At 72.2% G+C, this 57,671-nt stretch carries 36 protein-coding genes and 1 pseudogene (1 of these 37 only partly in view); 26 read left to right on the top strand and 11 right to left on the bottom strand.

Features of this window, described 5'->3' with window-relative positions; all coding sequences use genetic code 11:
* The 5 genes and pseudogenes from ACH4NX_RS19295 to ACH4NX_RS19275 all read left to right on the top strand — a co-directional run.
* Positions 1 to 4,999 carry the 3' portion of a protein kinase gene (locus ACH4NX_RS19295; RefSeq protein WP_398129307.1) on the top strand. The gene continues 1,364 nt to the left of window position 1, outside the view, so the window shows 4,999 of its 6,363 coding nt (coding positions 1,365-6,363); its start codon lies beyond the left edge, outside the window; its stop codon occupies positions 4,997 to 4,999.
* Positions 5,000 to 5,039: 40 nt separating this feature from the next.
* Positions 5,040 to 6,773: pseudogene (locus ACH4NX_RS19290) on the top strand (DEAD/DEAH box helicase family protein); the annotation flags it as partial.
* A 1,241-nt stretch (positions 6,774 to 8,014) separates the two neighbouring features.
* Positions 8,015 to 10,771 carry a DNA methyltransferase gene (locus ACH4NX_RS19285; protein WP_398129308.1) on the top strand — a complete coding sequence of 919 codons (2,757 nt, stop codon included), beginning with the start codon at positions 8,015 to 8,017 and terminating at the stop codon, positions 10,769 to 10,771.
* Positions 10,716 to 12,104, top strand: a complete 1,389-nt coding sequence (locus tag ACH4NX_RS19280) for a hypothetical protein (protein ID WP_398129309.1) — start codon at positions 10,716 to 10,718, stop codon at positions 12,102 to 12,104. Before ACH4NX_RS19285 ends, ACH4NX_RS19280 begins: the two co-directional genes overlap by 56 nt.
* A 73-nt stretch (positions 12,105 to 12,177) precedes the next feature.
* Entirely contained in the window at positions 12,178 to 12,717 is a 540-nt protein-coding gene (locus ACH4NX_RS19275) for a hypothetical protein (protein ID WP_398129310.1), read from the top strand.
* A gap of 46 nt (positions 12,718 to 12,763) precedes the next feature.
* Here ACH4NX_RS19275 and ACH4NX_RS19270 read toward each other — a convergent pair whose 3' ends face one another.
* Together ACH4NX_RS19270 and ACH4NX_RS19265 are read right to left on the bottom strand one after the other, a co-directional pair.
* Positions 12,764 to 12,955 (bottom strand): DUF397 domain-containing protein, encoded by a 192-nt coding sequence (locus tag ACH4NX_RS19270; protein WP_398129311.1) that lies wholly within the window; start codon positions 12,953 to 12,955, stop codon positions 12,764 to 12,766.
* Positions 12,952 to 13,839, bottom strand: coding sequence for a Scr1 family TA system antitoxin-like transcriptional regulator (locus tag ACH4NX_RS19265; protein WP_398129312.1), 888 nt, complete (start codon positions 13,837 to 13,839; stop codon positions 12,952 to 12,954). The genes ACH4NX_RS19270 and ACH4NX_RS19265 overlap by 4 nt, the downstream gene beginning before the upstream one ends.
* 157 nt (positions 13,840 to 13,996) lie before the next feature.
* Here ACH4NX_RS19265 and ACH4NX_RS19260 point away from each other — a divergent pair, with 157 nt between their 5' ends.
* The 9 genes from ACH4NX_RS19260 (at position 13,997) to ACH4NX_RS19220 (ending at position 26,622) form a co-directional block, all read left to right on the top strand.
* A complete protein-coding gene (locus ACH4NX_RS19260) occupies positions 13,997 to 14,443 on the top strand; it encodes an ATP-binding protein (protein WP_398129313.1) in 447 nt (148 codons plus the stop codon).
* A gap of 278 nt (positions 14,444 to 14,721) precedes the next feature.
* Positions 14,722 to 16,404: a hypothetical protein gene (locus tag ACH4NX_RS19255; protein ID WP_398129314.1), complete on the top strand. Its 1,683-nt coding sequence runs from the start codon at positions 14,722 to 14,724 to the stop codon at positions 16,402 to 16,404.
* Entirely contained in the window at positions 16,401 to 16,712 is a 312-nt protein-coding gene (locus ACH4NX_RS19250) for a hypothetical protein (RefSeq protein WP_398129315.1), read from the top strand. The genes ACH4NX_RS19255 and ACH4NX_RS19250 overlap by 4 nt, the downstream gene beginning before the upstream one ends.
* Complete coding sequence (locus ACH4NX_RS19245; RefSeq protein ID WP_398129316.1) at positions 16,709 to 17,341, top strand: nucleotide exchange factor GrpE; 633 nt, start codon at positions 16,709 to 16,711, stop codon at positions 17,339 to 17,341. Before ACH4NX_RS19250 ends, ACH4NX_RS19245 begins: the two co-directional genes overlap by 4 nt.
* A gap of 106 nt (positions 17,342 to 17,447) precedes the next feature.
* Positions 17,448 to 19,949 (top strand): Hsp70 family protein, encoded by a 2,502-nt coding sequence (locus ACH4NX_RS19240; protein WP_398129317.1) that lies wholly within the window; start codon positions 17,448 to 17,450, stop codon positions 19,947 to 19,949.
* A 117-nt stretch (positions 19,950 to 20,066) separates the two neighbouring features.
* On the top strand, positions 20,067 to 21,884 hold the full coding sequence (locus ACH4NX_RS19235) for a DUF4357 domain-containing protein (protein WP_398129318.1): 1,818 nt from the start codon (positions 20,067 to 20,069) through the stop codon (positions 21,882 to 21,884).
* Positions 21,881 to 23,140, top strand: a complete 1,260-nt coding sequence (locus ACH4NX_RS19230) for an McrC family protein (RefSeq protein WP_398129319.1) — start codon at positions 21,881 to 21,883, stop codon at positions 23,138 to 23,140. Before ACH4NX_RS19235 ends, ACH4NX_RS19230 begins: the two co-directional genes overlap by 4 nt.
* Before the next feature lie 31 nt (positions 23,141 to 23,171).
* Positions 23,172 to 25,307: a UvrD-helicase domain-containing protein gene (locus tag ACH4NX_RS19225; RefSeq protein ID WP_398129320.1), complete on the top strand. Its 2,136-nt coding sequence runs from the start codon at positions 23,172 to 23,174 to the stop codon at positions 25,305 to 25,307.
* Positions 25,308 to 25,599: 292 nt separating this feature from the next.
* Positions 25,600 to 26,622: a LacI family DNA-binding transcriptional regulator gene (locus ACH4NX_RS19220; RefSeq protein ID WP_351391473.1), complete on the top strand. Its 1,023-nt coding sequence runs from the start codon at positions 25,600 to 25,602 to the stop codon at positions 26,620 to 26,622.
* A gap of 110 nt (positions 26,623 to 26,732) precedes the next feature.
* Here ACH4NX_RS19220 and ACH4NX_RS19215 read toward each other — a convergent pair whose 3' ends face one another.
* Positions 26,733 to 29,513, bottom strand: coding sequence for a glycosyl hydrolase (locus ACH4NX_RS19215; RefSeq protein WP_398129321.1), 2,781 nt, complete (start codon positions 29,511 to 29,513; stop codon positions 26,733 to 26,735).
* A gap of 458 nt (positions 29,514 to 29,971) precedes the next feature.
* On the opposite strand from ACH4NX_RS19215, the gene ACH4NX_RS19210 reads away from it, so the two are divergent.
* Positions 29,972 to 30,820: an MHYT domain-containing protein gene (locus tag ACH4NX_RS19210; protein WP_398129322.1), complete on the top strand. Its 849-nt coding sequence runs from the start codon at positions 29,972 to 29,974 to the stop codon at positions 30,818 to 30,820.
* Between the two features lie 10 nt (positions 30,821 to 30,830).
* Here the strand turns inward: ACH4NX_RS19210 and ACH4NX_RS19205 are convergent, their stop codons facing one another.
* Complete coding sequence (locus tag ACH4NX_RS19205; protein WP_398129323.1) at positions 30,831 to 32,510, bottom strand: long-chain fatty acid--CoA ligase; 1,680 nt, start codon at positions 32,508 to 32,510, stop codon at positions 30,831 to 30,833.
* 138 nt (positions 32,511 to 32,648) lie between these two features.
* Here ACH4NX_RS19205 and hemA point away from each other — a divergent pair, with 138 nt between their 5' ends.
* Positions 32,649 to 33,845 (top strand): 5-aminolevulinate synthase, encoded by a 1,197-nt coding sequence (hemA, locus tag ACH4NX_RS19200; RefSeq protein ID WP_351391940.1) that lies wholly within the window; start codon positions 32,649 to 32,651, stop codon positions 33,843 to 33,845.
* Between the two features lie 167 nt (positions 33,846 to 34,012).
* Here the strand turns inward: hemA and ACH4NX_RS19195 are convergent, their stop codons facing one another.
* Positions 34,013 to 35,887, bottom strand: a complete 1,875-nt coding sequence (locus ACH4NX_RS19195) for an ATP-binding cassette domain-containing protein (RefSeq protein WP_398129324.1) — start codon at positions 35,885 to 35,887, stop codon at positions 34,013 to 34,015.
* A 181-nt stretch (positions 35,888 to 36,068) separates the two neighbouring features.
* Positions 36,069 to 37,775, bottom strand: coding sequence for an ABC transporter ATP-binding protein (locus ACH4NX_RS19190; RefSeq protein ID WP_398129325.1), 1,707 nt, complete (start codon positions 37,773 to 37,775; stop codon positions 36,069 to 36,071).
* Positions 37,776 to 38,163: 388 nt separating this feature from the next.
* Between ACH4NX_RS19190 and ACH4NX_RS19185 the strand changes: the two genes are divergently transcribed.
* From ACH4NX_RS19185 to ACH4NX_RS19155, 7 genes are all read left to right on the top strand, one after another.
* A complete protein-coding gene (locus tag ACH4NX_RS19185) occupies positions 38,164 to 39,186 on the top strand; it encodes an NAD-dependent epimerase/dehydratase family protein (RefSeq protein WP_351391455.1) in 1,023 nt (340 codons plus the stop codon).
* 5 nt (positions 39,187 to 39,191) lie between these two features.
* Positions 39,192 to 41,141 carry an asparagine synthase (glutamine-hydrolyzing) gene (asnB, locus tag ACH4NX_RS19180; RefSeq protein WP_398129326.1) on the top strand — a complete coding sequence of 650 codons (1,950 nt, stop codon included), beginning with the start codon at positions 39,192 to 39,194 and terminating at the stop codon, positions 41,139 to 41,141.
* A 7-nt stretch (positions 41,142 to 41,148) separates the two neighbouring features.
* Positions 41,149 to 42,357, top strand: coding sequence for a Moenomycin biosynthesis protein MoeGT1 (locus ACH4NX_RS19175; RefSeq protein ID WP_398129327.1), 1,209 nt, complete (start codon positions 41,149 to 41,151; stop codon positions 42,355 to 42,357).
* Positions 42,354 to 43,895, top strand: coding sequence for an asparagine synthase-related protein (locus ACH4NX_RS19170; RefSeq protein ID WP_351391447.1), 1,542 nt, complete (start codon positions 42,354 to 42,356; stop codon positions 43,893 to 43,895). The genes ACH4NX_RS19175 and ACH4NX_RS19170 overlap by 4 nt, the downstream gene beginning before the upstream one ends.
* A gap of 110 nt (positions 43,896 to 44,005) precedes the next feature.
* Positions 44,006 to 45,520, top strand: coding sequence for a B12-binding domain-containing radical SAM protein (locus ACH4NX_RS19165; RefSeq protein ID WP_351391445.1), 1,515 nt, complete (start codon positions 44,006 to 44,008; stop codon positions 45,518 to 45,520).
* A complete protein-coding gene (locus ACH4NX_RS19160; RefSeq protein WP_398129328.1) occupies positions 45,510 to 46,793 on the top strand; it encodes a hypothetical protein in 1,284 nt (427 codons plus the stop codon). The genes ACH4NX_RS19165 and ACH4NX_RS19160 overlap by 11 nt, the downstream gene beginning before the upstream one ends.
* Positions 46,793 to 48,385: a carbamoyltransferase C-terminal domain-containing protein gene (locus tag ACH4NX_RS19155; protein ID WP_398129329.1), complete on the top strand. Its 1,593-nt coding sequence runs from the start codon at positions 46,793 to 46,795 to the stop codon at positions 48,383 to 48,385. The genes ACH4NX_RS19160 and ACH4NX_RS19155 overlap by 1 nt, the downstream gene beginning before the upstream one ends.
* Before the next feature lie 48 nt (positions 48,386 to 48,433).
* Here ACH4NX_RS19155 and ACH4NX_RS19150 read toward each other — a convergent pair whose 3' ends face one another.
* The 4 genes from ACH4NX_RS19150 to ACH4NX_RS19135 all read right to left on the bottom strand — a co-directional run bounded on the left by ACH4NX_RS19150 (position 48,434) and on the right by ACH4NX_RS19135 (position 52,003).
* The gene (locus ACH4NX_RS19150) at positions 48,434 to 49,264 is read right to left on the bottom strand and encodes a Moenomycin biosynthesis protein MoeN5 (protein WP_398129330.1); all 831 of its coding nucleotides are present in this window, start codon (positions 49,262 to 49,264) and stop codon (positions 48,434 to 48,436) included.
* Positions 49,261 to 50,106 (bottom strand): geranylgeranylglyceryl/heptaprenylglyceryl phosphate synthase, encoded by an 846-nt coding sequence (locus tag ACH4NX_RS19145; protein ID WP_351391435.1) that lies wholly within the window; start codon positions 50,104 to 50,106, stop codon positions 49,261 to 49,263. The genes ACH4NX_RS19150 and ACH4NX_RS19145 overlap by 4 nt, the downstream gene beginning before the upstream one ends.
* A 548-nt stretch (positions 50,107 to 50,654) precedes the next feature.
* Complete coding sequence (locus ACH4NX_RS19140) at positions 50,655 to 51,335, bottom strand: hypothetical protein (protein ID WP_398129331.1); 681 nt, start codon at positions 51,333 to 51,335, stop codon at positions 50,655 to 50,657.
* On the bottom strand, positions 51,332 to 52,003 hold the full coding sequence (locus ACH4NX_RS19135; RefSeq protein ID WP_398129332.1) for an ATP-binding cassette domain-containing protein: 672 nt from the start codon (positions 52,001 to 52,003) through the stop codon (positions 51,332 to 51,334). The genes ACH4NX_RS19140 and ACH4NX_RS19135 overlap by 4 nt, the downstream gene beginning before the upstream one ends.
* Before the next feature lie 450 nt (positions 52,004 to 52,453).
* Here ACH4NX_RS19135 and ACH4NX_RS19130 point away from each other — a divergent pair, with 450 nt between their 5' ends.
* Genes ACH4NX_RS19130 through ACH4NX_RS19120 form a run of 3 tightly spaced genes read left to right on the top strand, consistent with a single transcriptional unit; the run spans position 52,454 to position 56,137 of the window.
* Complete coding sequence (locus tag ACH4NX_RS19130) at positions 52,454 to 53,662, top strand: glycosyltransferase family 2 protein (RefSeq protein WP_351391427.1); 1,209 nt, start codon at positions 52,454 to 52,456, stop codon at positions 53,660 to 53,662.
* 40 nt (positions 53,663 to 53,702) lie between these two features.
* Positions 53,703 to 54,518, top strand: a complete 816-nt coding sequence (locus ACH4NX_RS19125) for a glycosyltransferase family 2 protein (protein WP_351391424.1) — start codon at positions 53,703 to 53,705, stop codon at positions 54,516 to 54,518.
* 11 nt (positions 54,519 to 54,529) lie between these two features.
* Positions 54,530 to 56,137, top strand: coding sequence for a glycosyltransferase (locus ACH4NX_RS19120; protein ID WP_398129333.1), 1,608 nt, complete (start codon positions 54,530 to 54,532; stop codon positions 56,135 to 56,137).
* 138 nt (positions 56,138 to 56,275) lie between these two features.
* Here the strand turns inward: ACH4NX_RS19120 and ACH4NX_RS19115 are convergent, their stop codons facing one another.
* A complete protein-coding gene (locus tag ACH4NX_RS19115) occupies positions 56,276 to 57,397 on the bottom strand; it encodes a polysaccharide biosynthesis protein (protein WP_351391418.1) in 1,122 nt (373 codons plus the stop codon).
* Positions 57,398 to 57,671: the final 274 nt, after the last annotated feature.

The raw sequence follows: 57,671 nt of genomic DNA, 5'->3' as shown, positions 1-57,671 counted from the left end.
GCAGGCGGGCGACTCCTACGTGCTGACCACGGGCACCGGTTCCGGCAAGTCCCTGTCGTACATCGTCCCGATCGTCGACAAGGTGCTGAAGGAACGTCAGGCGGCGGGGCCGGACGCGGGCGGCCGGGTGCGCGCGATCGTCGTCTATCCGATGAACGCGCTGGCCAACTCGCAGCTGGGGGAGCTGGAGAAGTACCTGCGCCACGGGTTCGGCAAGGGCCGCGAGCCGGTCACCTTCGCCCGCTACACCGGCCAGGAGTCCGAGGAGGACCGCCGGAAGCTGCGCAAGGACCCTCCGGACATCCTGCTGACCAACTACGTGATGCTGGAGCTGATGCTGACCCGGCCGGACGACCGGTCCAGCCTGATCCGCATGGCCGAGGGGTTGCAGTTCCTCGTCTTCGACGAGCTGCACACCTACCGGGGCCGGCAGGGCGCGGACGTGGCCTTCCTGATCCGCCGCGTACGTGAGGCCTGCCGCGCGTCCGCGACGCTGCAGTGCGTGGGCACCTCGGCGACCATGTCCACCGAGGGCTCCTGGGAGGACCAGCGGCGCGAGGTCGCCAGGGTCGCGGGCCGGCTGTTCGGTACGACGGTGCTGCCGAAGCGGGTGATCGGCGAGACCCTGGTCCGGGCGACCGGGGAAGCCATCGATTCCGTACCCGCCGAGCGGCTGCGGGTGCCGGCGGCGCCCCGCTCGTACGAGGCTCTGACGAAGGACCCGCTGGCCCGCTGGGTGGAGTCCCGGTTCGGGCTGGAACGCGAGAAGGGCACCGGGCGGTTCCGCCGCTGCGCCCCGGGCACCCTCGAAGACGCGGCGGCCGAGCTGGCCGAACAGTCCGGGGTGTCCGAGGAGAGCGTGCGCGAGGCGATCCGCACCACCCTGGAAGCGGGCGCGCAGGCGAAACACCCGGTGACGGAGAGGCCGTTGTTCGCCTTCCGGCTGCACCAGTTCCTCTCCAAGGGTGACACCGTCTACACGACGCTCGAGGATCCGCTCACCCGGCCGCTCACCCGCACCTACCAGCTGGAACAGCCGGACAGCGACGGCAAGCCGCTGTTCCCTCTGGCGTTCTGCCGTGAGTGCGGCCAGGAGTACCTGACCGTCTGGCGCACCGAGGAAGGCGGCGCGTTCCGGTACGAGCCGCGCCGGGACACCTCCGCCTCCGGTGGCCGCGCGGGCGAGGGCTACCTCTACCTGGGCATGCCCGGGGAGGACTATGAGTGGCCGGCCGATCCGCAGAAGGCCGTGGACGACCGGCGGCTGCCCGAGTCGTGGCTGGAGCCGGACGCGCAGGGTGTGACGGTCGTCAGGAAGTCCTACAGGCCGCGCCTGCCCAAGCGCGTCGTCGTGGACCCCCACGGCAACGAGACGGGCGAGGGGCTGGTCGCGGCGTTCGTCCCGGCACCGTTCCTGTTCTGCGTGCACTGCCAGGTCTCCTACGAACAGACCCGCGGCCGGGACTTCGCCAAGCTGGCCACGCTCGACCAGGAGGGGCGTTCCTCGGCGACCTCGTTGATCTCCGCGTCCATCGTGAAGTCCCTGCGCGCGGTGCCCGAGGAGAGCCTCGGCAAAGAGGCCCGCAAGCTCCTCACCTTCGTCGACAACCGTCAGGACGCCTCGCTCCAGGCCGGGCACTTCAACGACTTCGCGCAGGTGACCCAGTTGCGCGGGGCCCTCTACCAGGCCGCGCTGCGCGCCGGTGAGGAGGGGCTGAGCCACGATGACCTCGCCGAGGCCGTCACCGAGGTGATGGGACTGGAGCCCCGCGAGTACGCGGTCGGCACCGACCTGGCCCCGTCGATGGAGCGCCGGGCCACGAAGGCCTTCCGGGACGTCGTGGGGTACCGCCTCTACCGCGACCTGGAGCGCGGCTGGCGCATCACGATGCCCAACCTGGAGCAGACGGGGCTGCTGCGCATCGACTACGAGGACCTGGGCTGGATCGCCGCCCGTCCCGAACGCTGGCAGTCGGCGCACGCCGCGCTGCGCGACGCCGATCCCGCGCTGCGCGAGGAGGTGGCCCGGACGCTGCTCGACTTCATGCGGCGCGCCCTCGCCATCGACGTGCAGTACTTCCGCGACGACTTCGACGCCTTGCAGCGGGCGAGTGAGGAGCGCCTGACCGGGCCGTGGGTGCTCGGCGAGAGCGACCGGCCTGCGGTCGGCACCGCCTACCCGTACGGCTCACGGCCGGGGATGGAGCGGACCGCGCAGTTCCTGTCGGCCCGCGGCAAGTTCGGCAAGTACCTTCGGCGCAACGTGCCCGAGCTGCGCGACCTCCCCCTGGACGACGTGCAGAAGGTCATCGAGGACCTGCTGAAGGTGCTGCGCGACGCGGACCTCGTGCGCGAGGTGGACGCGACTCCCGAGCAGTCCGGTCCGGCCTACCGCCGCCGCGCGGCCCAGAAGCGCACCGGCTACCGGGTGTCGGCCGCCGCGCTGATCTGGCGGGCAGGGAACGGCGAGCGGGGCGCGGTCGATCCCCTGGCACGCACCTACACCAGCGGCGAGGGCCCTCGCGTCAACCCGTTCTTCCGCGACCTGTACCGGACCGCGGCGGCCGAGCTGGCCGGCCTGTTCGCCCGGGAGCACACCGCGCAGGTCACTCCGGAGGACCGCCTGGAGCGCGAGCGGTTGTTCCGGGACGCCGCACTGCCCCTGCTGTACTGCTCCCCGACGATGGAGCTGGGCGTGGACATCTCCTCGCTCAACGCGGTGCTGATGCGCAACGTGCCGCCGACCCCGGCGAACTACGCGCAGCGCTCGGGCCGGGCGGGCCGTTCCGGTCAGCCCGCGCTGGTGACGACGTACTGCGCGACGGGAAACAGCCACGACCAGTACTACTTCCGCAAGTCCCAGGACATGGTGTCGGGGCAGGTGGCACCGCCGCGCCTGGACCTGGCCAACGAGGATCTCGTCCGCTCCCACCTCCAGGGCATCTGGCTGGCGGAGACCGGGATGAAGCTCGGCGTCGCGATCCCCGAGGTCGTCGACGTCGCCTACGACCCGGACGGCGAGGACCGTCCCGATCCCCAGATGGCGCTGCCGCTGCGTACCGACGTCCTCAGCCGGTCGCTGGACGAGGACGCCCGCCGCCACGCGGCCGCCACCGCCCGTACCGTCCTCGCGCCGCTGATCGCGGACTTCGAGGCGACCACCTGGTGGTACGACGAGTGGATCGAGGACCGGATCGAGCGGGCGCCGCGGGAGTTCGACGCCGCCTTCGACCGATGGCGCCAGCTGTTCCGGGCCGCCGTCATCGACCAGTACGAGCAGAACAAGCGCGTCGTCGACCACACCCTCTCCCCGGGTGAGCAGAGCCGGGCCCGCTCCCGCCGCCGGGAGGCCGAGACGCAGACGAACCTGCTCCTGAACCGCTCCACCGACAGCAAGTCGGTGATGAGCGACTTCAATCCGTACCGCTACCTGGCGTCCGAGGGGTTCCTGCCCGGCTACAGCTTCCCGCGGCTGCCGCTGGCCGCGTACATCCCGCGTTCCGGCAACCGCCGCAACGCCGACGGCGACTACCTCCAGCGCCCCCGGTTCCTCGCGATCCGGGAGTTCGGTCCCGGCGCGCTCATCTACCACGAGGGCGCCCGCTACCAGGTCACCCGGGTGCAGCTGCCGCCGGACGCCTCGGGTGAGCTGGCCACGGCGGAGGCCAGGCGCTGCGACGGCTGCGGCTACCACTACGCCGTCAAGCCCGGCTCCGACAAGTGCACGATGTGCGGGGAGGAGCTGCACGGCAAGCGCACCGGCCTGCTCCACCTGCACACCGTGTACACGACGCCGCGCGAGCGGATCTCCTCCGACGAGGAGGAGCGCCGCCGGGCCGGTTTCCGCCTGGAGACGTCGTACGCGTTCCAGGACCACGGTGTCCGCAAGGGGCGCCTCACCTCGCACGTCACCGACGCCGACGGGGCGCCGGTCCTCACGCTGGACTACGGCGACTCGGCGACCGTCCGGATCACCAACCTCGGCCGCGTCCGTGCCAAGGAGGGCGAGCCGGACGGCTACTGGCTGGACCTCGGCGACGGCCGCTGGCTCAACGACCGGGCCGCCGCGGACGCCATCGAGGGCACCGGCATGCCGGTGGTCGACGAGGACGGCAACGAGAAGCGCCGCAAGAAGCGGGTGCTGCCCTTCGTCGAGGACCGCCGCAACATCCTGGTGGTCACCCTCGACGAACCGCTGCCCGAGCCGGTGGCCCTGTCCTTCCTGTACGCGCTGGAGCGGGGCATCGAGGCGGCGTTCGAGCTGGAGGACTCCGAGCTGACCGCGGAGCTGCTGCCGCCGGACGAGGGTCCGCGCCGCCGCATGCTGTTCACGGAGGCCGCCGAGGGTGGCGCCGGTGTGCTGCGCCGGATCCAGCACGACAAGGACGCCCTCGCCCAGGCCGCCCGGGCCGCGCTGGAGATCTGCCACTTCGACCCGGACACCGGCAAGGACGAGGGTGGCCCCACGGAGGGCGAGAAGTGCGCCCGCGGCTGCTACGCCTGTCTGCTGACCTACGCCAACCAGACGCACCACCGCCTGCTGAGCCGGCACGCGGCCCACCCGCCGCTGGAGCGCCTCGCCCGCGCCCGGACCCGGCGGGAGGACCGCGGCGAGTCCCGCAGCGAGCAGTTCCGCAGGCTGGCCCCGTCGAGCGCACCGGCCCCGAGCACTCCCCCGACCGTACTGGAGACGGACCTCGCGGCCCTCGTCGCGCGGGGCGACCTGCTGGGCTGGCTGAGGGCGAAGGGCTACCGCCTGCCGGACGAGGCCGGCGTGCTCGTCCCCGAGGCCGGGGCCTGCCCCGACCTCCTCTTCCGCCTGGACGGCGCCGACCTCGCCGTGTTCGTCGACGTCCCCGGCCATGCGGCCGACTCGACCCGCGACGTCGAGGCCGGCTACCGCCTGGAGGAGGCCGGCTGGGACGTCCTGCGCTTCCCGGCGGACGCGGACTGGGACGCCATCGTCGACCACAACGCCTCCTACTTCCGGCTCCGTTGACCGCCTCGCCTCTTTCGACCCCTAGGAACTGAGACATCCCATGAGCCTCACGTACACGGCCGGCTCGCTGGTCGCCGCCCGCGGCCGGGAATGGGTGGTGCTGCCCGAGAGCGCCCCCGACATGCTGGTGCTGCGCCCCCTGGGCGGAAGCGAGGACGACGTCGCGGCGGTCTTCCCCGCGTTCGAGGAGGTGCGTCCGGCCGAGTTCGCGCCGCCGAGCGCGGCCGACCTGGGTGACCAGCGCGCCGCCGGTCTGCTGCGCACCGCGCTGCGCGTCGGGTTCCGTTCGGGCGCCGGCCCGTTCCGCTCGCTGGCGTCGATCGCCGTGGAGCCCCGCGCCTACCAGCTGGTGCCGCTGCTGATGGCGCTGCGGCAGCGCACCGTACGGCTGCTGATCTCGGACGACGTCGGCATCGGCAAGACGGTCGAGGCGGGCCTGATCGCCAAGGAGCTGCTCGCGCAGGGCGAGGCGACCCGGCTGGCCGTGCTGTGCTCCCCGGCGCTGGCCGAGCAGTGGCAGGGCGAGCTGCGGGAGAAGTTCGGCATCGACGCCGAACTGGTGCTGGCCTCCACGGTGTCGCGTCTGGAGCGCGGTCTGGAGCTGGGCCAGTCCCTGTTCGACAGGCACCCGTTCACGATCATCTCGACGGACTTCATCAAGTCGACCCGGCACCGCGAGGACTTCGTACGGCACTGCCCCGATCTGGTGATCGTCGACGAGGCGCACACCTGCGTGGCCGCCGACGACCCCGCGCAGGGCGGTGCGTCGTCCGCCGCGAACCAGCTCCGGTACGAGCTGCTGCGCCGGGTCTCCGACAAGGCCGACCGGCACCTGCTGCTGCTGACCGCGACCCCGCACTCCGGCAAGGAGTCCGCGTTCCGCAACCTGCTCGGCCTGGTGCGGCCCGAACTGGCCACGCTGGACCTGGAGACCCCGGCGGGGCGGGCGAGGCTCGCCGAGCACTTCGTGGCCCGCAAGCGCGCCGACGTCCGCTCCTACCTCACCAGGGAGGACGGTCTCGCCGACGACTCCCTGGCCGAGCGGACGGCCTTCCCGTCCGACCGCTGGACCAAGGACGAGCCCTACAAGCTTACCCCCGCCTACCGGGCGCTGCTCGACGACGCCATCACCTACGCCCGCGACCGTGTCGAGGCGGCCGGCGAGCAGGGCAGGCGGGAGGCCCGGATCGCCTGGTGGTCGGTGATCGCGCTGCTGCGCTCGATGGTGTCCTCGCCGGCCGCCGCCGCGCAGACCCTGAAGACCCGCTCCGAGTCCGCCGCCGCCCGTACCGCACAGGAGGCGGACGTGCTCGGCGCCCCGGTGGCCGCCGACTCCGCGGACAACGACCGGCTGGAGGGCATGGACGTCGCGCCGGGCGCCGCCGAGACGGAGGACGCGGGGGCACGGCTGCTCGAACTCGCCCAGCGTGCCGAGAAGTTGGTCGGTCCGGCCGAGGACGCGAAGCTGAAGGCGCTGACCCGGCATCTGAAGGGCCTGATCGCCGACGGCTACCACCCGATCGTCTTCTGCCGCTACATCCCCACCGCCGACTACCTCGCCGCACAGCTCGACGGCAAGCTCGGCAAGAAGACAAAGATCGCCGCGGTGACGGGCACCCTCTCTCCGCAGCAGCGCCTGGAGCGCATCGAGCAGCTCGCCACCGAGGCCGCCGAGGCGGGTGACGACCCGGCCGTCCGCCGCGTGCTGATCGCCACCGACTGCCTCTCCGAGGGCGTCAACCTCCAGCACCATTTCGACGCCGTCGTCCACTACGACCTGGCCTGGAACCCGACCCGCCACGACCAGCGCGAGGGCCGCGTCGACCGCTACGGACAGAAGCGCGACCAGGTCCGCGTCATCACCATGTACGGCGAGGACAACGGGATCGACGGCAAGGTCCTGGAGGTGCTGTTCAAGAAGCACCGGCAGATCAAGAAGGACCTCGGTATCTCCGTCTCCGTCCCCGACGAGACGGCGTCCGGGGTCACCGACGCCGTCGTGGAGTGGCTGCTGCTGCACGGCCGGCAGGGCAGCCAGGAGAGCCTGTTCGACCTGGACGGCGGCCAGGAGTCGTTCGCCCGCGTCGAGCGGGAGTGGGCGTCGGCCGCCGAGCGCGAGACGACCTCCCGCTCCAAGTACGCCCAGCGTGCCATCCACCCGGAGGAGGTGGCCCGCGAGGTCGCCGCCGTACGGGCCGCGCTCGGCGGTGCCGACGAGGTCCGCGACTTCGCTCTGGAGGCGCTGCGCGACCTGGACGCGGTGGTCCGTGACCCGCGCGACGGCACCGGCGACTTCACCGCCCAGGTCGGCGGCACCCCGGCCGGCCTGCGGGACGCGCTCGCCGCCACCCTGGGCAACCGGCTCGTCGAGGAGGACCGCGAGATCCCGTTCCGCGCCACTCCGGCGATCGCCCGCGGCGAGGCCGCCCTCGTCCGCACCGACCCGGTGATCGGCGCGGTCGCCTCCTACGTCCTGGACTCGGCGCTGGACGCGAAAGCCCTCGGCCCGCGTCCGGCCCGCCGCTGCGGCGTGGTCACCACGGACGCGGTCACCACCCGCACCACGCTGCTGCTGGTCCGCTACCGCTTCCACCTCACCCTGCCGTCCCGCACCGGCGAACGCCAGGTCGTCGCCGAGGACGCGCGGCTCCTCGCCTACGAGGGTCTGCCGCAGCGTGCCCGCTGGCTGGACGACGACGCGGCCGCCGCCCTCCTCGCGGCCCGCGCCTCCGGCAACACTCACGAGCAGCGGGCCCGCAACCAGATCGCCCGCGACCTGGACGCCCTCCCGGACCTCGCCGACCGCCTCACCGAGTACGGCGTGCGCCTGGCCGCCGAACTCGACGCCTCGCACCGCCGGGTGCGCAAGGCCAACGAGGAGATCGTCCGTGGCCTGAAGGTCGTCCCGCAGGAGCCGGCCGACGTCCTCGGTGTCTACGTGTACGTGCCGCCGCAGTCCGCCGCGTCCGTCTCCCCCGCCGCCCCCGCCTCTACCGCGACCGGAGCCGAAGCCTGATGTCCGCCGCCACCCGCACCTCCCTGGCCTTCACCGCCGTCACCACGGTCGGCGGACTGCTCCCCGCCGACATGCTGCTGCGCGTCGCCGAGGCGCGGAACCTGCCGGGCACCAAACCCGCCGACTACGGCCTGCCCTCCTCCGTGCCCGTGCGCGACGAGGCCGAGCGCGCCTGGGAGTACCTCAAGCCGCTCTGGCGCGAGCTGCGCGCCGCGCTGCCCGCCGACTCCGTCACCGGCGCACCCGCCGCCGACCCCACCGGCCGGGCCGGCACCGACTGGCTCGCCCAGCTCTTCCGCAAGCTGGACTTCGGGGCGCTGACGGAGGTCGGCGCGGCGGGCATCCCGGCCGACTCGGATCCTGAGAAGCGCTTCCCGGTCTCCCACCGCCACGGCCCGGCCCTGGTCCACCTCATCCCCTGGAACCAGGAGCTGGACAAGCGTCCGACGGCGGGCCAGGTCCCGGCGCAGTCGCTGCTCCAGGACTGCCTCAACCGTACCGAGGCCCACCTGTGGGCGGTCCTCACCAACGGCCGCCGCCTGCGCCTGCTGCGCGACTCGTCGTCCTTCGCCACCGCCGCCTACGTCGACTTCGACCTGGAGGCCATGTTCGACGGGGAGCTGTTCAGCGAGTTCGTGCTGCTGTACTGCCTGCTGCACGCGTCCCGCTTCGCGGTGCCGGAGGGGGCGGCGCCCTCGGGGTGCTGGCTGGAGAAGTGGCGCACGGTCGCCATCGAGTCCGGCAGCCGGGCCCTCGACCACTTCCGCGACGGTGTCCAGGAGGCCCTGACCGTCCTCGGTACCGGGTTCCTGAGCCACCCGCACAACCACGAGCTGCGCGAGCGCCTGGACGTCCACGCCTTCCAGACGGCACTGCTCCGGCTCGTCTACCGCATGATCTTCCTCTTTGTCGCCGAGGACCGCGGCGCCCTGCTGGACCCCGCGGCGGACGAGCGGACCCGTGACCGTTTCGCCCGCTACTTCTCCACGGCCCGTCTCCGCCGCCACGCCCTGCGCCGCCTGGGCACCGCCCACGACGACCGCTACCGCGCCCTGGAGCTGCTCATCGAGGCGCTGGGCTCCGAGGAGGGCCGCCCCGAGCTGGGTCTGAAGGGGCTCGGCGGCCTCTTCAACGACACCCCGGACGACCGGCCCCTGCACGGCGTACGGCTGGCGAACCGGCACTTCTTCGAGGCCGTCAAGCACCTGGCTCGCGTGCGCGACGCCGGCTCCTCCCGCTGGCGCCCCGTGGACTACCTGCACATGGGCGCCGAGGAACTCGGCTCGGTCTACGAGGCGCTGCTGGAGCTGGTGCCGAAGCACAGCGCGGCCGACCGCACCTTCGAGCTGGTCGACCGCATCGGCAACGACCGTAAGAAGACCGGTAGTTACTACACTCCCACGGCCCTCACCGAGACGCTGCTCGACTCCACGCTGAACCCGGTGATAGACGACGCCGTCAAGCGTGGGGAGCAGCGGGCGAGCGCCGAGGGGCGTATCGACCCCGCCGACACGATCGTCGAGGAGCTGCTCTCCCTCACGGTCTGCGACCCGGCCTGCGGTTCGGGCCACTTCCTGGTGGCGGCGGCCCGTCGGATCGCCAAGCGGGTGGCGGCGGTGCGCGAGCGCAACCCCGAGCCGACGGCGGACGCGGTGGCGGACGCCCTGCGGGAGGTCGTCGCCCGCTGCCTGTACGGCGTGGACCTCAACCCCATGGCCGTCGAACTGGCCAAGGTGTCCCTGTGGCTGGAGGCGATGAAGGCCGGCCGCCCCCTCGGGTTCCTCGACTCCCACATCAAGCACGGCAACGGCCTGATCGGGGCGACCCCGGCCCTGCTGCGGGACGGCATCCCGGACCGGGCGTTCAAGAAGACGGAGGGCGACGACGACGGCTGGGCGCGGCAGCTGCTGGCCCGCAACACGGAGGAACGCAGGGGCCAGGGCGGCCTGTTCGAGATCGAGACGGAGACGAAGGTCGCCAACGCCTCCTTCGCCCACGGGCTGCGCCGGATCACCGCCGCACCGGACGGCGACCTCGCCGACATCCGCCGCAAGGAGTCCGACTTCCGCACGTGGTCGGGCTCGGCCGAGTACCGGCACGCGACGCACGTGGCCGACGCCTGGTGCGCGGCCTTCGTCTGGCTCAAGCACCAGGACGCCCCGCCCGCCGTCACCCACAAGATGTTCCGGGGGCTGGAGGACCCCGAGGGCAAGGCGGCACCCGACGCGACCCACGCCGAGATCGAGCGCCTGCGGGACCAGTACGCCTTCTTCCACTGGCACCTGCACTTCCCGGAGGTCTTCACGGTCCCGGAGGACGGCGACACGTCGGGGGGTGCGGTCGATCCGGTGACGGGGGGGGGCCGGGGGGTTCTCGTGCGTGGTGGGCAACCCGCCGTGGGACAAGGTCGACTTCGAGGACAAGAAGTACTTCAGCGTCGTCGACCCCGACATCGCGGAGATCGCCGGCGCGGCGCGGCGTACGCGTATCACCGAGTGGGAGCGCGAGCATCCGGAGGCCGGGAGGCGGTACCGGGAGGCGCGGCGCGCGGTCAAGGGGACGTTCCATTTCGCGGGGGACTCGGGGGTGTTCCCGTTGTGTGCGAAGGGGTTGACGGTCAAGGGGGTCAATTCGCTGCAGACGGATACATTGTTCGCCGAGCGGATGTCGAACGTGGTGGCACCGGAGGGACGGTTCGGAGTGCTCCTACCAACGGCGATCGCCACGGGCGCGGGGTCCCAGCATCTGTTCGGTGACTTCACGCGGCGGGGGGTTCTGGCCTCCCTGTACGACTTCGAGAACCGGCGCCCGAAGTCGCCCTTGCTACCCAAGGGCGGCAAGTGGTTCGAGAGCGTGCACTCCAGCTACAAATTCTGCCTGATCTCCCTCACCGGCAGCGATTCCGTTGAATCGGCTACCCGCCTCGGCTTCTTCCTCGGCGACATTTCCGACCTTGACGACCCCGCGCGCGTCTTCACCCTCACGACGGAAGAACTGGCCCTAATCAACCCCAACACTGGCACCCTGCCGATCTTCCGAAGTCGCCGGGATGCCGAGCTCACCGCTTCTATTTACCGCCGCTTCCCGATCTTGCGCGCACACGGCAGCAGTAGCGGCAACCCATGGGGCGTCCGACTCCGGCGAATCTTCGATATGACTGACGATTCCGGCCTATTCTCCACCCAGGAAGAGCTCGAAGCGGAAGAGTGGGAGTCTGATGGATCTGCATACACCAGTAACACGCTAAAAATGCTACCGCTCCATGAAGGACGTATGGGGCACCAGTTCACACACCGTTATGCGGATTCTTCCGGCCTACACACAGCTACACTCGAAGAGCTTCAGGAGCCACACTTCACCCCAACCCCTCAGTATTGGGTGCCCGAGGGGGAGACTGAGAAGCGGCTTTCTCGACACCCCGCCATGTGCCGAACTGCACTGCTTGGCCACAGGCGAGTAACCCGAAATACAGACGAACGCACAGCCATCGCATCTCTGATCCCCTGGGGAGCAACTTCCTACGGATGGATCTTGTCATTCGGCCCGGATGGCAAGCGCCTGACACAACTGCTGACCACCTTTAACTCATTCATTTATGATTACACTTTGCGCAATAACCTCACTCAGCCCAGCCTCCCACAGAGCACAACGGAGCAAATCCCGACACCAACACCGGCAGACCTCGAACCTTATGAAGCGTTCATCATTCGCCGAGCACTAGAGCTCACTTACACGGCTCACGACATGAGGGATTTCGCTCGGGACCTGGGCGACGAAGGCTCTCCCTTCCGCTGGGATTCCGAACGGCGTAAGCGAATCCGCGCCGAGCTCGATGCTCTCTTCTTCCACCTCTATGGCATCAAGCGCGAAGATGTGTCGTACGTCCTCGACACCTTCCCGATCGTCAAGCGCAAGGACGAGGAGAAGTACGGCGAATACCGCACCAAGCACCTGATCCTCGCCGAGTACGACCGCATGGCCACCGCCGGCCTCACCCTGGAGACCCCGCTCGACGAGGAGAAGCCAGGCCCCGGTGCCTACCGTTCCCTCCTCACCCCGCCCCCCGGCCAGGGGCCCCGTCACGGCTGACCCAGCCCACCCGGGTGGCCGTAACCGACGGCCACCCGGTCAAGCTGCTCTCACCCCAAGGAACAAGCACCACGTGGTACGTCGAAGCCAGACCAGCAACCCCCGTTCGACCGTCGTCCTGACCTCGGGAACCGACTGGGGCACCCGGGCCGCCGTGCAGCGGCGGAGCAGCGGCGCGGAGTCCCCCATACCCCGGCGGCAACCCGCGAAGATCAAGGCGCTGCGGCAGACCATCGGGGTGGCGCGCGCGGCGATCAACACCAGGCACTGGCACCAGGCGCGTTACGCACTCAGCCGGGCCCGGGCACTCGTCAACGCCCTGCCCGCCGACCAGACCACCCAGCAACGCGAAGAGCTCGCGCTGCTCCGCAAGAAGTTCGCGGCACGTAACACTCCGGCCGCCACGGCCGCCAGACAGGCCAAGAGTCCGAAGCCCGCCACGACCGCACCTGCGGGTGGAAAGAAGAAGCCCGCCGCCAAGAAGCCCAAGGCGACCGGCACCGCCCAGAAGCCGAAGCCCGCGCCCGTGCGCGACCTCGGTGACCGCCTCATCAACCGCGCGGCCCTCGGCTACGACTCTAGGTCCGCTACCACGGGCCCTCGGGCTCTGTGACGGCGTGCTGTCCGCCACGCCGGCGGGCAGCACGCCCTCAAGTTACTCAGCGCTCCGACGCGAACCGCACGAACGTCCGCCAGCCGTCACGGCCGACCGCGAAGGCCGGACGGACCACGTCTTTGGAGTCCCGCACGTGGACGGCCTGTTCGGCGATCGCGATCTCCACACAACTGTCGCCCTGAGTACCGCTGTAGCTGGACTTGAACCAGGCGAGTTCCGACTTACTGCTACTCATAGCTCTCCTCGCAGTCGCTCCAGCAGGTCCCGTGATTCTCTGGGGTTCAGGGCCTGCGAGCGCAGTGTGTCATAGCGCCGGCAGAGCAAGCTCACCTCTTTCGCGTCGGAGATCAGCCGTCCGTTCTGCTGCCCCTCGGAGTACCCGAGTCGCCGCCCCTCCAATGTTTCCACCATCTGGACAGGCCCGTCCAAGCACCCATGGAACTCCAATTCCAGCGGCACCACTTGCAGCGTCACGTTGCGCGGCGCCGTGAGCTCAAGCACGTGGTCCAGCATGCTCGCCTGCACCTGCGCACCGCCCAGCCCGCGCCGGAACACCGATTCCTCCACGATGAAGCCGAAGGGAACGGTCGGCTGCTCCCGCATTATCGTCTGCCGCTCCATTCGAGCAGCGACCTGTGCTTCCGCCTGCTCATCGGTCAGCAACGGGATGCTGTTGTCGAACACCGCCCGCGCATAAGCCTCCGACTGCAACAACCCCGGCACCAGCCGGCACTCGTACGTGCACAGGCTCACCGCCTCCCGCTCCAGCCGTGCCCACCGCCGGAACCACGCGGCCAGTCCTGCCTCGCCCCGCGTGAGATGCCGCGCCGCCTTCCGCAGCGCGCCCGTGTTGCCCAGCGCCTCCTCCGCCCGCTCCACGAACGCCTCGTCCGGCATCCGACGGCCCAACTCCACCGACTCCACGGTGTGCTTGGAGTACTGGACGGCGGCGGCCAGGTCGGCCCGGCTGAGTCCCGCGTGTTCGCGCAACGCCTGGACGAACGCCCCGAACGTACGCAGACTGTCCGAAGGGTGGGGTTCCCGCTCCCCGTCCCCCTCCCCCACCAGAGCCGTACGGGCGCCGACGCCCGCCGTCGCCTCCCCTTCGACGATGTCCATCCGCCGCCCCTCTCTCCAGCCCTCGCGGGCCACCACAGGTTCACCACACAGCGTGACCGCTGGACCTGCGTACCGTCCACTCCACGTGTCCGTACGCTGACTCAGCGTACGGGGTGCGGTGCTCCGACCGGCCGCGCTCGCAGGCCACGCTGGCGCCATGAACGAACCCGCTCCCCCACTCACCGCCTCCCACCTCGCTTTCACACAGCTGTTCTCCTCCACCCGGCGCGGAGCCCGGCTCGCCCGGCTGCTCACCGTGAGCCAACTGCGTGTGTGGTCCGCTCCGCAGGACCTCACGGAGCGTGTCGAGATCGTCGTCGCGGAGCTCACGGCGAACGCCGTCCTCCACGGCCACGTGCCCGGTCGCAGCTTCCGTCTGACCCTCGCGTTCGACGCTCCCGCCTGCCGCCTCCGGGTCGACGTCACGGACGCGCGCGGGGACAGGTGGCCACTGGTCGGTCCGGCGGTCGCCACACCTGACGTTCTGCTCCACACCGGCGGACGCGGCCTCGCGCTCGTCGACGCGCTCGCCGACCGCTGGGAGACGCTTCCCTTCCCGCCCAGCGGCAAGACCGTGCGGGCCGAACTGACGGGTCCGGCCTGAAGCGAGGCCCCCGCCACAAATCAGCCACCTCTCACGCGGAAGCGCGTTGACGTTGCCAACAGGCCCTCCTACGGTGATCCTTGCGCAAGGCGGGGGACCAAGGGAGACGTCGGATCGTGCGGGTGGGGGACACGGGGGGACCAGACCGGACGGCCTCGGCGCGCGATCTGCTGGACGCGGCCGAACGCGCGTTTCTCCGAGCGGAGTTTCACGTCACGCACCCGGTTCTACGTCGGCTCCAAGCCGAATTCGGCGCGCCGGAAGCCTCCGACGACGCGGTGCGGTACGACGCGCTCTGGGCCGCGTTGGCCGCTCGGGCCGGCAACTGGCCGGAGGCGGTCCGGCGATGCCCCGACACCGACGACCTGGTGATGGCGGAGACGGGGATCGTCCACGCCCTCGCGGTGCACGCTCTCCGCAGGCTGAGCGCGCAGGGGCGGTCTGCCGACGCCGGCACCGCGGCGCTCGCCATCGTGCTGTGGGCGTACCTCCTGGACGAGGACGACACCGGCGACTTCCGCGGTCTGCTCACCGGACGGCGCGGCACCCCCGTGTCCGACAAGGACTGGGACGAGGCCCGCGAGCACCTGCGCGGACGAGTGGCCGATCTGCTGCACGCCCTGGACGTCCGGGCGGGCCGGGACGCACTCGGTACCTGGCGGACGGCCTGGGAGGTGGAGTGCCTCTTTCCCCTCGTCGTCCCTGCCGAGGCCGGGCCGGACGGCCTGATTCCGCTGAAGGACGCCGCCCGGCATCTCATCCGGAACGGTCGCCGGGTCGAACTCCTCGACGCCTACACCGCGCGCCATCCCGACCCCGCTGCCTGGACCGAGGACGCGCCCGACCACCGGGCCTGCGCGGGGCCGGTTGCCGAGGCTGTGGCGGAACGCGGCCGGGACCGGGTGAAGGCTAAAGAGTGGAGCGAGGCGCTCGCGGACTTCAGTACGGCGGCCCGCCTGGGGCGCGCACCGGGAGCCAGGGAAACCGCGGCCGTCCTCGACGCGGCGAAGAACGTCGGTCGCGGTCGCACCGGACGCGACTATTCTCCCATCACACGCATCCAGGGCCTCGAAATCGCCCACGCGCTCCTGCCGCAGGACGCCTCCGTGGCCGCCGAGCTGACCGCCGAGCTGGTGCGGCAGGGCCTGCAGGTGCTCCGGAGCGACCCCGAGCAGAGCCGGAAGCGCTACGCCCGCGCGCTCGTCATCACCCCTGGGGACCGGGGTGCCAGGTCGGGGCTCGACGACCATCTGAAGGAGGACCTGCGCCGGTCGCTCGACGGTGCGCCGGGCGGAGGCCGGCTGCGGGTCGGTGAGGTGAGGGGTCTGCTCGGTCGCGACCCGGAGTGCGACTCGGCCCGGCGGTGGCTCCGGGGGCACCATGCGGAGCAGGCCGTCGCGGAGGCCTCCCGGGGACGGCTCACCCCGGCACGGGCCGCCGTACGGGAGGTGCTCGAGTACGACGGTGCGGGCGGTGAGGGTTACGAGGACGTACTCCTCGATCAAGTACTCGTCAATCTCCTGGTTGTCGCGGCCGGGCGCACCGACACGGAGGACGAGCGTGCCGCCCTGGAGCGCCGCGTCGAGTTGCTGTGTGTCGCCGACGGCCTCACGGTCCCCGCCGCCCACGGCGACAACATCAGGGAGGCGCTCGACGCGGCACTCCTGCACCTCGCGGAGCACCTGGAGGCCACCGCGACCCCGTCCGACGTCATCGAACTGTTCCTCCAGGACCGGATGCGGACCGGTGTCAGCGCGCGGTTCGACCAGACCGTGGAGACCGCCTACCTGAACCGGGCACGGGCCCGTGAGCGGGCCGGCGATCCGGGCGGGGCGCGGCGCGACCGCGCGTGTGCGGCACGGATCGGTGCCGGGCTTCCCGAGCAGGGCCTGCTCTTCGGACCCAACCCCCGACCCCGCGGAGCGCACCACGACGACACCGGGCAGGAGGCCCTCTTTTGACCGCCGACGAAACCGCCCCGGGCAGTCCGGACGGTGAGGATCCCTCACTCCCTCCGATCCCCTGGCTCGGCCCCACGCTTCACGAACTCGTGCCCGGCATCCCGCCCGGCACCCGCCCGCTCCCCCTGCGCAGACTGGCGGCGAAGGCGCTCGGCGAGGCCCGACAGGACCCGGACCGGCACCAGCTTCTCCGCCGTGCCGACCGGGCCTGCAGCAGCCCCGTCACCACCCTGGTCGCAGAAATGCTCACCCCGCCCCTGCCACCGCGCGAGACCGAGACCGCGCCCGCCACCGAGGAGCATCCGTGACCGACCCCGCCCCGGCCACCGCCGCCGGTCCGCCGTCCGAACTGGACAAGCTGCGACACCGGGTCGAGGCGCTGTCCGGCAAACGGGACGAGGCGGAGGCCCGGTTGCGCGCCCTGCTGGACGCCCTGCTGCCGCTGGACGACCTGCTCGCCGACACCCGTCGCCGGGCAGGCGCCCTCCAAGCGGCCCGGTCCGCGCGCGAGACGGCGTCGGCCGCCATCGCGCTGGGCGAGCAGGTCGCCGCGGCGCACCGGATGCTGCGCGGTGAGTTCGCCCGGCACGACGTCGCCCCGATGGACGTCGTGGGCAGAGCGGCCGACCCGGCCGCCATGCGTGTCGTCGGTACCGAGCCCCATCCGACCCGGCCGCACGGCACGGTGCTGAGGGAGCGGGTCACCGGCTTCCGCATGGGCACCGCCACTCTGAGGCCCGCGCAGGTGGTCATCGCGGTGCCCGGCCCCGCCCCCGAGCCCGAGACGCCGGAGGAGGCCGACGCGGACGCCGCCGCTCCCGGGACGCCCCCGGCCGGAGGCACACGGTCACAGCCCCGGCGCACCACCCGCTCCCAACGGAGCCTGCCGCGCAAGCCCTCGGCCGGGCGCAGGCGTCGTTCCGGCCGACGCGGCTGAGCCGACGGCCGCAGCGACGCCTGCGCCCGCCGGTGCCGGTATCGCCCGGTGCCCGCACCGCACCTCCCGTCCACACCACTCCGCGACGACCAGGAAGCACTCCTCCATGCACCGGACCCTCGGCATCGACCTCGGTACGACCAACTCCGTCACGGCGTGGCTGCACGGCGGTGTGCCCGCCGTCCTGCCCAACCGGCACGGCGAACAGGCCACCCCGTCGGCTGTCGGGGTCGACGCGAGCGGCATCCTGCTGGTCGGCCAGGAGGCCCTCAACTGGCGTGGCGGAGACCCTCGTTCGGTGATCACCGAGGTCAAGCGGCTGATCGGGCGGCGCTGGGACGACGCCCTGGTGCAGGAGGTGCTCGACACGCGGCCCGACGACGCGCCGCCCGTCCGGGCCGCCGCCGACGGCTCGGTGGAGATCCGGCTGGGCGAGCACTACCTCTCCCCCGTGCAGGTCTCCGCCGTACTGCTCCGACGGCTCAAGAGGGACGCCGAGGACGCCGCGGGCGTGCCGTTCCGGCGTGCGGTGATCACCGTGCCCGCGTACTTCGCCGAGCCGCAGTTCGCCGCCGTGCGCGAGGCGGGACGGCTGGCCGGTCTGCACGTGGCGCGGACCGTGGAGGAGCCGACCGCCGCCGCGCACGCCTTCGGGGTCGGACCGGGCGGTGACGTGGCCGAGCCCAGCAGCATGCTCGTCTTCGACCTGGGCGGCGGCACCTTCGACGTGTCGATGCTGACCCTGGGCCCCGGCTACTTCTCGGTGAGCAAGCTGGGCGGTGACAACCTCCTCGGCGGCGCCGACTTCGACGCGCTGCTCGACGGCCACCTTCGCCGGCGGCTCGGCGGACGCGACCACAGCGGCGAGACCGACGCCTTCCGCATCCGGGCGGCCGCCGAGCGCGCGAAGGTCGAACTGTCCACGCGGGACGCCTCCGACGTGACTCTCGCCCCGCTCGGGCGTGAGGGCGGTTCCTGGTCGGGGACGGTGCGGCGCGCCGACTTCGAGGAACTCCTCACCGACCACCTGCGCAGGATGCGGGAGAAGGTCGAAGCGGTGCTGACGGAGAGCGGCGCCCTGCCCGAGGACGTCCAGCGGGTCCTCCTGGTCGGCGGCTCCACCCGCGTCCCGGCCGTCCGGCGCGGCCTCCAGGGCCTGTTCGGCGAGGACAAGGTGTCGGACGCGGTGGACCCCATGCTGGCCGTCGCGCACGGCGCCGCCGTGGAGGCCGGCCTGCTGGACACGCTGGACTGCCCCGCCGAGACCTGCACCATCGAGGGGATCCCCGTCGCCGAGGACGCCTGCCCGGGCTGCGGCACCCCGCTCGTCGGACGGGCCACGGTGGACTGCCCCGGCTGTCACGTCCCCGCGCCCGAGCTGACCGCCGCCTGCCCGGTGTGCGCGACGGACCTGTCCGGACTACGGGCCGCCGCCGCGACGGTCACCCGCACGGAGTGTCCGGAATGCGGCCGTGACGACAACCCCGCCACCGCCACCGCCTGCCTCGACTGCGACGCACCGATGGACCCGGGCGGCCTGAAGTGCCCGGGCTGCGGGATGGTCAACGGCCCCGGTCTCACCGCCTGCTCGTTCTGCGGCGGCGACTTCGGCACCGCTCCTCCCCAGCAGGTGACGGCGCAGCACATCGGACTCGAACTCAAGGACGGCACCCTCGAAGTCCTCTTCCCCGCCGGGACCCCTTACCCGACCGAATGGCACCGGGTGGACGACCTCGCGGTACGCAGGAACCGCGACGAGGCGGTGCTGTTCCGTGTCTGGGAGGGGCCGCACCTGGGCTCCGCGGAGCGCAACGAGTTCTGCGGCGCCCACACCGGCCAGGGCGTCGAGAAGACCCGCGGCGACGTTCCGATCGCCCTCCAGGTACGGCTCGACCCCGACCGGACCGTCGACCTGCGGTACCGGATCGCCTCCGGCCCGGAGCGGGGCGCCCGGCTCCTGCGCAGTACCGTCTCGCCCACCGTCGGACGGAAGGCAGCCGAACTCCACGCCTTGTGCACCGGCTTCCTGACCGACTACCGACGGGAGCTGACCCCCGCCGAACACGACACGCTGACCGAGCTGGAGACGGACCTGGCGGCGCTCGCCAGGGGGGCGGCCGTGGGCCGTTCCCTGGACGGACTGCTGGACTCCGCCCGCGACACCCTCGGCCTGTGCAAGCGTGCGCGAGCTGTCTACGCCCAGGCCGTCCTCGCCTCCCGGAACGGGCGCGGGCTGCTGCCGCCGCCGGTCCGGGCGGAGCTGCGGACCGCGGCGGACGCGGTCATGGACGCGCGACGGGCCATGCGCGTCGACGCGCTGCGGAGCGCCACGGAGCGGGCCGAGGACCTGTGGACCGGGCTCGACCCGGCGGTCCGCACGGCGGTCATCACGGTCGCCCTCGCGGAACAGGACTCCTACCCGACGACCCTCCGCAAGGAGGTCCTGACCGCTCGCGACGCGCTGCGCGATGCCGTGGACCGCGGCGACCGGGCAGCCCAGGACACCCAGCTCGTGCTCCTCGGGCGCCTCGCCGAAAAGGGCCGTGGCCAGTTCGCGGACGTACGCGTCCCCTCGAGCGCCGCGAGCGTCCTGCCGTCCCGGCGGTGACGGAGCGACGGGCCCGGTGCACACACGGGCGTGTTCACCGGAGGTCGAATCACTTGACAGCGTCAACAGGTAGACTGAAGAACCTCAGCGCAGACCTCGCGTCCCGGAAGGTCGCCCATGCCTCGACTTGAACTCCTGCCCGGAACACCTGAGTTCCGCATCAAGCTTCCCCAGGACGGCAGCGAGGCCCGCGGGCACCTGCTCGCCGAGTTCGGCGGCAACGGCACCCACAAGTTCGTCCTGCGGGAAGGTTCCCTGGTGGCCGCCGAGGCGTGGCCCGGGCTCGGTGACCACGCCCGCCGCAACCGGGCGCAACTGCGGGAGAGCGGCGTCCTGGTCGAGGTCCAGGCCGATGCCCACCTCCCGCAGGCGCCGGGCCGGTGGGTGGTGACCCAGGACATCGAGTGCAACTCGTCCTCGGCCGCCGCGGCGCTCGTCCACGGCTACGACGCCTCCGGCCCCGAGTCGTGGCGCACGGCGGAGGGCCATCCGCTCGCCGACTACCTGTCCACCGGCTGGCGCGCCCCGCGCAAGGCGTGGCTGGTGCGCGGCTCCAACGTCTCCGGTCACAACCTGGTGCGGCAACTGTGGCTGACGGAGGGCTTCGTCTCCCTCGCGGCCGCGCACCTGCCGCCCCTGGAGGAGACCGACCCGACCAAGAGCTCGCTGCGCCGCTTCGTGGAGGACGGGTACGAGGGGGCGGCCTCGTACAACCAGAAGCGCGGTCTCGTCGACGAACTCCACGCCTTCCTGACGCAGATGCGCGTCGGTGACACCGTCGCCGCGATAGGTGACGGACGGCTGCACATCGGGCGGATCACCGGGGAGGCCGTGCAGGCCTCGTCGCCGGGCGGGCTGTCCAATCTGCGGCGCGCCGTCGCCTGGTCGCCGCGGAGCCACGCGTACGAGGACCTGCCGGAGGAGGTGCAGCAGAAGCTGTCCGTCCAGCATGACGTCGTCGACCTGACCGGCGTACTGGAAGCACTCGACGAGCTCACCGGGCCGCCCGGGCACACGGACCCGGCGGCACCCGGCGAGGACCCCGCCGCCGAACGGCCGGCGCCGCGAGAGCTGTCGCTGCCGGACATCAGCGAGGCACTCGCCGAGGACCTCCTCGTCCATGACCGGGCCTGGCTGGACGAGATGCGGGAACTCCTCGTCGACGAACGGCAGCTGGTGTTCTACGGCCCACCGGGCACCGGCAAGACGTACCTGGCCATGAAGCTGGCCGAGTACCTCGGCGGTGGTCCGGAGCAGGTCAAGATCGTGCAGTTCCATCCCTCGTACTCCTACGAGGACTTCTTCGAGGGTTTCCGCCCCGTGGAGGACCCCGAGACACGCGAGGTGGCCTTCCGGCTGACGGCCGGTCCGCTCCGGGAGCTGGCCGACCTCGCCTCACGCGAGGGCAACCGGCACATCCCGCACTTCCTGATCATCGACGAGATCAACCGTGCCAACCTGGCGAAGGTCTTCGGCGAGCTGTACTTCCTCCTGGAGTACCGGGACCGGTCCGTCCGCCTCACCTACTCCGGGGACGACTTCCCGCTGCCTCCCAACCTCTTCGTGATCGGCACGATGAACACCGCCGACCGCTCGATCGCCCTCGTGGACGCGGCGATGCGGCGCCGTTTCGCGTTCGTCGAGCTGTCCCCGCGCACCGAGCCGACCGCCGGGCTGCTCGGGCGCTGGCTGGAGCGCGAGGGCAGGGACCCGGAGCCCGCCCACCTCCTCGACGCCCTCAACACCCGGATAGACGACGCCGACTTCGCCATCGGGCCCTCGTACCTGATGAAGCCGGGCGTGTACCGCGACGGCGGGCTCGAAAGGACCTGGCGCACGAAGATCCTGCCACTGCTGGAGGAACACCACTACGGCGAGGGCATCGACGTCACCGCCCGCTACGGCCTCGACTCCCTGCGCGAGCGGCTCCCGTGACGGTGCCCGCATCCGACGTGTCCCTGCGCGAGTTCGGACCGGCCGTCTCCGTGCGGCTGAGTGCCGAGGCCGGGCGGGCGCTGGCCGCCTCCGGCATCCTTCGGAGCGCGACCCCCGACCCCGGCCGCACCGGGCACTGGCTGCTGAGGGCGGGCAGCCGGGTCGGGGCGGTGCGCACGCCCGGCGGTCCGGTCGTACGGATCACGCCCAAGACGCCGGTGAGCCGGCTGTTCTTCCTCCTCGGCTTCAGCCTCGACCCGGCCCGCGCCTGGCGCGACAGCAGGGAGGGCACCGTCGACACCGGCGCGTACGAAGACGTCGTCCCCGCGCTCGCCCACGCCGTGGAGCGGCAGATCGACGGGGCGCTGCGGCTGGGCGTCCTCCAGGGCTACCGGGAAGTGGAGGAGTCCGCGCTGGTCGTCCGCGGACGCCTGCGCGAGGCCGAGCAGATCCGCCGGCACTTCGGCCGTACACCGCCCGTGGAGATCACCTACGACGCGTACACCGCCGACACCGCCGAGAACCGCCTCCTGCGCGCCGCCACGGAGCGGTTGCTGCGACTGCCCGGCGTCCCCGGGCCCGTCCGGCGGCGCCTGGCCCACCAGCGGGTACGGCTGGCCGACGCGCAGCCCCTGGTCCGGGGGCGGGAACTGCCACGTTGGCAGCCGTCCCGCCTCAACTCCCGGTACCAGCCGGCGCTGCGGCTCGCCGAGGCCGTCCTGCGCGGTACTTCGCCGGAGCACCGGCCGGGCGGGACCGACCCGCTCACCGTGGACGGCTTCCTCTTCGACATGAACCGGCTCTTCGAGGACTTCGTCACGGTGGCCCTCCGCGAGGCCGTGCGGGAGCACGGCCTGACGGCGCGCCCGCAGGACGTCCACCACCTCGACCTCGCGGGCCTCGTGCGGATGCGCCCGGACCTCGTCGTACACACCGGCGACGGCCGCACCCCGGTCGCCGTCGCCGACGCCAAGTACAAAGTGGAGAAGGCCGACGGGCTCCTCAACGCCGACCTCTACCAGGCGCTCACCTACGCCACCGTGCTCGGACTGCGCGAGGCACACCTGGTGTACGCGGCCGGACGCCGCCCCGAGCGCTTCCACGAGGTGCGGGGAACGGCGGCGGGACCGGACGGCCGGGGCATGCGGATCCACCAGCACAGCCTCGACCTCTCCCGTGAACCGGGGCAACTCCTCGCCGCCCTGGGGCAGATCGCCGCACGGCTGGCCGAGGGCGTCCCGCATCCGCGATCATGAGAACAACGTCCGGTGGAAGGAAGGAACCCCCATGCCCCGGCTCGCCTTCACCCAGAGCTTCTGGGACGGCTACGACACCCTGGAGAAGCCGGTCCGAGCGGGGGTACGCAAGGCCATGGCGAAGTTCCAGGCCATGAGCGTCGCCGGACTGAACGCGGACAAGGGCTTGCACCTGGAGTCCGTGGAGAAGGCCCGTGATCCGCGGATGCGCACCATTCGCATCACCGACTTCTGGCGGGGTGTCGTCCTCGCGCCGGACGACGGCAGTGACACGTTCCTCCTGGTCAACGTGTTGCCGCACGACGACGCCTACACCTGGGCGGCGAAGCGCCTGTACAGCGCGAACTCCGCCACGCGCGCCCTGGAGGTGCGCGACGCCGTCGCGCTGGACGAGCTGACGCCGCTGTACGAGACAGCCGCACGCACCGCTCCCCGGCTGCTGTTCGCGGGTGTCTCCGACCGCACACTGCGCGAGCTCGGTGTCGACGACCAGGTTCTGCGCGCCGCACGGTCCCTGGTGGACAAGGCACAGCTGGAGGCCTTCGCCACGCTCCTGCCGGAGGACCAGCTGGAAGTGCTCCAATACCTCGCCGAGGGGTTCGGCCCGGAGGAGGTCTACCGGGACGTGGTGGCGGTCCGCCGCCCCGCCGACGCGCCCGCCGAACCGGTCGAGGACCTGGCCACCGTGATCGCCAACACCCCGGCCCGCATCCGGCTGGTCTCCGGACCGCAGGAGCTGGAGGAGATGCTGGAGAAGCCGTTCGCGGCCTGGCGGGTCTTCCTGCACCCCTCCCAGCGCCGCGTGGCCTACCGCGCCTCGCACGGCGGGCCCGTCCAGGTCACCGGAGGACCCGGCACGGGCAAGACGGTCGCCGCCCTGCACCGGGTCAAGCACCTGCTCGGCCGCTCCGAGGACGGCCGCGTCCTGCTCACCACGTACACGAACGCGCTCGCCGCCGGACTGCGCGACATGCTCGGCCTGCTCCTCGACGAGGACGAGAGGCTGCTGGCACGGGTGGACGTGACCACGGTCGACGCCTTCGCGAACGGCGTCGTGCGCGCCGGCTCGGCCGCAGCGCCGAAACCGATCGGGGACCGGGAACAACGGCAGTTGTGGGAGAAGGCGGTCAAGCAGCTCGACCTGCCGTTCACCGCCCAGTTCCTGGCACAGGAGTACCGGCACGTCGTCCTCGGCCAGAACCTCCGCGACCTGGACGCCTACCTCGGCGCGAGTCGTCGTGGCCGCGGCACCGGCCTCGGACCCACCCGCCGCCGCGAGGTGTGGAGGTGCGTGGAGCGGTTCGAACAGTTCCTGCGGGACCGGGGGGAGACCACGCACCTGCGCGTCTGCGCCCGCGCGGTGGAACTCCTCACCGACCGGCCGGCCCCGTACGCCCACGTCGTCGTCGACGAGGCACAGGACCTGCATCCCGCGCAGTGGCGTGTGCTGCGCGCCGCCGTCCGGCCCGGCCCCGACGACCTGTTCGTCACCGGCGACCCGCATCAGCGGATCTACGACTCCCGGGTGTCGCTCGGCTCACTGGGCATCACCACGACCGGCCGCAGCTTCCGCCTGCGCGTCAACTACCGCTCCACGGAGGAGATCCTCGCCTGGTCCGCCCGCCTCCTCGCACCCGTCGCCGTCGACGCCCTCGAGGGCGAGGGGACGGACTCGCTGGCCGGGTACCGCTCGCTGCTCCGCGGCCGCCACCCCGAGGTACGGGGACACGCCACCCGGCAAGGGGAGACCGAGGCGCTGGTGGAACGGGTCCGCGCGCTGCTCGACGAGGGTCTCGCGCCGCACGAGATCGGCGTGTGCGGACGTTTCAACCTCTCCCTGGACACCGCCGAGGACAAGCTGCGGGCCGCCGGCATCCCGGTGCTACGGGTGAGGGGCCAGGTCGCGAGCGGCACGGAGGGCGTACGGCTGGCGACGATGCACTCCATGAAGGGCCTGGAGTTCCGGGCGGTGTCCGTGCTCGGCGCCGCCGAGGGCTCCGTGCCGTTCGCGCGGGAGATCACCCCTCGTGAGGCGGACCCGCTCCAGCACGAGGCCGACCTGCTCCGTGAGCGCTGCCTGCTCTTCGTCGCCTGCACACGCGCTCGCGAGAGTCTGAGCGTGACGTGGAGCGGGACCGCGAGCCCGTTCCTTCCGCTGGTGGCCTGATCCCCGTGGCCCGGCGCCGTACTCGTTCCCCCGGCGCCGGGGCACCGGTCGCCGGACCGTCACGGGCGACCTCCGCGAGCCGCCGGCTCAGGCGCACGACACGGAGACGGTCGCGATGGTCCCCGGCCGACTGCCCAAGACCGGCCGGGCGCCTCACCCGTCCGGCGTGACCTTCCCCCCCTCCGTGGAAGCGCTCTCAGCGCGCCGTCGCCTGCGTCTATCGTGAAGCACACGGATTCAGGCGGAACAGTCGCCGGATCCCTCGCAGACGCACGTAGAAGGAGCGCCCACCGTGTCGGAGCAGACCGTGAGGGCCCGTCCCACGCTGGAAGCCGTCGCGGCGCGCGCCGGCGTCTCCCGTGCGACGGCCTCCCGGGTCGTCAACGGAGGCGCGGGAGTGCGGCCCGCGCTGGCCGACAAGGTGCGCCGGGCGGTCGAGGAGCTGGACTACGTTCCCAACCACGCGGCCCGCACCCTGGTCACCCGGCGGACCGGTGCGGTGGCGGTGATCATCGCGGAGCCCGAGTTCCGGGTGTTCGCCGATCCGTTCTTCAAGCAGCACGTGCGGGGGATCAGCCGGGAGCTGACCGCGCACGACGCGCAGCTGGTGCTGCTGTGGGCGGAGGGTCCCGAGGACCACGAGCGGATCGCACGCTATCTGGGGGGCGGGCACGTCGACGGCGCGCTCGCCTTCTCCCTCCACGACGACCGGCTGCCGTCCCTGATCGCCCGGGCCGGTGTGCCGGCGGTGCTGGGGGGCCGTCCGGCGGGGAGCGAGGACCTGGGCATTCCGGTGGTGGACTGCGACAACCGCGGCGGTGCCCGGGACGCGGTACGCCATCTGGTCGGTCTGGGCCGCGGGCACATCGCGCACATCACGGGCCCCCGCGACCAGACCTCGGCGATGGACCGGATCCACGGTTACCGCGATGTCCTGGTCGACGCCGATCCGCTGCTGCTGTGCGAGGGCGACTTCACCGAGGAGAGCGGGGCCCGCGCGATGGGCGAGCTGCTGGACCGGCGTCCCGGGATCGACGCGGTCTTCGCCTCCAACGACACGATGGCCCTGGGCGCGCTGCGCACGCTGCGCGAGCGCGGGATGAGGGTGCCCGAGGACGTCGCGGTGGTCGGTTTCGACGACATGGCCTCCGTGGTCCGGGCCGCGGAGCCGGCGCTCACCACGGTCCGCCAGGACATCGAGGGCATGGGCCGGATCATGGTCAAGCTGCTGATGCGTCTGCTGGACGCGCCCGGCGAGGAGGTGCCCGCCTCCGTGATCACCCGGACGACGCTGGTGCGCCGGGCCTCGGCCTGACGGGCACTCGGAACTGGCGGGCGCTCGGCCCGAACGACGAACGGCGAACGGCGGGGGCGGGGCCGGAGCTCCGCACCCGCCGCGTCATCCGCCGGGGGCCGCCGGGTGCGTCATTCGTAGGGAATGACCACCACGGACGTGTCGCCGCCGGTGCGCAGCAGCGCGCTCCCGTTGCCGATGGCGCTCCAGACCTCCAGCCGCACCGTTCCCCCGCTCAGGTTTCCGAGGGTGCCGGTCGCGGCCTTCAGACCGCGGGTCTGGTCGTACTCCTCCCAGCCGGTGACCGGGTCGGTGGCGAAGTACCGGTAGGTCTCGGTCCGGTCGAAGGTGCCGTCGCCGGTGAGGTCGTAGCTGATACGCGCCTGCTGGCCGAGGCCGACGGCGGTGCGGGCGTCCACCGGGAGGCGGAACGCGGTGGACGCGCCCGCCTTGAGGGTGGCGTTGACGCCCTTGGCCTCGTAGACGAGGGGCTTGTTCGGGGTGCCGTCGTGGTTGCCGCCCCCGGCCGACGGGATGGTGTCGCTGGCGGCCGTGCCGCCGGTGGCCGTGGTGAGGGCGCCGCCGGAGCGGAGCTGGAAGGTGTTGCCGGTGGGCGGCTCCGGGTCCGGGTCCGGGCCGCCGGTGTCGGTGCCGGTCCCGGTCGCGGTGGAACGCGCGGGCACGGCGAGCGTCTTGCCGTCGGAGAAGGTGACCGTGCGGGCCGTGGAGCCGTGGTTGTGGGCGGCGTAGGTGCGGGTGCCGTTCTTGGTGAACACCGCGGACGTGGGCAGGTCGCCGGTGACCGAGGGGTCGGGGGCGCCGAGGGCGTCCAGGGTGGTGATCCAGTGGTACGTGTGCGCCTTGGACTCGCCCTGCTCCGGGGTGTATCCGGCGTGGCCGGCGTCCCACTTCGCCTTCGCGGCGGCCGGGTCGGCCAGCGACTGGAACTCCCAGAGGATGTCGCGCCATTCGACGGCGGGCCCGCCGTTCTCGCGCTCCAGCTCCGCTAGGTTGCGCCGGATCGCGTCCTTGTGCCCGGCCAGGTGCGGGGAGCCGCCCGCGGTCACGGGCAGGACGTTGATGCCGTGGATCTCCTCCGGGTTCGCGGTCCACCAGGTGGAGTAGGCCCCGCCGCTGCCCCACACCATGCCGACCGTGTCGTGGGTGAAGGAGCCGGGGAAGACCTGCTGGTCGGCGTCGAACCAGTACTGGGCGATCGCCTCGCCCTCGGTGGCGAGCAGGTAGCTGCCGAGGTCGCGCAGTTCGGTGTTGCCGGTGGCCGAACCCCACAGGACCAGCGCCGCGCTGAGGTTGGTGGACTCCGAGGAGGACTCCTGGTTGTTGCCGGCGGCGAAGCCCTGGTGGCCGGAGGCCCAGCTGTGCCCGGCGTAGACGTCGAAGCCGCGCAGGAAGGGGAAGGCGCTGTCGGTGCGGCTCGGGTTCGCGGTGTCGCGGACCAGGGTCTTGACCATGCCGCCCCAGGCGGAGTCCGCGGCCCAGGAGGCGTCGTACTGGGCGACGATCGCGGCGGCGTACACGTAGTAGCCGTAGTGGAAGTGGTGGTCGTTGAGTTCGGCGTCGCTGCCGTAGGAGGCGGGGTAGCCGGTGAGGGTCTTCCAGTCCTTGTCGTACGAGAACTCGCTCGCCCCGCCGGCGGTGAACCACTCCTGCAGACGGCCCTTGAGCAGGCCGACGAGTCTGTCCCGGACCGCGGTCTCGCCGATCTGCTCGGCGAGCGGCACCAGTTGGGCGAGCTTGCCGAGCGCCTTTCCGGTCCAGTAGGTGTCCGTGGCCCCGGAGAACGGGTCGGCGGAGTTGGCGACCTCGGACAGGTAGGTGCGCAGCCGGGACGTGTCGACCGCGCTGGTCTTCGGCAGCGCGGGCAGGACCGGGGCGGCCTTCTGGCGAGTGGTGAAGGAGGCGCTTTCCCGGACCTTCATGGTGCCGCGGGGAGAGACGTAGGTGTAGGGCGTGAGGGTGTCGGTGGTGTGCAGCCACTGGTGGCGGTAGAGGGCCTGGAGGGTGCCGCGTTCGGTGCCCTCCTTGGCCTCGGTGGTGAGCTTGTACGTGGCGCCGACCGTGCCGCCCGAGGCGCTCCAGTCGACCTGCGATCCGGTGACGAAGCTGAACGCGTACTTGCGGAAGGTCGCGAGTGCGTCGGTGGAGGGCAGTACGGCGACGGAGAAGTAGTCCTTGGCGCCGAGCCCGGCGGTGATCGTGGTGCCGGAGATGTTCCAGTCGCTGCCGGTCGGTGCGAAGAGGGCGTAGTGGTGGCCGCCGACCGTGATGCCGACGGCGTTGCCCTGGTCGGAGAAGACGGTCGGCGTGGCCGCGGTGGTGATCTGGGCGTTGCCACCGGAGCCCTGGGCGTAGACGAAGGGCATGCCGTGGCCGATGGTGGTCCGCAGGGTGCGGGTGCCGTCGGACCAGTACGGGGTGACCGTCCAGTCGGACCAGGCGTCGGCCTTGGTGTCGGGCGAGTTGAGTCCGCTCAGGCCGAGGGTGAGGTCGCGCTTGTGCGCGTACTCGTACTGGCGGCCCTCGCCCACGACGGTGGGGCTGGTCGGGTAGCCGACCTCCAGTCCGCCGGAGACGGCCTGGTAGGTGAGCGGGTGGCCGTACATGGGCGTGGAGTACGGGTTGTCGCCGTAACGCTGGAAGGCGAGTGAGGACCACCAGTCGTTGGTGGGCACGGGTCTGCCCTGGGCGGCCTGCGTGACCTTGGGGGTGACCGGCGCGCCGGTGTTGGTCGTGGGGCCGGTCGTGCCCGGCGGCCGGGTGTCGGAGTAACTCCCGGCTCCTACGGGGACGGTGGCGGCCGACGCCGGAGACGCGGCCGGGCCGAGGCCCACTGCCGCCAGCGCGGCGGCCAGGACCACCGCGGCAGCCGGCCGTGATCGGGGAGTTGGCATGGGGGTGCACCTCGTGTCGTCGAGAGGGACGGGCTCGTCGTCGGCGGTCGCCACAGCCCGGGGGGAGGCACTGGAGTGAGTCGCGGCGGAACCGTTGCGGGGATCGTGGGGGGTCCGGTTGAGAGCGCTCTCAGATGGCGGAAAAGTAAGACCTTTGAAATCGGTTGTCAATACATCGCGCAAGGCGCGGCAACCACAGGGGCACACGGCGGATTTCGATGGGCGCGAGTCGTGCCCGCGGCTGCCGCCGGACCGGCGTCGGGGAAGGACTTTCTCCCTCAATCCGTCGGAGAGTCCCCCTACCGTGAGGAACGGCACAAGGTCCCAGGTTCATGACATCGGACCAGATGTGATTGATTAATGCGCGCGGATCGCTCGATACGGCCCGTTCCGCCCTCGGTGTCCGACCGGACCGTCCGACGGCGTTCCAGTACTACAAGCAAGAAGGGCATCGGGCCGTGACTGCCACCGTGACCGACTTCCACTTCGGCGCGGTGACTCCCGTCGCCGCCTATCTGATGGCCTGTCTGGGGTCGGCGCTGGGCCTGCGCTGCACCGTGCGGTCCATGCGCCGGGGGCCGCGCGGCCGCAAGGCCGGCTGGCTCTCGCTGGGCGCCGTGTGCATCGGCTGCGGCATCTGGACCATGCACTTCATCGCGATGATCGGTTTCAGCGTGGACGGCGCGGCCGTCGAGTACGACGCCCGGCTGACGCTGTTGAGCCTCGCGGTCGCGGTCGTCGTCACCGCCGCGGGCGTGTTCCTGGTCGGCTACCGGGGGGCGAGGCCGAGGATCCTGGCCACGGCGGGCGTGCTCATGGGGCTGGGCGTCGCGGCCATGCACTACCTCGGAATGGCCGCCATGCGCGTGCACGGCACCACTCAGTACGACACGACGGCCGTGGTCCTGTCCGTCCTGATCGCCGTGGTCGCGTCCACCGCGGCCCTGTGGGCGGCGATGACCGTCCGGGGGCTGCGGTCGAGCCTCGGTGCCAGCCTCGTCATGGGGATCGCCGTCACCGGGATGCACTACACCGGCATGGCCGCCGTGAGCGTCCACCTCGACCACACCGACACCGTGACCTCGCAGTCCTCGATCGGCCTGCTGTCGTTCCTGCTCGCGATGATCGCGGGGCCGCTGATCGTTCTCGTACTGGCCGCGGCCATCGTCATGTTCGACCCCGAACTGGTACTCGGTGACGACGACCCCCGGCACACGGTCCGGGCGAAGGCGACGCCGCCGCCCCCGTTCCCGCCGGCCCCGGCCGACCCGCGCCCCGACGAGTACCGGGAGCCGGCCCGGTACTGACCGGACCGCCTCACGGCGCCGCCCTTCGGCCACCCCGCCCGGTGTCGTCGGACGACTGGAGCAGTGCGGTCAGTTCCCTCTTGAGCACCTTGCCGCTGGATCCCAGGGGCAGGTGGTCGAGGAAGACCACCCGCCGCGGCCGCCGGTACGCCGCGATGTGCCGTTTGCCCCAGGTCACGAGGGAGTCCGCCAGTGCCGCGTCCGGCGTCAGACCGTCCCGCGGCACCACCACGGCGCACACCTCCTGGCCGTTGACCGGGTCCGGCAGGCCCACCACCGCGACCCGGGCGACCGCGGGATGCCGGAGCAGCGCGTCCTCGACCTCGCGGGGATAGACGTTGTAGCCGCCGCGGAGGATCACGTCCTTCTTGCGGTCGACGACGGTCAGATACCCCTCGTCGTCCAGCAGTCCCAGATCGCCGGTGCGGAACCAGCCGGCGACGAACGCGGCGGCCGTGGCGCGGGGGTCGTCGACGTACCCGGCCATCAGGTTGTGTCCGCGGACCACGATCTCGCCCACCTCGCCGGCGGGGAGCGGCTCGACGGCGTCCTCCACAGTGGGGCGGACTATGCCGACCTCCACGCCCCAGACCGGCTTGCCGACCGTGCCGGGCTTCCTGGGCCAGTCGCGCTGGTTGTAGGCGACGCAGGGAGACGTCTCGGTGAGGCCGTACCCCTCGTAGACCGGGCAGCCGAAGGTGGCCTCGAACGCGTCGAGCGTGCGCACCGGCAGGGCCGAGCCTCCGGAGTAGGCGCGGTCCAGCCTCGGCCGTACGGGACGGCGGGCGGCCGCCTCGACCAGGGCGAAGTACATCGTGGGCACCCCCATCAGGACCGTGCACCCCTCGGCCTCCATCAGGTCGAGCGCGTCCTCGGCGGTGAACCGCCGCATCAGCACCAGCCTCGCACCGGCCCGGAAAGACGTGCCCATGCCGCAGATCTGGCCGAAGGTGTGGGAGAGCGGGAGGCAGCCGAGCAGCACGTCGCCGGAGCTCATCTCGAAGGGGGAGAGCATCGTGGTGCCGACGTTCATCACCAGGTTGAGGTGGGTGATCGCCGCTCCCTTGGGGCGGCCGGTGGTGCCGGAGGTGTAGAGGATCACCGCGACGTCGCCCGGTGCGCGGGGCACCGGCCCCGGCATCGGCTCGGCGGTGGCGGCGAGTCCGTCGAGCGCCGGGCACGGGCCCCGGTCGTCGCCCGCGCCGACGGTGAGGACGGGCGCGCCCGCCGCCTCGGCCGCCGGTTCCGCCTCCCCGAGCAGCTCGGCCGAGCAGACGAGGGCCCTGGCCCTCGAGTGCCGGAGGATGTGGTCGATGTCGTCGGTCTTCAGCAACACGTTCACGGGCACGACGGTCGCGCCGAGGGCGAGGATCGCGAAGTAGGCCATCGGGAAGTGCGGTGAGTCGGTCACCAGCAGGCCGACCCGGTCACCGGGGCCGATCCCCCGCTCGCGCAGCACCGCGGCGTACCGGAGCGCCGAGCGCCAGAGCGAGCCGTAGGTGATCCGCTCGGCGCCCGCGACGAGCGCGGTGCGATCCGGCCACCGGCGCGCGGAGTCCGAGAGGATCGTGGCCGCCGACAGGGTCGCTCCCGGGGCCACGCACGTTTCGGCGCGGCTGTCGGAAGGGCCGGTGGCGGCGCCGGAGTTCGCCGCGAACATCCCGGCCAGGGGATTTCCGTAAGCGCCCATCGAGACTCCCCTTCGCGTTCCGGTACACGGCTGATATCGGCCGTACGGCAGCAGGGAACGTGTTCTGTGCAAGACCTGCGGTGGATCCTAGGATGAGCCCCGACCCGTTGGGAAGCGGAAAAGGAGCGGACCTTGGACATGTCCCCGTACATGGACTTCTTCGTACGCCTCGCCCACGAAACCGGCGACCAGAAGAGGGAGTTCCTCGAACTGGGCCGCAAGGCGGGTCGGTTCCCCGCGGCGAGCACCTCGGATGGCGAGATCTCCATCTGGTGCAGCAACGACTATCTCGGTATGGGGCAGCATCCGGACGTCCTCGACGCGATGAAGCGCGCCGTGGACGAATACGGTGGCGGATCAGGGGGTTCGCGGAACATCGGCGGAACGAATCACTGCCATGTCGCCCTGGAGCGGGAGTTGGCCGAACTGCACGGCAAGGAGGACGCCGTTCTCTTCGCCTCCGGATATTCCGCCAATGAGGGGTCCCTGTCGGTGCTCGCGGGTGTCATCGACGACTGCCAGGCGTTCTCGGATTCGGCGAATCACGCTTCCATCATCGACGGATTACGGCACAGCGGTGCCCGCAAGTACATATTCCGACACAACGACGGGGAGCACCTGGAGGAGTTGCTGGCCGCGGCCGATCCGGACCGGCCGAAGCTGGTGGCCCTGGAGTCCGTGCACTCGATGCGGGGCGACATCGCGCCACTGGCCGAGGTCGCGGGCCTGGCCAAGCGGTACGGAGCCGTCACCTTCCTCGACGAGGTGCACGCGGTCGGCATGTACGGTCCGGGCGGTGCGGGCATCGCGGCCCGGGCCGGCCTGGACTCCGAGTTCACGGTGGTGATGGGCACCCTCGCCAAGGCCTTCGGTATGACGGGCGGCTATGTCGCGGGGCCGGCCGTGCTCATGGACGCGGTGCGCGCCCACGCCCGTTCCTTCATCTTCACCACGGCACTGCCGCCCGCGGTCGCGGCGGGCGCGCTCGCCGCGGTACGGCACCTGCGCGGCTCGGACGTCGAGCGGCAGCGGCTGGCCGGGAACGCGCGGCTGACGCACGGGCTGCTCCGCGAGCGGGGCATTCCCGTGCTGTCGGACGAGTCCCACATCGTCCCCGTCCTGGTCGGTGAGGAGCGGATGTGCCGGCGGATGTCGGTTCTGCTGCTGGAGCGGCACCGGGCGTACGTCCAGGCCGTCAACGCGCCCAGTGTCCCGGTGGGCGAGGAGATCCTGCGGGTCGCCCCCTCGGCGGTGCACGAGCCCGACGAGATCCACCGGTTCGTGGACGCCCTGGACGGGATCTGGTCCGAAGTGGGGGCGGCCCGGGAGGACTGAGGCCCAGGAGGTCCGCGGTTGCGCGGGTTCGAGGCCCGACGGGTACGAGGCTCGACGGGTACGAGGCCCGAGGGGTTCGAGGCCCGACGCGTACGAGGCCCGAGGGGTTCTGGGCCCGGCAGGTCTGAGGTTGGACCCCCGGGGGGGCGGATCGCTCTTCGGGCGGATCACGAGTGACGCGTGTCGCGGGGGTCGCGAGGGGCGGGGCCGGGGTCCCCGGTCGCCGTTCGCGGGCCCGCGCCCGTCCAGATCCGGCCCATCTCGGCGGAGGTCGCCATGACCTCGTCGAAGGTGCCCGAGGCCTCCATCCTCCCGTCCACGAGGACCACCACACGGTCCGCGGCGCGCAGCAGCGCCGGTCTGTGGGAGACCGCGAGCACGGTGTGCGTCCCGTCCAGCAGCCTCTCCCACAGCAGGTGTTCGGTCTCCGGGTCGAGGGCGCTGGAGACGTCGTCCAGCACCAGGAGTTCGGGACCACACGCCAGCATGCGGGCGATGGCGGCCCGCTGGACCTGTCCGCCCGACAGGCGCAGGCCGCGCGGGCCGACCACGGTGTCCGGGCCGTCCTGCATCGCCGCGAGGTCGGGCTCCATCACGGCGAGGCGCGCGGCCTCGGCGAAGACCGCGTCGTCCCGGCCCAGCAGGACGTTCTCCCGCACCGTTCCGCTGAAGAGCCGCGGTACCTGAGGGGTGTACCCACAGCGCGGCGCGACCAGGAACGACGCGGGGTCGGCGACCGGTTCGCCGTTCCACAGGACGGTGCCCCGGTCGTGCGGCAGCAGCCCGAGCACGGCCCGGACCAGGGTGCTCTTGCCGGAGCCGACCCGGCCGGTGACCACGGTGACGGTGTGCCGCTCCACCACCAGGTCCACGTCCGCTATCCCGTGCCGTGTCCCGGGGTGGCGGGCCGTCAGGCCGCGGACGGTCAGTTCCCGCAGAGGCGGGGCGGGGGCCGGGCCGCTGTCCGGCATCGCGGACTCCCCGCCGGCCGCTCCCGGCGCGAGGGACGGGCCGGCCCGCTCCAGGGACCGCCGCAGCCGGCCGTCGCCGAGGAAGCAGGCGATCCGTCCGAGCGCCACCGAGACCCGCTGCAACCGCACGGACAGCATGCCGATCGAGCCCAGGGCCTCGGTCAGCATCTGCAGGTAGAAGGCGAACAGGGCGAGGTCCCCGACGCTGAAGGCCCCCTCGTCCATCCGGCCCGCGACCAGGAGCAGCACCACGCCGACCCCGATCGGGGCCGCGTTGCCGATCACCGTGCGCTGGAGGACGGCGTACAGCTCCTCCCGTACCGCGGCCCTGGCCCGGGCGCCGTTCAGCCGGGTGAGGTGCGCGGCGACCTGCGGCTCGGCCGCGGCGGCCTGCACCGCGCTCACGGCACCCACCATCTCCCGCAGGGCACCCGCCACCTCGCCGGACGCGGCCCGGGTCGCCCGCCGGTGCCTGAGGAACCGGCTGTGGGCCAGCGCGGTGACCAGCGTCAGCAGGACGAGGAGCGCGATGAGGGCGCCGGTGACCACGGCGTCGATCCGCGTCATCACCGTGACCGCCGCGGCGACGAAGATCCAGTGGGCGAGGTTCGTCGGCGCCCAGGCGACGAAGAACCCCGTCTCGTCGACGTCCTCGCCCACCGTCCGCAGGGACTCGCCGGGAGTGGTGCGGGCCGTCACCTCCGGGGCGCGCAGCGCCGACCCCAGCAGGGCGTGCCGCAGCCGGGCGGTGGTGCCGTACTGGACCCGCGGCTCCAGCCTGCTGATCATCACGCCGAACTGAAGGCACAGCCGCCCCGCCTCGATCCCGGCCACCAACGCGATGATCAGCCACACGCCCCCGTCCGCGCCCAGCGCGTCGAACAGCCGCTGGAACAACAGTCCCACCGCGAGGGTGCCCAGCCGCAGGAGGATCCACAGACCGGTGAGGGTCCAGTAGGCGCGGGCGGAACCGCGCAGCACGTCCGTGAGCCGTCCCAGGACGGAGCGCCGCTCCACGCCGTCGACCGCCCGCCCCGTGCTCTGGCCCACCGGCCCCGCGCGCCGGTTCACCGGACCCGTGCCTCGGTCCGCGGGGCCCGCACCTCAATCTGCGGGGCCCGTACCTCAGCCCCCACGCCGCCCCGCACCGCGGCTCGCCGGTCCCGCGCCCCGCCCCGTCCGCCCGGGGCCCTCGTCCAGCCGCTCCACCCGCTCCGCCCCTCACACCCCGCCCCCTCCCCGCCCCCGTTCCTCACCGGGCGGCCCCCGCCGTGCGGAGGAGTGCGTGGAAGTGCGACGAGGGGTCGGCGGCGAGGGTGGTCCGTTCGCCCTCCTCGGCGACCTTCCCGTCCTCCAGTACCAGGATCCGGTCGGCGTTCCGGAGCAGGTGCGGGCGGTGCTCGACCACGACCGCGGTCCTGCCGTGGAGCAGCCGCTCCAGCGCGGGCACCAGGAGCCGTTCGCTGTACGGATCCAGCCGGGCCGTCGGCTCGTCCATCAGGACCAGTCCCGGATCGCGCAGGAACACCCGGGCCAGCGCGAGCTGTTGCTCCTCGCCCGCGGACATGCCCCGGGCGCCGGCGCCGAGCAGCGTGTCCAGGCCGTCGGGCAGAGTGCGCAGCCAGGAGCCGAGTCCGGCGTCGCCCAGCGCGGCGCGCAGCCGGTCGTCCGGGACCGTCCGGTCGAAGAAGGTGAGGTTGTCCCGCAGCGCGGCATGGAAGACGTGCACCTCCTGCGTGACCAGCGCGACCCGGCTGCGCAGCGCCCGGGGGTCGATCTCCGTCACGTCCAGGCCGCCGGCCGACACCGTGCCCGTCTCGGGCCGGTGGAGCCCGAACAGCAGCCGGACGACGGTGGACTTGCCGCTGCCGGTGCGTCCCACGACGCCGAGGCGTTCGCCGGGGCGCAGGGAGAAGGAGACGTCCCGCAGCACCGGTTCGCCGGGCTCGTAGGAGAAGGCGACCCGGTCGAAGCGGACTCCTGGCCGTCCGGCCGGCAGGGTCCCGGCGCCGGTGCGCGGCGGCTCCTCGTGGCCCAGCAGGTCCCTCAGCCGCTGCACACTCGCGGCCGCGTCCTCCAGGTCGCGGAAACGGGTGGTGACCGCGAGCAGGGGGCGGCGCAGCAGCATGGCGTAGGACAGGGAGGCGAAGGCCGTCCCGGTGGAGAGCTGCCCGCGGGAGTGCAGCCAGGCGCTGACCGCCAGCGCCAGGACGACGCTGACGGCGGACAGCCCCTGCACGGTGGCGGGCCAGCGGACCGAGGCGCGGGCGGCCTCGCGGGCCTTGTGGTACAGGTCCTCCTGGCGGTCGCCGAGTTCCCGCAGGGTGTACCGCGAGGCCCCGTTGGCGCGGAGGTCCTCCGCCGCCGCGAGGCGCTCCTCGAGGAAGCCCTGGAGGTCCGCCGCGACCCGCTGCCGTGCGGTGACGAAGGGCATGGCACGGCCCACCAGGGTCCGCAGCAGCAGCAGGGTGCCGGCCGCGAACGGGGCGAAGAGCAGGGCGAGCCGCCACTCCAGTCGGAAGAGGGCGACGAGGATGCCGACGATGAGCAGCGCCTGCGCCAGCAGTTCCAGGAGGAGTGCCGACATCACCGCGGCGAGCCGGGTGACGTCGGCGTCCATCCGCTCGACGAGTTCGCCGGGCGGGTGTTCGCGGTAGAAGTCCGGTGGCCGGCTCAGGCAGTGCTCGACCAGGTGCGCGCGGAGTCGGTCGGTGCTGCGCCAGGCGACCCGTGAGGACAGCGCCTCGGTGCCCGTGGTGACCACGAGTACGCCCACGGCGGCGGCCAGGGACCAGGCGGCGAGGTCCGTCAGGGTGCTGCGGGAGTCGCCCGAGAGCGTCCCGTCGATGAACCCGCGCAGCAGGTAGGGCGCCACCAGCTGGAGGCCTATCCCGGTGGGGACCAGCAGAGCGAGCAGCGTCATGGCGGTCCGTTCGCCGCGCAGGTAGCGGAGAAGCATGGAAAGGTGCCGTAACGGACTGCCTGCCAACGTGTCCCTCCCCCATTCGCCCGGCGGCGAACGGCCAGCATAAAGTCCGTCCGCCTCCTTGTGAATGATGCGGTATTGCCGATTGCGGACACCGCCCCGGCCAGAGGGTGAAGCATGCTATTGCTCGTGATTGACGCGTGCTGTTAGACTCCCCACGTCTCTTGGTCCGGACATGCGTTTCTCGACGCCAAAAGCCTGGTCAGCCGCACTCTTCACCGCCGCACAGTGCCACGGGGCGTCCGAGCGGCCGCGCGAGTCGGCCCGGTTGATCCAGAGGCAGACACGCGCGTACGTGCACCGAATGCACCGCCCAAGCACCGCCTTGACCAGCCACATGTGAGCGAAACAAGGGGGATTTGTGTCGAGCGACATACGCGAGACGGACTCAACGGACGACGACGTTCTGGTCACCGGTGCGGCCGGTTTCATCGGATCGCATCTCGTGACGGAATTGAGGAGTTCCGGCAGAAACGTTGTGGCGTTGGACCGCAGGCCAATTCCGGACGACCTGCGAAGCCAGTCGCCGCCCCTTCCCGGATCGCTCCGGACGATACGCGGCGACCTGAACACCTTGAATCTGGCGGACTGCCTGAAAAACACCTCGGTGGTGTTCCACCTGGCGGCATTACCCGGGGTCCGCCCGTCGTGGACCCAATTCCCCGAGTATCTCCAGTGCAACGTGCTGGCGACCCAGCGCCTGCTGGAGGCCTGTGTCCAGGCCGGCGTGGAACGCGTGGTGGTCGCCTCGTCCTCCAGTGTGTACGGCGGCGCCGACGGCATGATGAGCGAGGACGACCTGCCCCGTCCGCTCTCCCCCTACGGGGTCACCAAACTCGCGGCGGAGCGGCTGGCCCTGGCCTTCGCCGCGCGCGACGACGCCAAGCTCTCGGTCGGCGCGCTGAGGTTCTTCACCGTCTACGGTCCCGGTCAGCGCACGGACATGTTCATCTCCCGTCTGATCCGGTCGACGCTGCGGAACGAACCCGTGGAGATCTACGGCGACGGGACCCAGCTCCGCGACTTCACCCATGTGTCCGACGTGGTGCGGGCGCTGGTGCTGGCCGCCTCGGTCCGGGACCGGGGCAGCGCGGTCCTGAACATCGGCACCGGAGGCGCCGTCTCGGTCAACGAAGTGGTTTCACTGACCGCCGAGTTGACCGGTTCACGCCCGTCCACCTCCTACGGTCCGGCCCGTATCGGGGACGTCCGCTCGACCACCGCGGACGTACGGCGGGCGGCCGGCGTCCTGGGCTTCACGGCCCGGACCGGACTGCGGGAGGGCCTCGCCACTCAGATCGAGTCGACCCGGCGGTCACTGGACCGCGACGCGCAGGACACCGTCCCGGCCGGTGGTCCCACGGCGTCCGCGCCGCGGCTGTAGCCGGCATGTGCGGATTCGTCGGATTCACTGACACCGGCGTCGTGCGGGAGGACGCGCGGGCCACGGCCGAGCACATGCTCGCCGCCGTGGCACACCGCGGCCCCGACGGCTCGGACCTGCTCCACCACCGGGGGCTCACTCTCGCGCACTGCGCCCTGACCTTCACCGACCCGGACCACGGCACCCAGCCGTTCGTCTCCGCGTCGGGAGCGACCGCCCTGGTGTTCAACGGCGAGATCTACAACCACGCCGAACTGCGTGCCGAGCTCCGGGCCGCCGGCGTCGCGCCGCGCACCGGCGGCGACACCGAAGTCCTGGTGGAGCTGTACGAGTTGTGGGGCACGCGGATGCTCGACCGGCTGCGGGGCATGTTCGCCTTCGCGCTGCACGACGCCCGCACCGGCACCACGGTGCTGGCCCGCGACCCGATGGGCAAGAAGCCCCTCTACTACACCCGCGTGCCGGACGGCATCGCCTTCGCGTCCGAACTCACCGCCCTGCTGCGGCACCCCGCCGCACCGCGCGCCCCGGACGTGCCGGCGCTCGCCGACTACCTGGTGTTCCAGGCGTTCTGCGCCCCCGCCTCGGCCGTGTCGGGGGTGCGCAAGGTACGCCCGGGAAGCTTCGTCGTCCACGAGGGCGGTCAGGTGCGCGAGACCGAGTTCTGGCGGCCCCGCCTGGCCCCCGGCACCGGACCGCGCCGGGACCCCGGGGCGCGGGAGGCGGCGCGGCGGTTCGAGGAGCTGTTCCGTGCCGCGGTCGCCCGCCGGATCACCAGCACCGACCGCCGCCTCGGCGTCCTGCTCAGCGGCGGCCTGGACTCCAGCGCGGTCGCCGCGGTGGCGCAGCAGCTGCGGCCGGGGCAGCCGGTACCCACCTTCAGCGCGGCGTTCGAGAACCCGGACTTCGACGAGAGCCAGCACGCTCTGGCGGTGGCGCGCCATCTCGGCACCGAGCACCACGTGGTGCGGATCGGCGGCCCCGACCTGGCGGGTGTCGTGGAGTCCGAACTGGCCCACGCCGACGAGCCGCTGGCCGACCCCTCCCTGCTGCCCATGCGCCTGGTCTGCCGGGCGGCCCGCGAGCACGTGCGGGGCGCCCTCACCGGCGACGGCGCGGACGAACTGCTCCTGGGGTACCGCTACTTCCAGGCCGAGCGCGCGATCGAGTTGTCGCTGCGCGTCCTGCCGGCCCCCCGGCTGGAGGCCCTCGTGCGGCTGCTGGCGCGCAGGCTGCCGGCCCGTTCCGGCAACCTGCCCGTGGCGGCGGCCCTCGGCCTGCTGGCCAAGGGGCTGCGCGCCTCGCCGGAGCACCGCTTCTACCTCTCCACGGCACCCTTCACCCCCGGCGAACTGCCAGGGGTGCTCACGGCCGAGGCCGGAGCCGAACTGACCGGGCACGACACCTTCGCCGAGGTGTCGCGGCTGCTGCGGGACCAGCCCGGCCTCTCCGGGGTCCAGCTCAGTCAGCTCGCCGTGACGACCCACTTCCTGCGGGACGTGATCCTCACCAAGACGGACCGGGGCGGCATGCGCAGCGCCCTCGAACTGCGCTCCCCCTTCCTCGACCTGGACCTGGTCGAGTACGGCAACTCCCTGCCCACCGGCCTGAAACTGCACCGGTTCACCGGCAAGTACCTGTTGCGGCGGGTCGCCGCCGACTGGCTTCCCCCCGCCGTCGTCCGGCGGACCAAGCTGGGCTTCCGCGCGCCGATGGCGGCTCTGCTCCGCGGCGAGCTGCGGCCCCTTCTCCTGGACACCCTCTCCACGGCGTCGCTGCGCCGCGGCGGCCTGTTCGACACCGGTGCGGTACGCCTGCTGGTCGACGACCACCTCGGCGGCCGGCGGGACACCTCCCGCAAGCTGTGGGCCCTTTTGGTCTACCAACTCTGGTCCGAGAACCTGACGGCCCGGCCCCGCGCCTCCGAGTCCCCCGCGTACCCGGCCCTCTCCTAGGAGAACCATGGCTGCTCCCGACCGACCGCTCGTTCACGTGCTCTCCCCGCGGACCTGGGGCGAGTTCGGCAACTACCTCGCCGCGACGCGCTTCTCCCGTGCCCTGCGGAGCGTGGTCGACGCGGAGGTGACCCTGCTGGAGGCGGAGCCGATCCTGGCGTGGATCGGTGAGGCCGGGGCGGAGATCCGTACCATCTCGCTGGAGAGCCCCGACGCGGTCGTCCGCAGCCAGCGGTACATGGCGCTCATGGACCGCCTCCAGGCACGCTTCCCGGAGGGGTTCGAGGCCGACCCGACCCCCGCCCAGCAGGCCGACCTGGAGCCCCTCACCCTGCATCTGCGCCGGACCGCTCCGGACGTGGTGGTGGGCACGAAGGGGTTCGTGGCGAGGCTGTGCGTGGCCGCCGTCCGGCTCGCCGGGACGTCCACCCGGGTGGTCAGCCACGTGACCAACCCCGGGCTGCTGCACCTGCCGCTGCACCGCAGCCGGTACCCGGACCTGACTCTCGTCGGCTTCCCCCAGGCGAAGGAGCACCTGCTGGCCACCGCAGGCGGAGACCCGGAGCGCGTACGGGTGGTGGGTCCGCTCGTCGCGCAGCACGACCTGCGGGACTTCATGACCAGCGAGTCGGCGGCCTCCGACGCGGGACCCTGGGGCGACCGGCCGGGCCCCGACCGGCCCCGGGTGATCATCTTCTCCAACCGGGGCGGGGAGACGTACCCCGAGCTGGTGCGTCGGCTCGCCGACCAGCACCCGGACATCGACCTCGTCTTCGTCGGTTACGGCGACCCGGAACTCGCCCGTCGCACGGCGGCGGCCGGGCGGCCCCACTGGCGGTTCCACAGCGTGCTCAGCCAGACCGAGTACTTCGACTACATCCGGCGTGCCTCCCGGTCCAGGTACGGGCTCCTCGTCTCGAAGGCCGGACCCAACACCACCCTGGAAGCGGCCTACTTCGGCATACCGGTCCTGATGCTGGAGTCGGGGCTGCCCATGGAGCGGTGGGTGCCGGGACTCATCGACGAGGAGGGACTGGGCCGCGCCTGCGCCACACCCGAGGAGCTCTTCGACACGGCGGACGACTGGCTGTCCCGTCCGTCGGTGATCGAGGGGCACAAGAAGGCCGCCGTCTCCTTCGCCGACTCCGTACTGGACCAGGACGCGGTGACGGACAGGATCGGAGCCGCCGTCCGGTCCCTGCTGGAGGCCCGGTGACCGTCCGGAGCCCTGCCACACCCGCCCCGCGCCTCCTCCTGGTCGCGGGGGCCGGCGGGGTGCGCGCGGAGGGCGACAAGGAGGTGCGGCTCGGACACCCGCTCACCGGTGACCACCTGGACCCCGGCCCGCCGGCCGAGGGTGTCTTCGCCGGATGGCGCTGGGACGGCGAACACCTGACGGCCCGCAACGACCGCTACGGCATCCACCCCCTCTACTACCGGGCCGGCGGTGCCTCGCTCGCGCTGTCCCCCGACCCCACGGCGCTGCTCGCCGAGGACGGGCCCGCCGAGCTGGACCACGACGCGCTCGCCGTCTTCCTCCGGCTGGGGTTCTTCCTCGCCGAGGACACCGCCTTCGCCGGGGTCCGCGCGCTGCCGCCGGCGGCCACGCTCACCTGGGACGCCGGCGGGTTCCGGCTGCGGTCCGGCGAGCCGCCGCGCCCCGGGCCGGCCGCCATGACCGGACAGCAGGCGGTCGACGGCTTCGTCGACCTGTTCCGCGCCTCGGTGGCCCGCCGGCTGCCCGGTGAGCCCTACGACCTCCCGCTCAGCGGCGGCCGGGACTCACGCCACATCCTGCTCGAACTCCGCCGTCAGGGGGCACCGCCGCGGCGGTGCGTCAGCGGCTCGAAGTTCCCTCCCGACCCGGGGGCCGACGCGCGGGTCGCGGCCGTCCTCGCGGGCCGGCTCGGCCTGCCGCACACGGTGGTGCCGCGACCGCGTGCGCAGTTCCGCGCGGAACTTCGCGCGCTGCCCGCGCAGGGCATGACGACCCTGGACGGCGCGTGGACGCAGCCGCTCCTGGCCCATCTGCGGCGCCACGGCCGCGTCTCCTACGACGGTCTGGGCGGCGGGGAGCTGGCCCAGAACCCGAGCGTCGCCTTCATCCGGGCCCATCCCTACGATGCCGCCGAGCTGCCCGGCCTGGCGGACCGGCTGCTGGACGCGGGACGCACCGGCCCGCACCTGGAGCACCTGCTGGGTCCGCGCACGAGCGTCCTGTGGAGCAGGCAGGTGGCCCGGCGGCGTCTGGTCACCGAGCTGGCCCGGCACGCGGGCAGCGCCTGCCCGCTCAGCTCCTTCTTCTTCTGGAACCGGACCCGGCGCTCCATCTCCGCGGCCCCGTTCGCCCTGGGCGGCGAACGGCTCCTGACGCACACCCCCTATCTCGACCACGCCCTCTTCGACCACCTCGCCTCGGTGCCGCGCCGTTTCCTGGTCGACGGGGCGTTCCACGACCGGGCGCTGCACCAGGCCTTCCCCGAGTACGCGGACCTGGGCTTCGCCTCGTCGGTGCCGCAGCGGCACGGGGCCGTGCTGGTCGCGCACCGGCTGGCGTACCTCCTGCGTTTCCTCGCGCACTCGGTGACCGTGGAACGCGAGTGGTGGCGCAGCCCCGACCGCTTCCTGCAACGGCTGCTGGCCGCCGGCCGCGGTCCCGGGGCACCGCAGCGCGTCAGCCGGCTCCAGCCCCTGGCGCTCTACCTGCTGCAACTGGAGGGCCTCGCGACCCGGCGGACCGGCCACCGGCCCTAGCGGCCGGGCAGCCGGCTCGCGGTCCCCCACGAATTCGGCACTCCCGCAGACCCGTTACTCCCGCACACCGCACCAGACATCAGCCGCAGGGCCCAGAAGGAGCGCACCGTATGCGGAAGACATTGCCCGTGATCAGCACAGGTCCCGCCGCGGGGACGGCTTCGGGCGGCTGCTCGACCACGGCCTCGACCCCGGCCCGTTCGGGAATACCGCTCTGGCGCAAGCGCAGGCTGCGGATCGCCCTCGTACGCCATCACGACCTGTGCCTGAACACCCGTCAGATAGCGCGGGTCCAGAAGCGGGCCGGTGTGCTGCCGCACCTCGGGCTGGGCTACATCCACACCGCGCTGAAGTCGGCCGGGTTCCACAACGTCATCCAGGTCGACACCCCCGCCCTGGGGCTCGACAGCGAGGGGCTGCGCAAGCTGCTCGCGGACTTCGAGCCGGACCTGGTCGGGGTGAGCACCACGACGCCCGGTCTGCCCGGTGCCATCGAGGCGTGCGAGGCGGCCAGCAGCACCGGGGCGAAGGTGATCCTGGGCGGGCCGCACACGGAGGTGTACGCGCACGAGAACCTGGTCCACGAGTCCATCGACTACATCGGCGTCGGCGAAGGCATCACGATCATGCCGGAACTGGCGGAGGCGATGGAACGGGGCGAGGACCCCGAGGGCATCCGCGGACTGGTGACCCGCAAGCACGACGGTGGTGCCGCGCCGATGGTGAACCTGGAGGAGGTCGGCTGGCCCGAGCGCTCCGGGCTCCCGATGGACCGCTACTACTCGATCATGGCTCCGCGGCCGTTCGCGACGATGATCTCCAGCCGTGGCTGCCCCTTCAAGTGCAGCTTCTGCTTCAAGCAGGCCGTGGACAAGAAGTCCATGTACCGCAGCCCCGAGGACGTCGTCGGAGAGATGACGGAGCTCAAGGAGCGGTGGGGGGTGAAGGAGATCATGTTCTACGACGACGTGTTCACCCTGCACCGCGGCCGGGTGCGGGAGATCTGCGCGCTCATCAAGGAGCAGGGCCTCAAGGTCCGCTGGGAGGCGCCCACCCGCGTCGACCTGGTGCCCGAGCCGCTGCTGGAGGCGATGGCCGGGGCCGGGTGCGTACGCCTGCGCTTCGGCATCGAGCACGGCGACTCCGGGATTCTCGAGCGGATGCGCAAGGAGAGCGACATCGAGAAGATCGAGAAGGCCGTCACCTCCGCCCACGAGGCCGGTATCAAGGGCTTCGGGTACTTCATCGTCGGCTGGCTCGACGAGACCCGGGAGCAGTTCGGCAGGACCGTCGACCTCGCCTGCCGGCTCCCGCTGGACTATGCCAGTTTCTACACCGCGACGCCGCTGCCCGGCACTCCCCTGCACACGGAGTCCGTGGCCGCCGGCCAGATTCCGTCCGACTACTGGGACCGTTTCGTGCGGGGCGAGTTCGACGCGCGGATCGGGTACCTGGTGCCGGACGCGCAGGAGCGTGCCCAGCGGGCGTACCGGTCCTTCTTCATGCGCCGCTCCATGATCAGGCCGCTGGTTTCGCACATGGCGGCGACCGGCCAGTGGCGCAACACCCTGGACGGTCTGCGCAGCCTGCACCGGTCCACGTCCAACACCGACCGTGACTTCTGAGCCCGCGGCCCCGGCCGTCCCGCGTCCGCCGGCCCGTCCGGGGCCACCGGTCCGCCTCAACCGGCCGCTCGCGCGGCGCAGGCGCCGGCCGGCCGGCGAAGGGTTCCTGACGCACCACGTGCGCGGCACCATGGCCCGCGGTTTCCGGCCCCCGGAGTCCTGGGAGGTCCCGGTCCGGCACGTGCTGCCGGGTCTGCCGGCGGACGGGACCGTGCGGGCCGAGGAGGCCGCGGCGGTGCTGCGCACGCCCGCCGGGCAGCCGGGCATCGCGGTGGTCGTGCCGACCTACGTCGCCCGGACGGATCTGGAGCGGCAGCGCGAGTGGTTCGACGCGCTGCTGGACCAGGCGGTCACGGTGGCGCGGGACCACCCCCGAGTGCCCCTGGTCCTGTTCGTCGGCATGCAGTGGTCGTCGGCCGCGGAGGAGGAGGAGTCGCTGCGGCGACTGCGGGTGCTGCTGGACGACGCCCGCACCCGGCTGCCCGGTCTGCGGGTCTGCGGTCTCTCGCTGCCCGGGCCGGGCAAGCCCCGCACCCTCAACGGCGCGATCGCGGTCGCCGAACACCTCGGCTGTGCGGGCGTCGGGTGGGCCGACGACGACGTGGTCCTGGAGGAGGGCTGCCTGTCCCGGCTGGTCCGGGACTTCCTGCTCGCGGGGTGCCGCGGCGCGGTGGGCGCGACCAAGATCGCGCACACTCACGGCTACGCCACCTCCCGGCTGCTGTCCCGGGCCAAGGCGATCGCCGCACCGGCGACGAACTACCCGCACGGCTGCTGCATCCTGGTGGCGACGGACGTGGTGGCCGGCGGGATGCCGGGGCGCTACGTGTCCGACGACGGCTACGTGTGCTTCCGTCTCCTCGACCCGGCGCTGCCCGAACCACTGGCCCGCCTGCGGCTGGTTCCGGACGCCCGGTGCCACTACTACGTGGCGGGGCCGGCCGGCGAGACCCGCCGCAGGATCCGCAGGCTGCTGCTCAACCACCTCGTCGACGTCGCCGACTGGCCGCTGCCGGTGGTCCGTCACTACTTCCGTCACGTCCTGTTCGGCGGCATGTGGCCGCTGACCGGCTTCGACTCCTCCCGCGGTGCCCGCCACGGCCTGAAGAAGGCGCTCATCAAGTGGCTCTACTTCGCGTGGTTCGCGGGCATCGGGACCGAACTGTACGTGCGCGGGCTGTGCGGCAGGCCACTGCGCGGCATCGAGTGGGCTCCGTACTCGGAGGTCCGCAGGCTCACTCCGTCGTCCTCACCCACGCGTCAGGAGAGCTGATGAAGGTACTCTCGCTCCACTCCGCCGGCCACGACACCGGCGTCGCCTACTTCGAGGACGGGCGGCTGGTCTTCGCCGTCGAGACCGAACGGCTCACCCGCACCAAGCACGACCACCGCTCGGACGTCGCCCTGCGGCACGTGCTGGAGCAGGAGTGCGTGGACACCGACGGCATCGACCTGGTGGCCGTGAGCACGCCGGTCCGCAGCGGGCTGCTGCGCATACCCGACCTGGACCGGGCCCTGGAGCGGACGGCGGCGGGCGCCCCGCACCACCGGACCGTCTGCGAGATGCTGGGGCGCCGGGTGGAGTGCGTCGTGGTCACCCACGAGGTCTCCCACGCGGCCCTGGCCGCCCACTACGCGGGCTGGGAGGAAGGCACCGTCGTCCTCGTCAACGAGGGCCGCGGCCAGCTCACCCGCAGTTCTCTGTTCCGGGTGGCGGACGGGGCCCTGGAGTGGGTCGACAAGGACCCGCTGCCCTGGTACGGCAACGGCTTCGGCTGGACGGCGATCGGGTACCTCCTCGGCTTCGGCCCGAGCCCCAGCGTGGCCGGCAAGGTGATGGCCCTGGGCGGCTACGGGCAGCCGGACGCCGGCGTCCGCGAGCAGTTGCTGGCGGTCGACCCGGACGTGATGAACGACCGCGAACTCGCCGAGCGGGTGCGCTCCGACCTGGCCGCCCGGCCCGAGTTCGACTCCGGGTTCGAGACGGCGTCGCAGGTGGTGGCGACGTTCCAGGAGATGTTCACCGGAGCCGTCCGGGAGGTCCTCGACCGGCATGTGACGCGCACGGACGCCGGGGTGGGCCCGATCGCCCTGGGCGGCGGCTGCGCCCTGAACATCGTGGCCAACTCGGCACTGCGGGCGGAGTACGGACGGGACATCGCGATCCCGCCCGCCTGCGGGGACGCGGGTCACCTCACGGGCGCCGGGCTCTACGCGCTCTCGCAGGTGGCCGGGGTGACGCCGGAGCCGTTCGGCGTCTACCACAACGGCGCGGGTGAGACCCGCGCCGGCGTCCTGGACGCGGTGGAGGGCGCGGGGCTGCGGGCCGTCGACTACGACCGGGCCGAGGTCGCCCGGGTGCTGGCCGCGGGCGGGGTGGTGGCGATGACGCAGGGAGCGGCGGAACTGGGACCGCGCGCGCTGGGACACCGGTCGCTGCTGGGCAGTCCCGCGGTGCCGGGCATGCGCGAGCGCATGAGCGAGAAGCTGAAGCAGCGCGAGTGGTACCGGCCGCTGGGCGCAGTGATGCGCGACGAGCGCTTCGCCGAGCTGTATCCGGGCCAACCGCCGTCGCCGTACATGCTCTTCGAGTACCGGCTTCCGGACGGGGTCGCGCCCGAGGCCCGGCACGTCAACGGCACCTGCCGGATACAGACTCTGGGACCCGACGAGGAGCGGCTGCACGGTCTGCTCGACGCGTTCGAGGGGCTGACCGGCGAACCCGCGCTGATCAACACCTCGCTCAACGGCCCGGGCCGGCCCATCGCGCACACCGCCCGGGACGTGCTCGACGACTTCGCGCACACCGACGTCGACCTCTTCGTGTTCGACGACCTGATGGTGCGGGGCGACGCGGCACGGTAGTGGGCCGGGATCCGAGGGCCGGCCGGAGACGCTCCGGCCGGCCGTCGGTCACTCCCCCAGGTGCCGGGGAACGAGCCGGGTCAGCACGTCGTCCGTGTAGAGGTGGACGACCGGCACCAGGCCGGGCGCCCCGGGCGGCGCCGCGACCGCGGTGAGGGCCCGCCCGCGCAGCTCCTCGAGCTGGTCCACGACGTCCTGGCCGGGCACGGCCCCGGTCCGCATCAGGTGGGCGAGGTTGCCGTCCCGCTCGCCGTTGCGGTCGTAGTCGGTCAGGTCGTCGGCGGTGGTGATGATCAGGGCGAAGGCCTCCGCGAACTGCCGTACCGCGTCGGCTGGTTGACCGTCTCCTCCGCAGGCGGCCGCGAGCGCCGCGTAGCGGCCCAGGAAGGCGGCGCCGTAGGTGCTCGCGTGGGCGCGCCACTCCTGGAGGTTCGTCGCCCGGCTGCGTTTGGTGCCTATCTGGCCGCCGCAGAGGTAGACGGCGTCCCGCTCCAGGATGTCCGTGACCGCCTTGGGTTCCCGGGCGAGGCAGGCCAGTTCGTGCAGGGCCCGCAGATGGAGCCGGAGGCAGACACAGGCGAGTTCGACCCGGTCCAGGCCGGTGTCGTCGTCCATCAGGTCGTCGAGGAGCTTCATGGAGACGATGTCGAGGGCCAGTGCCCGGGAGACCGCGGCCCGCCGGTCCGGATCGGTCGTCCACTCGGTGAGGAAGTGCGGCACCCGCAGGTACAGGCGGAGGGCGGCGGTGTGGGCGGCCAGGTCCGGCGACCCCCCGGTCTCGGCGACGCAACGCGTGACGTGGTCGCGGTTGGCGGCCTCGGCGGCGAGCATGGACTCCGTGTAGTCCGCGGGCAGGACCGTGACCGGCGCGGCCGTCACCGCCCGCTCCCCGGGCCGGCCGGGGCGACGGAGTGCTCCTCGCCGATCTCGGCGAGGGTGGCCCGCCAGTCGGGATGCTCCAGCGCTCCGGCGAATCCCACCCGGTCCGCCCCGCTGTCGAGGTACTCGGTGACCTGCCGGCCGGTGCGTACGTTGCCGCTCACGAAGAGGACCTGGTCGGGTCCGAGTCCCTTGCGGAAGTGCCGTACGACCTCGGGCGGCACGTGGTCGTTGCGCGAGTACAGGTACACCATGTGGAAGCCGAAGGCGCGCGTGACGTGCAGGTGCCGGTCGATCTCCTCGGTGGTCGTGGTGCTCACCGGCATGGTGCCGAGCAGGTCCCCGGTGCGCGGGTCCTCGCCGAAGGTGAGGGCGACGGTGAGGATCAGCTCGGGCCACTCCTCGCGGGGTATTCGGCCGGGGCAGGCGGCCAGGGTCTCGAGGAAGCTCTTCCAGACGAAGTAGTCGTCGCCCGAGCCCAGCAGCGCGGGCAGCAGTACCGCGTCCGCGCCGCGCACCACCGGGAAACCGCTTCCCGGACGGGGCGGGAAGTGCAGGACGACCGGTAACGGCGTGACCGCCTTCACCGCCGCCACGTACGGTTCCATGTGCGCCTCGAACGACTCGTAGTCCGTGCTGGCCAGGATGATGGCGGCGAAGCCCAGCCGGGTGAGTTCCGCCGCCTTCTCGACCGCTTCCGTCACCGGGACCTTGAAGGGGTCGATGATGTGCACGGGGCCCGGCCGGTGGTCGCGCAGCCGGGCGAGTACCCGCCCCGGTCGCCAGAGCGGTGGTGCGGCGTGGAGTTCGGTGTGGTGGTCCAGCTGCGGTAAGGCGTTCACCAGCGTCTTCCCCCTTGTCGTCCGGGCGGTTCGCGCGACGGGGTGCCGGCCGCGGCGCGCGTTCGGGTGAGGTGTCGCGCGTTCGGGTGAGGTGCGGGGCGCCCTGGTCCTCGGGGTGGCCCCCTGACAGGCCGCGAGTGGCCGGCACGGCGTCGCCGACGCCGCGGCGGGCGCCGTACGCCGACGCCGCCTCGCGGGTTTTCCGTTATGCCCGTACGGGGAACCGCGCGGCCGTTCCGGCGTCCGCCGCGGCCGAGGAAGTGGGGGCGTGCTCCGGATTCCTTCGGTGAGCCCGCCCGGTGGTTTCACCGGCGGACGAACCAAGGGCGTCGTTCACGTGCTCCCCTTCCATTGGAGAGACGAACAGCGGGTCCACCGGGCCGCGTTGAGGCAATGGAGCACGGCTGGGCGGTTGCCGATACTACACGCGTTCGTTTCGGCGGGGTAGGGAGACTTTGTGCGGTGGTTATGAATGTCCCCGGCACCAAAGAAGGTACGCCCCGGCGGTTTGTACCGCGCGGGGCGTTTCCAGTGGTCCGGGGCGCAATTCACGCGAATTGCAGATGGCGCCGGCGGCGCAATCGGCCGGCCATCACCCATCCGCTCGCCACGACCAGCAGCAGTGCCACCCCGGCGGCGTGGGCCACCCCCGAGCCGAACGAACCGGCGTCCGCGCCGTCGACCGCGTAGGTGATGATCTCCCGGGTCGACCAGAAGGGCAGTACCTTGGCCGAATCCTTGGCGGGATCCATCACCATCTGGGCGCCGATGACGGAGATCAGCAGCAGGGCGCCCTCCATGTCCCGTGGCACGACCGCCCCGAGCAGCAGCCCCAGCGGCACGGCGACCAGCGTGGTCAGGGCCAGTTCCACCAGGACGGCCTGCGGGTGCCGCACGTCCTGCCCGGCCAGGATCACCACGGCGTAGAGGGCGGCGACGCCCAGGCCCGCGGCGAGGAGGGCCAGCATGCGCCCGAGGAAGAGCTGGAGCGGGCGGAACCCGGAGAGGGTCAGGAGCGGTTCGATCTCCCGGCCGCCGACCGTGGAGAAGAGCGCCGCGGCACTGACCGCGAAGCCCACACCGAGACTGGCGAAGCGGACGGCCTGCCCGGTCTGGTCGTAGCGCCCCAGGTAGAAGACGAGCGGGACCAGCAGCAGCAGGCCCAGCACGCCCCGCCGGCGCAGCAGTTCGCGGAAGGTCATGTCCGCCATCCGCAGGGTGGCTGTCATCGGATGCCCCTGTCCTTGCCGGGGGTGAGGTCCAGCACCTGGTCCACCTGGTCGAGTTGGTTGAGCATGTGGGTCACCACCACGACGGCCTTGCCTGCCTCGCGCCAGGCCCAGACGCTCCGCCAGAAGTCCACGTAGGAACCGTGGTCGAACCCCTGGTAGGGCTCGTCGAGCAGCAGCAGGTCAGGGCCGCCGAGCGCCGACAGGACGACGTTCAGTTTCTGGCGGGTCCCGCCCGACAGGTCCTTGGCCAGAACGCCCTTCGCGGGGGCCCAGTCGAGCTCTCCCGCGAGTTTCCGGCCACGGTGGTCGGACTCCTTGCGGCTCAGGCCCCGGCCGGTGCCGAAGAGGGTGAAGTGCTCCCCGGGGGTCAGGAAGCCCATGACGCCCGCGTTCTGCGGGCAGTAGCCGAGGCTGCCGGAGACCGTGACCCGCCCCTTGTCGGGGGAGATCAGACCGGCGCAGATCTTGAGCAGGGTGGACTTGCCCGCCCCGTTGCTGCCGACGATCGCGGCGACCTCGCCCGCGTGCACGACGAGATCGACACCGGTCAGGACGCGGCGGCGTTTGTAGCGCTTCACGATGCCGCGCGCCTGCAGAAGAATCTTGCGGTCGGCGGGCTCGTACATGCCGTGGAACCCCTCTCGGGCACCGACGGAATAGCCCATGACTGCCCCCTTTCTGCCGACCGCGACAAACGACACGCATTGTCGGCCTCAATGGTCAGGATTCGTGACCCGGCCGGGTTCGCCGCCCCGGCCGTCGCTCGCGGACTCAGCCTGCCACACACGGCGCGCGCCACGGTTGAGACCGCGATTCCCCGGGGGTGCGGGCCCCGCGAGCCGGTTTCGCGGATCCTACGGGGCTGCCGGGAGGAGGTCGGGGGTCCGGCCCCCGCATTTCGGCCATCCATCACCCGTGCCCGGAACCGCTCTTGCAGGCCCGCCCGGGGGCTGGTTAGCGTACCGACCCAGCACATTCATCGCTCACTTGTGCGTTGCCCGCACCAGCGTTTTGTTCGCCTCTTGTGAGGTTCTCCGCCGGGGCGGGAGCGGGTGGGCCGCACCTCGTGTCAGAGCAAGAGGGAATTCCGCTCGGTAACGACGAAGGGGACGTGGATGCGCGGGGGGACCGTGGACCGTCGTGTCTGGTGGCAACGGGCCGTGGCCCGCGGTTTCGCGCCGCCGCCGGCGCGACCCACCCCGTTCGTCCTGGTGTCACGCGAGGGCCCGGACGCCGACGTGAGCGGTGAGGCGCGCGAGGACGGCGTGACCGGCGCGCGGCCCGGCGGGCCGGCGTTCCCGCTGCCGTCCGGTGGGCTCGGGGTGCTGCTGCCCACCTATGTGGGGCGGTGCGACGCCGGGGCGCACGAGCAGACGTTCCGTCATGTCCTGGACTCCCTCGCCGAGGTGCGCGAGGCGCATCCGTCCCTGCCGCTGTCCGTCTGGGTGGGCATGCAGTACGCCCCCGGTCAGTACGAGGAGGCGCTGCGCAGGCTGCGCCGACTGTACGAGCTGGTCCCGGAGGACCTGTCCCTCACCCTGGTCTGCCTGGCCCTGCCCGGGCCGGGGAAGCTGCGCACGGTGAGCACGGTGCTGCGGCTGTCCGAGGACCTCGGCTACACCGGATGGCTCTGGACCGACGACGACATCGAGATCGCTCCCCGCTGCCTCGCCCTCCTGGTCTCCCGGTTCCTCGAACGGGGCGAGCGGGGCGCGGTCGGGGCCCATTCGGTGGCGCTGGCCAGGGAGACGGCCACCTCGCAGGCCATGGACCGGGTCTCGGGGGTCACCGCTCCGCCGAAGGCCTGCCCGGCGGCGGCCTGCCTGGTGGTGGCGACGGACGTGCTGGGCACCGGCATCCCGGTCAGACGCCTGACCGACGACGGGTACGTGGTGTTCGAGCTGCTCGACGCCGGGGCCGACGATCCGCTGCACGACCTGGAAGTGCTCCCCGAGGCCCGGATCAGCTTCTACCGCGTCAGCCGCACCCACGACACCTTCCAGCGCCTGCGCCGCTCCCTCTACAGCCATGTGACCTGCGTCGCCGACTACCCCTGGCCCACCGCGCGGGTCTACCTCACCCGCGTCCTCTTCCACGGCCTGTGGCCGCTCGCGGCGTGGGACGGCAGCCGCGGGCCGGTGCGCGGAACGCAGCGCTGGCTGGTCAAGGGCCTGCACTTCACCTGGTTCTGCGGCGTGGCCGGCTCGCTGGCCGTCCGCGGCGCGACGGGACGGCCCCGGCGTCATGTGGCGTGGGGCGACGAGGGCGACTTCCGCAGCCCCACCGTCGAGGAACCCGCCGCGGGAGCGGTTGCCGGGCACTGACACTCGAGGCCGCCCCGAGGGCGGCCCGGAAGGAGACCCGATGGCGACAGCAGGGCCGGCCGGGGCGGCGGTGACCGTCATCCTGCCCCACTACGACTGCGCGGCGTATCTGGGCGCCGCCGTCGGATCGGTGCTCGCCCAGGACCGTGCGGACCTCCGTCTGACCGTCGTGGACGACTGCTCGCCCGACGAGAAGTGGGTCCCCGCACTCCATCCGTACGCCGGCGACCCCCGGCTGACGGTGCTGCGCACCTCGCGGAACGTCGGCCACCTGCGGATCAAGAACAAGGTCCTGGAATCGGTGGACACACCGTACGTGGCCTTCCAGGACACCGACGACATCAGTCTGCCCGGCCGGCTCCGCCACCAACTGGCCCTCCTGGAGAGGGGCCGTGCCGACCTGGTCGGCTGCGCCTACTCCTACATCGACGGGGCGGGCCGTACGACGGGCCGGCGGCGCATGCCCCGCAACGGCAACCTGTGGATGCGGCTGGGGCGGACGACCGTGCTGCTGCACCCGTCCTCGGTGGTGCGGCGCTCGGTGCTCGAGACCCTCGGTGGCTTCGACGGCACCGCGCGCCTGGGCGCCGACACCGACTTCCATCTGCGGGCGGCCCGTCTGTACCGGCTGCGCAGCGTGCGCAAGGTGCTCTACCGGTACCGGATCTGGCCCAAGTCGCTCACCCAGGCACCGGACACCGGGTTCGGGTCCGCGGAGCGCCGGGCGTACACCGAGGCGATGACCGCCCAGGAGGAGCGGCGGCGACGGGCGCGCACCCGTGAGGAGTTGCTGCCGCTGCTGGTCGCCCCGCCCAACGACATCGACTTCGGCCTGACCCGGATCGACCTCGGTTAGCGGGCGGTCGCGTGGACGACGTGGACGACATCCCGGCCCGGAACCCGGACGAGGCGCTGCCCCCGGTCGCGGTGGTGGTGGCGGATCCGGACGGCGACGGGGAGCGTACGGTGCGTTCCCTCCTCGCCCAGACGGTGCGGCCCGTCTTTGTCACCGTGGTGACGGCGGCCGCCGAGGCGACCGGCACCGGCCTGGACCCGGCGGCACGGGACGGCTCCCGGTCCTCAGGTGCGGCCGGGGCCACGGACGACTCGGGTGCGGCGTCGCCCGTACGGGTCGTCCGGTGCGCCCGCGAGGACCTCGGCCCGGCGTGTGTCGACGCGGCCAGGAACGCGCCTGCGCCGTACGTGCTCGTGCTGCGCGGCGGCGACGAGGCACTTCCGCACTGTCTGTGGCACCTGTCGCGAGCGGCCCGCGACGGCGCCGGGGACTCGGGCGCACCGGTCGGCCTGGTGCAGTGCGGAACGCTCCGGCTGCGGGACGACGGCCTCGTGGACGGGTTCACCCTGCCCGTCCCGGCCGCCGGGCCGCCGCCCTCCCCCGCGGATCTCCTCGACGGCGCCTACGCGGTGCGGCGCGACCTGCTGGACACGGGCGGCGGTACGGCGGCCTGGGTCAGCGTGTCCATGCTGCTGGTCCGCCGGCGGGCCGGCGCCGCCGGGGACCCGGCCGTGGCCCGGGCCCCCGGAACACGCGCCGCCCGAGGCACCCGCCTGGTCCGGTACGGATACCGGCCGCCCGTCCCGGCACCGCGCGACGGACGCACTCCCCGGCTGATGTCGGTGGTCGTCCCGGTGCGCGACGGCGCCCGCACGCTCGCCGACCAGCTGACCGCCCTGTCCCGGCAGACCGGCTCCGTTCCGTACGAGGTGCTGGTCGTCGACAACGGCTCGACCGACGCCACCCGGGAGGTCGCCGAACGGGCGCGCGCCGAGCTGCCGGGCCTGCGGATCGTGGACGCGTCCGACCGCCCCGGGGAGAGCCGCGCCCGCAACCGGGGCATCGCGGCCTCGCGCGGTGACTTCGTCGTGTTCTGCGACGCGGACGACATCGCCGGTTCCGGCTGGCTGGCCGCGATGGCGGAGGCCGCCAAGGAGGCCGATCTGGTGGGGGGCGGTCTGGACACGTCCCTGCTCAGCCCCGGCCACGCCGACGAGCAGCCGCTGCCGATGGACGCGCAGAGCGACTTCCTGCCGTTCGCCCGGGGGGCCAACTGCGGGGCCTGGAAGGACGTCCTGACGGCGGTGGGCGGCTGGGACGAGCGCTACCGGGGCGGCGGGGAGGACATGGATCTCTCCTGGCGTGCCCAGCTCTGCGGCTACCTGGTCCGTTACGCGGGCGACGCCACCATGCACTACCGGCTGCGGGACGAACTCGCCGCGCTGGCCCGGCAGAAGTGGAACTACGGCCGTTCCGGGGCCCAGTTGTACGCCGCGTACCGGCGTGCCGGGTTCGAGCGCCGTGACGGCCGGGTGGTCGTACTGAACTGGTGCTGGCTCGTCCTGCACGTTCCGGACCTGGTGCGGTCACCCGTGCTGCGACGGCGCTACGTCCGCTACGGGGCACGTCTGGCGGGATTCGCGGCGGGAAGCGCGCGGCGGGGTGTCCGGTATCTGTGAAGGGCGGGGTGCCCGGTATCCGTGAGGGGCGGGGTGCCCGGTATCCGTGAACGGCGGGGTGCCCGGTATCCGTGAGGGACGGGGTCCCGGTCCCCTGAGCCGGTGCGCCGGGCGGTCCGGCGCACCGTCCGCGCGGGATCAGACCAGCCGGTGGCCGGGGTCCCGCACCGCCGGGTCGCCGGCCATGGCCAGGCAGGTGGCTCGCAGGGCGGCGACGACGGCGTGGTCCTCCCCCCAGGCGTCGAGGTCGGGGCCGTCCCCGGACTTCAGGGCCGGCACCGGAACCTCCATGATCTTCGGGTGCACGTACCGGGCCGGGGATTCGGACGGGGCCACCAAGGCCTCGGTGAGTTTCTCCCCCGGTCTCAGCCCGACGTAGCGCACGGGAAGGTCCGCGCCCGCGTGCGCGATGACCCGTCGGGCTATGTCGAGGATCCGGACCTGTTCCCCCATGTCCAGCACCAGGGCGTGGCCGACGCTGCCCAGTGCGGCCGACTGGATGACGAGTTCCACGGCCTCCTGGACGGTCATCAGGTAACGCGTCACCTCGGGGTGGGTGACCGTCACCGGGTTGCCGGCCGCGACCTGGCGGGCGAAGACGTCGAGAAAGGAACCCTGGCAGCCGAGCACGTTGCCGAACCGGACGCTCACGTACGGTCTGCCCGCCTGGATGGCGGCCGCCGCGGTGAGCCCCTCGGCTATGCGTTTCGAGTAGCCGAGCACCCCGATGGGGTCGACCGCCTTGTCCGTCGAGATGTTCACCAGGAACGCCACGTCCGCGGCCAGTGCCGCCTCCAGAACCGCCTGGGTGCCCAGGACATTGGTCTTGACGGCCTCTCCGGGGAACTCCTCCAGGATGGGCACCCATTTGAGGGCCGCCGCGTGGAAGACGATGTCCGGCCGGCACCGGTGGAACAGCCGGGTGAGCCCCCTGGAGTCCCTGATGTCCGCGAGGAGGATCACGGGACGCCCCGACGAGGGACCGCCTGCGACGCTGTCCGCCGCCAGGTGGAGGGCCGTCTCGTTGCGGTCGAGCATCATGAGGCTCTCGGGCCCCCACCGGCTGAGCTGCCGGCACAGCTCCGACCCGATGTAGCCGCCGGCTCCGGTGACCAGGATCCGCCGGCCGCGCAGGAATCCGGCGCTTTTCTCCAGGCCGGTGCTTATCCGCCGCCGGCCGAGAATCCTCTCGAGGTCCAGGGCGGGATGGTCGCCGGTTGGCAGGTGCGCGCCGTACCCTGCGGAATTATCGTCAAACATGCAGTCACACTTCCTTTTTGACAAGAGCCATGACTGATGTGCCGACTGACACGACGAGCTGGACCGACGTATCGTCTTGATGCTTTCTTCGCCGACACCCTTGCGTTTCCTCCCCGGGACGGGCTACGCCCGGGGAGCACATTCCGGCGGCCGGTTCGCCGCCTGCCGCGCCGGCTCCGTCGGCGTCGGGCATGTCCGCGCGGACGTCCGAGGGCGGCCAGGATTGTCACTTTATCGAGAGGCGGAGCGGCGCGGGTGAATTTCCGCAACTGCC

Source organism: Streptomyces sp. NPDC017225 (genome assembly GCF_044331465.1).
Classification (GTDB): Bacteria; Actinomycetota; Actinomycetes; order Streptomycetales; family Streptomycetaceae; genus Streptomyces.
This window is presented reverse-complemented; position numbering and strand designations above follow the sequence as displayed.

What these genes read in the sequence shown, in the direction of transcription:
- ACH4NX_RS19285 (WP_398129308.1), top strand. Translation starts at nt 8,015, where the DNA reads ATGTCCGCCGCCACCCGCACCTCCCTGGCCTTCACCGCCGTCACCACG.
- ACH4NX_RS19270 (WP_398129311.1), bottom strand. Translation starts at nt 12,955, where the DNA reads ATGAGTAGCAGTAAGTCGGAACTCGCCTGGTTCAAGTCCAGCTACAGC.
- ACH4NX_RS19265 (WP_398129312.1), bottom strand. Translation starts at nt 13,839, where the DNA reads ATGGACATCGTCGAAGGGGAGGCGACGGCGGGCGTCGGCGCCCGTACG.
- ACH4NX_RS19260 (WP_398129313.1), top strand. Translation starts at nt 13,997, where the DNA reads ATGAACGAACCCGCTCCCCCACTCACCGCCTCCCACCTCGCTTTCACA.
- ACH4NX_RS19240 (WP_398129317.1), top strand. Translation starts at nt 17,448, where the DNA reads ATGCACCGGACCCTCGGCATCGACCTCGGTACGACCAACTCCGTCACG.
- ACH4NX_RS19235 (WP_398129318.1), top strand. Translation starts at nt 20,067, where the DNA reads ATGCCTCGACTTGAACTCCTGCCCGGAACACCTGAGTTCCGCATCAAG.
- ACH4NX_RS19225 (WP_398129320.1), top strand. Translation starts at nt 23,172, where the DNA reads ATGCCCCGGCTCGCCTTCACCCAGAGCTTCTGGGACGGCTACGACACC.
- ACH4NX_RS19215 (WP_398129321.1), bottom strand. Translation starts at nt 29,513, where the DNA reads ATGCCAACTCCCCGATCACGGCCGGCTGCCGCGGTGGTCCTGGCCGCC.
- ACH4NX_RS19205 (WP_398129323.1), bottom strand. Translation starts at nt 32,510, where the DNA reads ATGGGCGCTTACGGAAATCCCCTGGCCGGGATGTTCGCGGCGAACTCC.
- hemA (WP_351391940.1), top strand. Translation starts at nt 32,649, where the DNA reads ATGTCCCCGTACATGGACTTCTTCGTACGCCTCGCCCACGAAACCGGC.
- ACH4NX_RS19190 (WP_398129325.1), bottom strand. Translation starts at nt 37,775, where the DNA reads ATGCTTCTCCGCTACCTGCGCGGCGAACGGACCGCCATGACGCTGCTC.
- asnB (WP_398129326.1), top strand. Translation starts at nt 39,192, where the DNA reads ATGTGCGGATTCGTCGGATTCACTGACACCGGCGTCGTGCGGGAGGAC.
- ACH4NX_RS19175 (WP_398129327.1), top strand. Translation starts at nt 41,149, where the DNA reads ATGGCTGCTCCCGACCGACCGCTCGTTCACGTGCTCTCCCCGCGGACC.
- ACH4NX_RS19165 (WP_351391445.1), top strand. Translation starts at nt 44,006, where the DNA reads ATGCGGAAGACATTGCCCGTGATCAGCACAGGTCCCGCCGCGGGGACG.
- ACH4NX_RS19155 (WP_398129329.1), top strand. Translation starts at nt 46,793, where the DNA reads ATGAAGGTACTCTCGCTCCACTCCGCCGGCCACGACACCGGCGTCGCC.
- ACH4NX_RS19140 (WP_398129331.1), bottom strand. Translation starts at nt 51,335, where the DNA reads ATGACAGCCACCCTGCGGATGGCGGACATGACCTTCCGCGAACTGCTG.
- ACH4NX_RS19135 (WP_398129332.1), bottom strand. Translation starts at nt 52,003, where the DNA reads ATGGGCTATTCCGTCGGTGCCCGAGAGGGGTTCCACGGCATGTACGAG.
- ACH4NX_RS19130 (WP_351391427.1), top strand. Translation starts at nt 52,454, where the DNA reads ATGCGCGGGGGGACCGTGGACCGTCGTGTCTGGTGGCAACGGGCCGTG.
- ACH4NX_RS19125 (WP_351391424.1), top strand. Translation starts at nt 53,703, where the DNA reads ATGGCGACAGCAGGGCCGGCCGGGGCGGCGGTGACCGTCATCCTGCCC.
- ACH4NX_RS19115 (WP_351391418.1), bottom strand. Translation starts at nt 57,397, where the DNA reads ATGTTTGACGATAATTCCGCAGGGTACGGCGCGCACCTGCCAACCGGC.